General features: G+C 68.8%; 54 protein-coding genes, 1 tRNA gene, 1 other RNA gene and 2 pseudogenes (1 of these 58 only partly in view). 29 read left to right on the top strand and 29 right to left on the bottom strand.

The annotated features are described in order from the left end of the window. Nucleotides 1–90 precede the first annotated feature (90 nt). The 5 genes and pseudogenes from G555_RS0109450 to G555_RS0109465 all read left to right on the top strand — a co-directional run bounded on the left by G555_RS0109450 (nt 91) and on the right by G555_RS0109465 (nt 3567). On the top strand, nt 91–324 hold the full coding sequence (locus G555_RS0109450) for a ribbon-helix-helix domain-containing protein (protein ID WP_028708694.1): 234 nt from the start codon (nt 91–93) through the stop codon (nt 322–324). Nucleotide 325: 1 nt separating this feature from the next. Further along, the gene (locus tag G555_RS0109455; RefSeq protein WP_028708695.1) at nt 326–643 is read left to right on the top strand and encodes a type II toxin-antitoxin system PemK/MazF family toxin; all 318 of its coding nucleotides are present in this window, start codon (nt 326–328) and stop codon (nt 641–643) included. 532 nt (nt 644–1175) lie between these two features. Next, nucleotides 1176–1581, top strand: a pseudogene (locus G555_RS21820) (NADH-quinone oxidoreductase subunit B); the annotation flags it as partial. 220 nt (nt 1582–1801) lie between these two features. Then, nucleotides 1802–2335, top strand: a complete 534-nt coding sequence (locus tag G555_RS21220) for a TetR/AcrR family transcriptional regulator (protein ID WP_169337889.1) — start codon at nt 1802–1804, stop codon at nt 2333–2335. Next, the gene (locus tag G555_RS0109465) at nt 2332–3567 is read left to right on the top strand and encodes a glycosyltransferase (protein ID WP_028708697.1); all 1236 of its coding nucleotides are present in this window, start codon (nt 2332–2334) and stop codon (nt 3565–3567) included. The genes G555_RS21220 and G555_RS0109465 overlap by 4 nt, the downstream gene beginning before the upstream one ends. A gap of 236 nt (nt 3568–3803) precedes the next feature. Here G555_RS0109465 and G555_RS19025 read toward each other — a convergent pair whose 3' ends face one another. Then, nucleotides 3804–4445 carry an MFS transporter gene (locus G555_RS19025; protein ID WP_084635011.1) on the bottom strand — a complete coding sequence of 214 codons (642 nt, stop codon included), beginning with the start codon at nt 4443–4445 and terminating at the stop codon, nt 3804–3806. Further along, the gene (locus G555_RS19030) at nt 4442–5083 is read right to left on the bottom strand and encodes a TetR-like C-terminal domain-containing protein (protein WP_051208635.1); all 642 of its coding nucleotides are present in this window, start codon (nt 5081–5083) and stop codon (nt 4442–4444) included. Before G555_RS19030 ends, G555_RS19025 begins: the two co-directional genes overlap by 4 nt. A gap of 73 nt (nt 5084–5156) precedes the next feature. Here G555_RS19030 and G555_RS22615 point away from each other — a divergent pair, with 73 nt between their 5' ends. The 4 genes from G555_RS22615 to G555_RS0109495 all read left to right on the top strand — a co-directional run bounded on the left by G555_RS22615 (nt 5157) and on the right by G555_RS0109495 (nt 8782). Further along, the gene (locus tag G555_RS22615) at nt 5157–5732 is read left to right on the top strand and encodes a hypothetical protein (RefSeq protein WP_028708698.1); all 576 of its coding nucleotides are present in this window, start codon (nt 5157–5159) and stop codon (nt 5730–5732) included. A 65-nt stretch (nt 5733–5797) separates the two neighbouring features. After that, nucleotides 5798–7045 (top strand): 7-cyano-7-deazaguanine synthase, encoded by a 1248-nt coding sequence (locus G555_RS21830; protein WP_169337890.1) that lies wholly within the window; start codon nt 5798–5800, stop codon nt 7043–7045. Nucleotides 7046–7057: 12 nt separating this feature from the next. Next, on the top strand, nt 7058–8236 hold the full coding sequence (locus G555_RS19035) for an ImmA/IrrE family metallo-endopeptidase (protein ID WP_156887492.1): 1179 nt from the start codon (nt 7058–7060) through the stop codon (nt 8234–8236). A gap of 3 nt (nt 8237–8239) precedes the next feature. Next, complete coding sequence (locus G555_RS0109495; protein ID WP_028708700.1) at nt 8240–8782, top strand: PIN domain-containing protein; 543 nt, start codon at nt 8240–8242, stop codon at nt 8780–8782. Between the two features lie 282 nt (nt 8783–9064). Here the strand turns inward: G555_RS0109495 and G555_RS0109500 are convergent. From G555_RS0109500 to prfB, 8 genes are all read right to left on the bottom strand, one after another. Next, nucleotides 9065–10245, bottom strand: a protein-coding gene (locus tag G555_RS0109500; RefSeq protein ID WP_156887493.1) for an IS3 family transposase whose coding sequence is annotated in 2 segments (ribosomal slippage) — nt 9065–9958 and nt 9961–10245 — 1179 coding nt in all. Because the reading frame shifts where the segments join, the coding sequence is not laid out codon by codon here. 302 nt (nt 10246–10547) lie between these two features. Continuing rightward, nucleotides 10548–10915: a transfer-messenger RNA gene (gene ssrA, locus G555_RS21840) on the bottom strand. 45 nt (nt 10916–10960) lie between these two features. Beyond that, nucleotides 10961–11473 carry a DUF4870 domain-containing protein gene (locus G555_RS21225; protein ID WP_051208637.1) on the bottom strand — a complete coding sequence of 171 codons (513 nt, stop codon included), beginning with the start codon at nt 11471–11473 and terminating at the stop codon, nt 10961–10963. Nucleotides 11474–11555: 82 nt separating this feature from the next. Beyond that, complete coding sequence (gene smpB, locus G555_RS0109520; protein WP_028708704.1) at nt 11556–12029, bottom strand: SsrA-binding protein SmpB; 474 nt, start codon at nt 12027–12029, stop codon at nt 11556–11558. Nucleotides 12030–12106: 77 nt separating this feature from the next. Continuing rightward, entirely contained in the window at nt 12107–13456 is a 1350-nt protein-coding gene (locus tag G555_RS0109525) for a M23 family metallopeptidase (RefSeq protein ID WP_028708705.1), read from the bottom strand. A gap of 72 nt (nt 13457–13528) precedes the next feature. After that, on the bottom strand, nt 13529–14431 hold the full coding sequence (gene ftsX / locus G555_RS0109530; RefSeq protein WP_211223211.1) for a permease-like cell division protein FtsX: 903 nt from the start codon (nt 14429–14431) through the stop codon (nt 13529–13531). A 25-nt stretch (nt 14432–14456) separates the two neighbouring features. Next, nucleotides 14457–15140: a cell division ATP-binding protein FtsE gene (ftsE, locus tag G555_RS0109535; protein ID WP_028708707.1), complete on the bottom strand. Its 684-nt coding sequence runs from the start codon at nt 15138–15140 to the stop codon at nt 14457–14459. Nucleotides 15141–15263: 123 nt separating this feature from the next. Next, complete coding sequence (gene prfB / locus G555_RS0109540) at nt 15264–16373, bottom strand: peptide chain release factor 2 (protein ID WP_028708708.1); 1110 nt, start codon at nt 16371–16373, stop codon at nt 15264–15266. Between the two features lie 172 nt (nt 16374–16545). Between prfB and G555_RS0109545 the strand changes: the two genes are divergently transcribed. The 3 genes from G555_RS0109545 (at nt 16546) to G555_RS19045 (ending at nt 18611) form a co-directional block, all read left to right on the top strand. Continuing rightward, nucleotides 16546–17244 (top strand): glutamine amidotransferase, encoded by a 699-nt coding sequence (locus G555_RS0109545; protein WP_028708709.1) that lies wholly within the window; start codon nt 16546–16548, stop codon nt 17242–17244. A 316-nt stretch (nt 17245–17560) separates the two neighbouring features. Next, nucleotides 17561–17761: a CsbD family protein gene (locus G555_RS0109550; protein WP_036921731.1), complete on the top strand. Its 201-nt coding sequence runs from the start codon at nt 17561–17563 to the stop codon at nt 17759–17761. A gap of 106 nt (nt 17762–17867) precedes the next feature. Further along, nucleotides 17868–18611 carry a Pr6Pr family membrane protein gene (locus tag G555_RS19045; protein ID WP_051208638.1) on the top strand — a complete coding sequence of 248 codons (744 nt, stop codon included), beginning with the start codon at nt 17868–17870 and terminating at the stop codon, nt 18609–18611. A gap of 253 nt (nt 18612–18864) precedes the next feature. On the opposite strand, the gene G555_RS0109560 is transcribed toward G555_RS19045, so the two are convergent. The 10 genes and pseudogenes from G555_RS0109560 to G555_RS0109605 form a co-directional block, all read right to left on the bottom strand. After that, nucleotides 18865–18938: transfer RNA gene (locus tag G555_RS0109560), tRNA-Val, on the bottom strand. A gap of 96 nt (nt 18939–19034) precedes the next feature. After that, a complete protein-coding gene (locus G555_RS0109565) occupies nt 19035–19481 on the bottom strand; it encodes a DUF3052 domain-containing protein (protein WP_051208639.1) in 447 nt (148 codons plus the stop codon). A 97-nt stretch (nt 19482–19578) separates the two neighbouring features. After that, nucleotides 19579–22413, bottom strand: a complete 2835-nt coding sequence (gene aceE / locus G555_RS0109570) for a pyruvate dehydrogenase (acetyl-transferring), homodimeric type (RefSeq protein WP_084635028.1) — start codon at nt 22411–22413, stop codon at nt 19579–19581. Nucleotides 22414–22558: 145 nt separating this feature from the next. Beyond that, a pseudogene (locus tag G555_RS19050) lies at nt 22559–24066 on the bottom strand (sodium/solute symporter). Continuing rightward, the gene (locus G555_RS0109580) at nt 24063–24446 is read right to left on the bottom strand and encodes a hypothetical protein (RefSeq protein WP_028708713.1); all 384 of its coding nucleotides are present in this window, start codon (nt 24444–24446) and stop codon (nt 24063–24065) included. The pseudogene G555_RS19050 and the gene G555_RS0109580 overlap by 4 nt, the downstream one beginning before the upstream one ends. After that, nucleotides 24443–25177 (bottom strand): LytR/AlgR family response regulator transcription factor, encoded by a 735-nt coding sequence (locus G555_RS0109585; protein ID WP_028708714.1) that lies wholly within the window; start codon nt 25175–25177, stop codon nt 24443–24445. The genes G555_RS0109580 and G555_RS0109585 overlap by 4 nt, the downstream gene beginning before the upstream one ends. Beyond that, nucleotides 25174–26355: a sensor histidine kinase gene (locus G555_RS0109590; RefSeq protein ID WP_028708715.1), complete on the bottom strand. Its 1182-nt coding sequence runs from the start codon at nt 26353–26355 to the stop codon at nt 25174–25176. The genes G555_RS0109585 and G555_RS0109590 overlap by 4 nt, the downstream gene beginning before the upstream one ends. A 46-nt stretch (nt 26356–26401) precedes the next feature. Then, on the bottom strand, nt 26402–26593 hold the full coding sequence (locus tag G555_RS23400) for a YbdD/YjiX family protein (protein WP_084635030.1): 192 nt from the start codon (nt 26591–26593) through the stop codon (nt 26402–26404). Then, on the bottom strand, nt 26593–28890 hold the full coding sequence (locus G555_RS19055; RefSeq protein WP_036921734.1) for a carbon starvation CstA family protein: 2298 nt from the start codon (nt 28888–28890) through the stop codon (nt 26593–26595). Before G555_RS19055 ends, G555_RS23400 begins: the two co-directional genes overlap by 1 nt. Before the next feature lie 168 nt (nt 28891–29058). Beyond that, nucleotides 29059–30093 carry a PHP domain-containing protein gene (locus tag G555_RS0109605; RefSeq protein WP_028708716.1) on the bottom strand — a complete coding sequence of 345 codons (1035 nt, stop codon included), beginning with the start codon at nt 30091–30093 and terminating at the stop codon, nt 29059–29061. Between the two features lie 177 nt (nt 30094–30270). Between G555_RS0109605 and G555_RS0109610 the strand changes: the two genes are divergently transcribed. From G555_RS0109610 to G555_RS0109630, 5 genes are all read left to right on the top strand, one after another. Next, the gene (locus G555_RS0109610) at nt 30271–31437 is read left to right on the top strand and encodes a PucR family transcriptional regulator (RefSeq protein WP_028708717.1); all 1167 of its coding nucleotides are present in this window, start codon (nt 30271–30273) and stop codon (nt 31435–31437) included. A gap of 92 nt (nt 31438–31529) precedes the next feature. Then, a complete protein-coding gene (locus G555_RS0109615; RefSeq protein WP_028708718.1) occupies nt 31530–32468 on the top strand; it encodes an ACP S-malonyltransferase in 939 nt (312 codons plus the stop codon). Continuing rightward, a complete protein-coding gene (locus G555_RS0109620) occupies nt 32465–33457 on the top strand; it encodes a beta-ketoacyl-ACP synthase III (RefSeq protein ID WP_028708719.1) in 993 nt (330 codons plus the stop codon). Before G555_RS0109615 ends, G555_RS0109620 begins: the two co-directional genes overlap by 4 nt. A gap of 54 nt (nt 33458–33511) precedes the next feature. Beyond that, nucleotides 33512–33757, top strand: coding sequence for an acyl carrier protein (locus G555_RS0109625; RefSeq protein ID WP_028708720.1), 246 nt, complete (start codon nt 33512–33514; stop codon nt 33755–33757). Between the two features lie 73 nt (nt 33758–33830). Beyond that, complete coding sequence (locus tag G555_RS0109630; RefSeq protein WP_028708721.1) at nt 33831–35084, top strand: beta-ketoacyl-[acyl-carrier-protein] synthase family protein; 1254 nt, start codon at nt 33831–33833, stop codon at nt 35082–35084. A gap of 66 nt (nt 35085–35150) precedes the next feature. On the opposite strand, the gene G555_RS0109635 is transcribed toward G555_RS0109630, so the two are convergent. Next, entirely contained in the window at nt 35151–37073 is a 1923-nt protein-coding gene (locus G555_RS0109635; RefSeq protein ID WP_028708722.1) for a BglG family transcription antiterminator, read from the bottom strand. Nucleotides 37074–37272: 199 nt separating this feature from the next. On the opposite strand from G555_RS0109635, the gene G555_RS0109640 reads away from it, so the two are divergent. The 4 genes from G555_RS0109640 (at nt 37273) to G555_RS0109655 (ending at nt 40846) form a co-directional block, all read left to right on the top strand. Then, nucleotides 37273–37587 (top strand): PTS sugar transporter subunit IIB, encoded by a 315-nt coding sequence (locus G555_RS0109640; protein ID WP_028708723.1) that lies wholly within the window; start codon nt 37273–37275, stop codon nt 37585–37587. Nucleotides 37588–37664: 77 nt separating this feature from the next. Continuing rightward, nucleotides 37665–39185 (top strand): PTS mannitol transporter subunit IIBC, encoded by a 1521-nt coding sequence (locus G555_RS0109645; protein ID WP_028708724.1) that lies wholly within the window; start codon nt 37665–37667, stop codon nt 39183–39185. A gap of 69 nt (nt 39186–39254) precedes the next feature. Further along, on the top strand, nt 39255–39695 hold the full coding sequence (locus G555_RS0109650) for a PTS mannitol transporter subunit IIA (RefSeq protein ID WP_028708725.1): 441 nt from the start codon (nt 39255–39257) through the stop codon (nt 39693–39695). Continuing rightward, a complete protein-coding gene (locus tag G555_RS0109655) occupies nt 39692–40846 on the top strand; it encodes a mannitol-1-phosphate 5-dehydrogenase (RefSeq protein WP_028708726.1) in 1155 nt (384 codons plus the stop codon). The genes G555_RS0109650 and G555_RS0109655 overlap by 4 nt, the downstream gene beginning before the upstream one ends. Nucleotides 40847–41139: 293 nt before the next feature. Here the strand turns inward: G555_RS0109655 and G555_RS0109660 are convergent, their stop codons facing one another. After that, nucleotides 41140–42123, bottom strand: a complete 984-nt coding sequence (locus G555_RS0109660; protein WP_028708727.1) for a GlxA family transcriptional regulator — start codon at nt 42121–42123, stop codon at nt 41140–41142. Nucleotides 42124–42208: 85 nt separating this feature from the next. Between G555_RS0109660 and G555_RS0109665 the strand changes: the two genes are divergently transcribed. Further along, complete coding sequence (locus G555_RS0109665) at nt 42209–42436, top strand: hypothetical protein (RefSeq protein ID WP_028708728.1); 228 nt, start codon at nt 42209–42211, stop codon at nt 42434–42436. Nucleotides 42437–42622: 186 nt separating this feature from the next. Here G555_RS0109665 and G555_RS0109670 read toward each other — a convergent pair whose 3' ends face one another. From G555_RS0109670 to G555_RS0109695, 6 genes are all read right to left on the bottom strand, one after another. Continuing rightward, the gene (locus tag G555_RS0109670; RefSeq protein ID WP_028708729.1) at nt 42623–43120 is read right to left on the bottom strand and encodes a DUF3145 domain-containing protein; all 498 of its coding nucleotides are present in this window, start codon (nt 43118–43120) and stop codon (nt 42623–42625) included. Between the two features lie 155 nt (nt 43121–43275). Further along, a complete protein-coding gene (locus tag G555_RS19060) occupies nt 43276–43971 on the bottom strand; it encodes a YggS family pyridoxal phosphate-dependent enzyme (protein WP_084635035.1) in 696 nt (231 codons plus the stop codon). Between the two features lie 41 nt (nt 43972–44012). Further along, complete coding sequence (locus G555_RS0109680; RefSeq protein WP_028708730.1) at nt 44013–44972, bottom strand: VWA domain-containing protein; 960 nt, start codon at nt 44970–44972, stop codon at nt 44013–44015. Further along, a complete protein-coding gene (locus tag G555_RS0109685) occupies nt 44973–45923 on the bottom strand; it encodes a VWA domain-containing protein (RefSeq protein ID WP_036921737.1) in 951 nt (316 codons plus the stop codon). After that, nucleotides 45923–46915 (bottom strand): DUF58 domain-containing protein, encoded by a 993-nt coding sequence (locus G555_RS0109690; protein ID WP_028708732.1) that lies wholly within the window; start codon nt 46913–46915, stop codon nt 45923–45925. The genes G555_RS0109685 and G555_RS0109690 overlap by 1 nt, the downstream gene beginning before the upstream one ends. A gap of 59 nt (nt 46916–46974) precedes the next feature. After that, nucleotides 46975–48039, bottom strand: a complete 1065-nt coding sequence (locus tag G555_RS0109695) for an AAA family ATPase (protein ID WP_028708733.1) — start codon at nt 48037–48039, stop codon at nt 46975–46977. Nucleotides 48040–48250: 211 nt separating this feature from the next. Here G555_RS0109695 and G555_RS0109700 point away from each other — a divergent pair, with 211 nt between their 5' ends. Beyond that, the gene (locus G555_RS0109700; RefSeq protein ID WP_084635039.1) at nt 48251–49156 is read left to right on the top strand and encodes a hypothetical protein; all 906 of its coding nucleotides are present in this window, start codon (nt 48251–48253) and stop codon (nt 49154–49156) included. 1 nt (nt 49157) lies between these two features. Beyond that, nucleotides 49158–49967 (top strand): HAD hydrolase family protein, encoded by an 810-nt coding sequence (locus G555_RS0109705; RefSeq protein ID WP_028708735.1) that lies wholly within the window; start codon nt 49158–49160, stop codon nt 49965–49967. Here G555_RS0109705 and G555_RS0109710 read toward each other — a convergent pair. Further along, complete coding sequence (locus G555_RS0109710) at nt 49942–51252, bottom strand: MFS transporter (protein WP_211223213.1); 1311 nt, start codon at nt 51250–51252, stop codon at nt 49942–49944. The two genes, G555_RS0109705 and G555_RS0109710, sit on opposite strands and share 26 nt — an antisense overlap. Before the next feature lie 115 nt (nt 51253–51367). Here G555_RS0109710 and lplAB point away from each other — a divergent pair, with 115 nt between their 5' ends. The 5 genes from lplAB to G555_RS0109735 all read left to right on the top strand — a co-directional run. Continuing rightward, a complete protein-coding gene (gene lplAB, locus G555_RS0109715) occupies nt 51368–52417 on the top strand; it encodes a lipoate-protein ligase LplAB (RefSeq protein WP_028708737.1) in 1050 nt (349 codons plus the stop codon). A 231-nt stretch (nt 52418–52648) separates the two neighbouring features. Beyond that, the gene (locus tag G555_RS0109720) at nt 52649–52915 is read left to right on the top strand and encodes an HPr family phosphocarrier protein (RefSeq protein WP_028708738.1); all 267 of its coding nucleotides are present in this window, start codon (nt 52649–52651) and stop codon (nt 52913–52915) included. Nucleotides 52916–52944: 29 nt separating this feature from the next. After that, nucleotides 52945–54627: a putative PEP-binding protein gene (locus G555_RS0109725; RefSeq protein WP_028708739.1), complete on the top strand. Its 1683-nt coding sequence runs from the start codon at nt 52945–52947 to the stop codon at nt 54625–54627. Between the two features lie 128 nt (nt 54628–54755). Then, nucleotides 54756–55694: a siderophore-interacting protein gene (locus tag G555_RS0109730; protein ID WP_211223214.1), complete on the top strand. Its 939-nt coding sequence runs from the start codon at nt 54756–54758 to the stop codon at nt 55692–55694. After that, nucleotides 55691–56455: the 5' portion of a FecCD family ABC transporter permease gene (locus G555_RS0109735; protein WP_028708741.1), read on the top strand. Its footprint extends 249 nt past the window's final position; 765 of the gene's 1014 nt are visible here — the first part of the coding sequence; the start codon lies at nt 55691–55693; its stop codon lies off the right edge, out of view. The genes G555_RS0109730 and G555_RS0109735 overlap by 4 nt, the downstream gene beginning before the upstream one ends.

Genomic DNA, 56455 nt, shown 5'->3' on the forward strand with positions numbered 1-56455 from the left:
CTCACCGAGTCATCCCGAGCTGCAGCGCTGTCCTCTTCGCGGCATCACAGTGAATCCCGTTTTGGGATGCATGGCTGGTACATTGGCTCCATGACCACTCAGATCGCAGTCCGGCTGCCCGACGAGATGGTGGCCTTCCTCGACCGGGCGGTCGCCCAGGGCAAGGCGGCCAGCCGTGCAGCCCTGGTCAGTTCCGCACTCGAGAGCGAGATGCGGCGCCAAGCCGCAGAGGCCGATGCCGCGATCCTTCGCCGGCAGGGTGCCGCCGACGATCTGGACCCGCTGGTGGACTGGACGGCCGGGCGCCCCGACATCGCCGGCTAGCGTGCGCGAGATCTGCCTGGCCCGGCTGGACACGACCCGCCCCGTCGTGGCGCTCACCCGCGGGGCCGCCCGAGCCGCCATGACCAAGGTCACTGTCGCCCCGATCACGTCGACGATCAAGGGCCTCACCAGCGAAGTCCCTGTCGGGCCGGAGAACGGCCTCGAACAGGCCAGCGTTATCTCCCTGGACAACGTCGTGACCATTCCGGCCACCCTGCTCGGACGAACCGTCGGCGTCCTGACCTCCGAACAGGAGAGGCTCCTCGCCAGGGCCATCGTCCTCGCCTACGACCTCGACATCCCCCTCCTCGACACCTGAAACTGCCGCACCAGGCCCCCGGCACCATCTACACCACACTGCCCAAAGCCACCCCCGACACACCCACACCACAGCAGACCCCCTCACGGAGAAGCGGAGCACTCGGTGTTCGAGCAAGCCGACGCCAGACCGGTACCCGTGGCACTGGTTCGTGCGCGAGACAGCGCACCACCGTGCCGCACGCCACACCCTGACAGCCGCAGCGGCTGTCGGCGACACCATTCGTCCGGGACGACGGCCCGGCATGCCTGCCCACCCGCTCCTGCTTGAGCAACTGAAGGGTCGAGCGGTGGCTGGCGCGCGTCACGCCCACCATAACTAAGTGCATCGTGAGCAGTTTCCGCGGGGCCACGCTTCCCGCGGGAGCCTGGTTCTGCAGTTCCAGGTATGCGCGCACTGCGGCACTGTCTCGTGTCGGCCGACCCATCGGCACGCGCATCTCGGATGGGCTATCATGAATGCGTTCACACTTTGACCCCGACGTGGCCGCCGCTACCTGCGGGCGACCACCCAGGAAGGGGACGCCATGGGTGGCTCTCCACGCTATGACTCTGGACGGTGGGGGCAAGAGGTCTTCCGCGCGTCTCCGCGGCAAGCCGACCTGCTCATCGTGTCTGGCCGCGTCTCGCTCAAGATGGCGCCCGTCGTGCGCCAGTTCTACGATCAGATGCCCGATCCCAGGTGGGTCATCGCCATGGGTGCGTGTGCGAGCACCGGAGGCGTGTTCAACAACTACGCCATCGATCACATCGTTCCTGTAGACATCTACGTACCCGGGGTGTCCACCGAGGCCAAGCACGCTGATCGACGCCGTCTTCAAATTGCCGCGAAAGATCTCCGAAACTCCGACCGGCGTTCGTCTCAAAGCGATCGAAGCCGCCGAGGAGTCCACCGCCCTCGATACTGTCCCGCTGACGAGCGATGCAAGCCATGCCTAGGGCGGGCCGGCTACCGACTATCCGACGTCCAGCAGCCACAATGAACGGACATGACGGGCGTCACGCCGGAGCGGTGCTCGCACGAAGGCCTCGATGTCCAGCTGCCCGGAGCTCTGCGGCCCTGAGGCGCCCCGGGTCTTCGAGGCGAAGGAGGTCGCCAGACATGGGTGTTCGTGCTGAGCAGCAGGCCCGGAGGGACCGTGCGGTGATGTCGGCAGCGATGAAGCTGTTCTGGGCGCACGGCTACACGGCGACGACGATCCCGATGATCGCCGAGAAGGCCGGTGTAGCCGTGGGCACGGTGGCGAAGGTAGGCAGCAAGGACGAACTGTTCCTGCGGGTCTGGGAGGAACGCTCGACCGAGATATCGCTCCACCTGCTCGCCCAAGCCGGAGTGGCGGCGAAGTCGGTGACGGAGCGGGTGTGGTCATACCTATCGTTGATGCTGGAAGCGACGATCCTGATGTCCGACACAATCCGCGACTACCTGGTGGCCTACCTGCGAGCCTCGGACCACGCCGCCAACCTCGAACGGCTCGACACGGTCGTCACGGCGATCCGCAAGCTGCTCCCCGAAGACGATCAGGGCTATGACTCACCGGCGCAAGTGGCCGCCCTCACGCTCTGGATGACCTACTCGTCCTTCGTGTTCAGCCTGGCGGCCAACTCCTGCGACGCCGGCGATGCCCGCCGTCTGTTGAGGTCGATCGTGGAAACCACGTGCGCGCCGTTCGAGAGTCAGGAGCCGCAATGAAAGTCGTGGTCGCGGGGTTCGGCAGCACCGGTGACACGGTGCCGCTGATCGCACTCGCGGTCGGCCTGCGCCGGGCCGGTCATGAGGTGGTTCTGGTAGCCGATCAAGAGGCAGGTATGTCCGCTACGAGGCTGGGGCTGGACTTCCGAAAGCTCGCCGGAAGCGCGCAGACCGTTGTCACAGAGGGCTCGCACGGATGGAGCGAGACGATCGAGTCGGGACGGACGTCGCCCCGGTTGCTCGCCGAACTCGCCCGGTTCAACACCCGGGCATGGATCGAAACGATCACTGACGCCGCGGTGGGCGCCGATGCGATCGTAGCCTCGACCCTGGGCGTCTACGCCGCCGCGTCGGTTGCCCAGGATCAGACGATCCCGCTGGTGTTCGCGCCGCTGCAGCCGACTCTGGCCACCCGGGAGTATCCGCCTCCGGCGTCCGGACTGACCCGAACGCCGCGCTGGCTGAATCGACCACTTGCGACAGTCATCGCCCGCGTCGGCGATCTGGCGTTCAGTCGCGGAGTCGACCAGGCCCGCCGAGACCTCGGCCGACCACGGCTCCGCCTCGCGTGGGACGAAATACCCATCTTGATGGCCTGGTCGCCCACCTTGCTACCAGCAGCCCGCGACTGGGCCCACCCTGACTTCACCGTCACCGGAGCATGGCACCTCCCCACTCCGCCGGAATGGCAGCCGCCAGCGGGGCTGATTGAGTTCTTGGACGCCGGCGATCCGCCCGTATACGTCGGCTTCGGTTCGATGAGCGGGTTCAGCGGTGCGGCCGGCCTCCGTGATCGCATTCTCGGCGGGCTCTCCGGCCACCGTGTGGTGCTAGCGTCCGGATGGGCAGGGCTCACCGACACCGAACTGCCCGGCAATGTCTATCCCGTCGGCTATGTCCCGCACGACTGGCTCTTCCCGCAGTGCAGTGTTGTGGTTCATCACTGCGGCGCAGGCACGAGTCAACAAGCCGCCCGGTCAGGTGTGCCGTCCATCCCAGTGCCGTTCACAGCAGACCAGCCGTTCTGGGCAGCACGTCTTCACAAGCTGGACATCGCGACTTCACCTCTCAATCCGCGCAGGCTCATCAGCAAAGACCTCCAGACGGCGCTGGTACACGCCGCATCCGACTCAACCCAACAGCGGGCGCTTGCGGTCGCGCAACGCATGGCTGCTGAGCCAAACGGGGTCACGACGGCCATAGAGAGCCTCCAGCGCCTTATCGCCCAGTAGGCCCGGTAAGCCCGTTTCCCGAGCTGCCAGCCACAACCCCCAACATGACAAACACCCGAACCCACAATCCGTGGGTCCGGGTGTCCGCGATGTCTCGCGACACACAGGGGTGGAGGTCAAGGGGCACGTGTCGAACTCTGCGCGGCGGGCGATCATTTGTTGCTAGAGGTCCGTCTCCTCGCTCCATAGCACGGTAGTGGGCGGACACGGGACTCGGATGCGATGCGATCCTTCCGTCACTTTATCCGCTCACGTTCCGGCTCGACCCTCGATGGTCTCTTCGACTGTTCGGCACCAGTTGCACCCAACGCGAGCAAACCAAGAGGAACATTGACCCAGAACGCCCAATTCCAGCTAATGTGATCGGTGATCCAGCCACCGACAAGCGGACCGGAAACCGATGCAAGGCCGAAGACAGCCCCCAGCGCTCCCAGGTACTTCGCCCGCTGGCGTACTGGCACGAGGTCGGCGATCACAGCCTGGGTGGGAATCATGAGCCCACCTGCACCCACTCCCTGAAGACCGCGGAAGGCGACGAGTTCCCAGATGTTGCGCGAAAATCCGCACATCAGCGATCCCAGAATGAACACGCCCAGGGCGAAGAGGAGCAGCTTGCGGCGTCCGATCAGGTCGCCGAGCTTGCCGTAGATCGGCATCGCAATGGTAATCGCGAGAATGTAGGCCGTGGTTACCCAGGCCATCTGGCTGAGCCCGTCGAGGTCGCCGACGATGGTCGGCAGCGCCGTCGAGACGATTGTCTGATCCATTGCAGACAAGAGCATCGTCACAATGAGCGCCGAGTAGATCAGAGGAAACCTGGGGGGCAACGCCGACCCACCGCCATCCGGAGATTCGCCAGAGCGAGAGACATGTGTCATGAGTGCACTCCTAGGGCAGGGAGGAGAACACTATCGACATAGCGCTCCAAGTAGTCGTCGGAAGGCGTCTCGCCGGAGACCAGCCGTCTGGTCACAGTCGCGGCCATGAGAAGCTCTGGAAGAAACTCGACCGCTGCCGCCTCCCGTTTGATCTCGCCACGCGCGACCGCGCGACCGATGAGAAGATGGGCCGCCTCGACGGTAGGCTGCCCCAGCGTCGCCTTCATCGCCTCGGCGAGTTCCGGATCCGATCTAGCCGCATGGGCCAAGCCCGAGACCAACGCATCGTCCCCTTGCGACATCGCCGCCAGCCTCCGCGCCCCTTCCGACAGGTCGCCGCGCAGTGTTCCTGTGTCGACCGCGATCAGTGGCGGGGGTTGATGGCGCATCAATGCCTCGACAACCAGACGAGGCTTGCCCCCCCAACGGCGGTAATGAGTCGCGGTGCTCGCTCGAGCCTCAGCAGCGATCCGCTGCATGACCAAACCCTCATATCCGGCGGGCTGGACGATGCTGGAGATCGGTGAGCGGTACAACATCAACCGGCAGACCGTGTCGAAGGCGTTGAGGCGAGCTGGGGTGATGCTAGCCAGGTAAGACTGCGAGCGACGTGGCACCTCAAGCCACAGGGTTGCCACTCGGCGTGTTGACGTTCTTACATCACTATTCGCGCTAGAGACTGATAGCGTGTCACATTGTAAGGAGGTTGCGATGCCGGACAACGATCGGTTCCGTTGGGGCCTATCAGCGCGCTGGATGCGGGTGCATCGGTCCATCAGTGCTGGTGATGGCTCGGACCAGATAGCCGACTTTGTAGTGAAGGCCGTCGCCGCCGACCTACGACGGTCCGGTGGGATTGAGGCAGCAGCCGAGCGCGCGGAGGCCGTCGAGTGGCGACCTGACAGCGTCCGGTGGTCCGACCCCATTCAGGATCAGGACAGTGTGTCGAGTCGGCACCAACTGACGCTTCTCGCTGTAGACCAGCTCACTCGGCAACTGGCCTTGACCTCACCTGTGACTGCGCTGGAAGCGCTCGCCGAAAGGGTTATCTCGAACATGACCGACGATAAGTTTGACCGGATGCTGCCAGACGTCCTTCGACTGGGGAGCCTTACGGCGGCCGAGTTCGCGGATCTGCGAGACGTCGTCCATGGCCATCCCCAGATGGCGCTCCTCCGCGACCAGCTCGTGAAGCATCCCAGTGCAGCCGGGTTACAAGCGCCGCGCCGAACGGTTCGCCCCCCGAAGGTTGCCGATCTGCTCAACACCGATCTGGGTGACCTGTGATGTCGGAGGGCGGGATCGCGTCGTATGTCGTTGGTTACCGGGCTGGCGCTGAGGGTCAGGACCGGATGCTTCGGTGGGCAAGCGATCTCACGGTGGATGGTAGAGGGTTTCGCCAGCACCTCGCCGAGGCGATTCCGGCCGAAGCGTCTGATCTGCTGATCCTTGCCGCATCCGCGTATGCGGTCGACCGGATGGTCCCTCGGCCAGGCTTGCGCCAAACCCGCGATTCGGGCGACTGGCACCGTGACCTCGCCCTTGACGTGCCGGTGTCGGATCCTGATCGCTGGGCAGTACTCGCACCCCAGCTAGAGCGACTCTTGCGATGGCTGACCGATGACAACTGGCATCTCGGCTTCTCTAGGCGTACCACCGGCCAAGGACCGCTCGATCCGTCCCAACAAGCACTGTTCAGCACTGTGCCAACCGGATGTAGGCCGATCCTGTTCTCGGGCGGACTCGATTCGGGGTGTGCGCTTCAGAACGCTTTGGCGGTTGGCGATGCTGTCGCGATCAGTGTCCACACCAACAGCTGGATGCAGAACACCCAGCAGACTGTCGCCAAAGGGTTGGCGAGTCTGTCCTCGAACCATCTGGCTGCCCTGAGCTTTCGGGTCAACCTGCCCGCCGGTGGCGCCGAGACGAGTCAACGGACGCGTGGCATGTTGTTCTTGGCATCCGGGACGATGGCGGCCATCGCCGCAGGTGCCAATGGCTTGGTTGTGGCGGAGAACGGCGTCGGCGCCATCAACCTCCCCTACCTCGCGTCGCAGCGCGGAACTGAGGCGACCAGGGCGATGCACCCCAAGACACTGCATATGTTCAGCGACATCGTGACCACTCTGACGGGCAGCGACTTCACGGTTGAAGCTCCCTACCTAATGAACACCAAAGCGGAACTGATCAGCCTCACCAGCCCAACGGCTGACGACGTGCTTTCTCATACGGTGTCGTGCGACAGCGGCTTCTCGGCGCGGGTGGTTGACCGAGCGCCGTGCGGATGCTGCACGTCGTGCATCCTCAGGCGTCAGTCGTTGGCTGCGGCGGGCCGGCCTGTGATCGATGGACGTCTCCCGTATCGCCGCCAGACGCCGTCCGGTGTTCCGGAGTTTGCGGCGATGGCTTGGCAGGCGCTCCGTCTGCGGCGCTGCCTCTGTCGTGCAGATCCCTGGACTCAGCTGCTACTAGAGTTCCCGGAACTCGTACATCTTGAGGGCCTCCTCGGCACCGACCAGGTGCTGCAGCTCTACGGCAGATACGTCCAGGAGTTCGAAACGTACCTGAAGTCGCTTGGCGTTGAACAACAGTGGATGTGAGTGCGGAACAAGATGACCAACTCTGAGCACACCGGACAACGACTCCGCTCCGCGCGAGAACGCGCCGGCCTGACGCAGGCGGAAGCAGCCGTCGAGCTAGGCGTCAGTCGGCCCCTGCTCATCGCCATCGAGAAGGGCACGCGGGACGCGACGCCGGCCGAACTGGTCAAGCTGGCCGAGTTGTACGGCCGTCCACTGAGCGAGATCCTTCGCCCTTCCGAGCCACCCGCCGCAATCGGCGCGCGGTTCCGAACCGCCCTCGCTACCACCCCTGGAGCCCAGGAGATCGAGCACAGCATCCAGGAGCTCGAGCGCAACGCTGATCACTATCTCGACCTGCTCCGTCGGTCGTCCTCATCGTTGCCAGGGCACTCGCCCGCCGCACGTCCCGTCGATGGGCTGGACACGAACGTCGCCGCCGAGACCCTGGCGTTGGATGAGCGCACGCGGCTTGGTTTGGGCGATGGTCCGATCGACCGGCTGCGGGAGACGCTCGAGATCGAAGTTGGACTCCGTGTCTTCGTCCTGCCACTGCCACGCAACATCTCGGGCTTGTTCGTGTACCTTGACCCGCTGGGTGGGTGTGTCGCCGTCAACGCCAACCACCCGCGAGAGAGGCGACGGTGGACCAAAGCGCACGAGTATGCGCACTTCATCGTCAATCGGAACAAGCCGGAGATCACCGAGATCCCCGGTCGCAAGCGTCTCAGCGAGTCAGAGCGATTCGCCGATGCTTTCGCCGCGAACTTCCTGATGCCGCGGACTGGTCTGATTCGGCGATTCAACGAACTCAAGCGGAGCAAAGCAGAAAGGGTCACGCCAGCATCCCTAGTCCAGCTCGCACACTCCTACGGCGTGTCCGCCCAGGCGATGACGCTTAGGCTCGAAGACCTCAGCATGATCCCGGCCGGGACCTGGGACAAGCTCAAGGACCACGACTTCCAGCCTCGGAAGGCGGCTGAGCAACTCGGCATCCAGCAGCAGCGGGAGTCGATCGAGGCGTTCCCGGTCCACTACCGAAGCCTGGCGGTTCAGCTGTACGCAGATGCGGAAATCAGCGAGAGCCAACTCTCCCAGTATCTTGATACGGACATAGTGGGGGCGCGGCAGGCATACCAAGAACTGACTACCACTTCAGACATCGGCGATGATGGCATGGCTCAGATCTTCGACCTGCGGGGATCGGACTGACTCATGACCGCGGGGATTCCGATCGTTGTGGACGCCTGCGTCTTGATCAATCTAGAGGCTACGGGGCACCTTGATGCCATCGTGCGCATGCTCGACCTCGACATGGTCGTTACGGAACCTGCGCGCGCCGAGGTAGGCAGCCTGCGCGGCGAGGTCGACGGAATCACCCAAACTTTCCCCATACAACTTGAGCACCACATTGGCTCGGGCGCGTTGACAGTGACTGCGCTGAAACCGGAGGAACTGTCGACGTACGTCGAGCTTGCGCTGGAACTCGGAGACGGCGAAGCCTCAAGCATCGCCGTCGCTGCGAACCGGGGTCTGGCCATAGCGACCGACGACCGCAAAGCCCGCCGAGTTAGTTTGGAGCGCGGCCTCGCTGAACCAAAGCGCACTACGAGGATCCTTCGTGACTACTGCAACCGAGCCCGGTGCGAATCTCCCGTCGTGCGAGGACTCCTCCAGGCGATACAGCATCGAGCCAGCTTTGTGCCCCCACGATCGGATCCGGACCACGACTGGTGGAGAACCCACATCGGCGAGTAGCCGCCCCGGAGCGGGCGTACCGCCGAGTAGGCAGGCGTATACCTCAGGGACTCTTGCTCCCCGGTCGGCAGTCGCCAGGGCTCCTCAGTCGCTTCGCTCTTGGGCAACACAACAGGCTGGCCAGCCTCGTCGTCCTGCCTCAAAAAACTCGAAGACGGTCTCGAGCGTTGCCTCGTCGAGGGACGAAGCCTTGCCCTCGGACTCGACGGTGTTCTGTATTCCAGTTCGCTTCACCCACAAGGTCGAAACAGGACTGCTGCACGGATAGGTGACAGGTTGTAGTCACGCCGCCAGTGCGACGGTCGTGTTCATGATGATCTCGAACTCGATGGGGGTCAAACGTCCGAGGCGGGCTTGGCGTCGGCGGCGGTGGTAGGTCCGTTCGATCCAGGTCACGATCGCGATTCGCAGCTGTTCCCGGGTGGTCCAGGAGCGGCGGTCGAGGACGTTCTTCTGCAGCAGCGCGAAGAAGGACTCCATGGCTGCGTTGTCCCCGCTCGACCCGACTCTGCCCATGCTCCCGACCATGTGGTGACGGGTGAGAGCACGACGGAACTTCCGGCTTCGAAATTGAGATCCTCTATCGCTGTGCACCACGCAGCCGGCGACATCGCCGCGCATCCGGACGGCGTTCTCCAGCGCCGCGACGGCCAGGCGCGACTTCATCCTGGAGTCGATCGAGCACCCCACGATCCGGCCGGAGAACACGTCCTTGATCGCGCAGAGATACAACTTGCCTTCCGCGGTCTTGTGCTCGGTGATGTCCGTCAACCACAGATCATTCGGTGCGTCGGCGGCGAACATCTGCCGGGTCCGACCCTTCTCGTCGGCGACGGCGCAGAGATCATCATGGACGGGAGGACCGGGACGGCGGCTCTTGCTCCGCTTGGGTTTCCCGAACGCGCTGAACCAGCCATTGCTCGACGCGATCCGCCACGCGGTCCGGTCCGACATCGCCTCGCCGGCCTCGCGGGCCTCATCGGCCAGCAGCCGATGCCCGAACTCGGGGCCGTCCCGGTGGGCGTCGAACAACGCGTCCGCGCGATACGCCTCCACCACCTCGCTCGGCGTGATGGGGCCCTGCAGCCACCGGTAGTAGGGCTGGCAGGACAGCTTGATCACCGTCACAGGGATCCCTGCTTCGGCGAGCTCCGCCACGAGCGGGTACATCATTTCCCCGGCAGGTTGGCCTGCGACAGATACGCCGCCGCACGCCGCAGGACCTCGTTCTCCTGCTCCAGCAGCCGGTTCCGCTTCTTCAACTCACCGATCTCCGCGGCCTCTGACCGGGACTGGCCGGGCTTGGCGCCCTCGTCGATATCGGCACGGCGGAGCCACTTCTGCAAGGTCATCGGGTGAACACCAAAGTCTCTCACGACCTGCTCGATCGTCACGCCGGGCTCGCGGCTCCTCGCGACACGCACGACGTCGTCACGGAACCCGGACGGGTAAAGCCTGGGCACAGCAACATCCTCCCAAGCCGCCCTCCCGGGCAAGCCAGACCAGATGTCACCTATCCGTTCAGCAGACCCCGGCGACTGCCACGCGCTGTACCTGAGCATCGACGACTCGCTGAGGCGGACCGCCAATCAGGCCTTCTTCGACAAGCTCTACGTCACCACCGACGACCAGATCGACGGCCAGCCCGGCGAGCCCTTCAACGTCCTCTTCAACCCGGACGTGCAACGACTCGCCCTCCGCCCGGAGGCAGAGGACGAGTCGGGAACTCAAACATCGTCCGTCGTGGGTTTGAACGACGAACATTGGGTGGAGGTGGCGGGAATCGAACCCGCGTCCTCGAGAGGCGAACCAGGACTTCTCCGGGCGCAGCCGACTCAGCGTTCTACTCGGCTCTCCCGCTCGCATCGGCACGTCGGGAACGAGTCCAGCCCCAGTTGAGTCCCGCACTGGCCCTGAGACACAGCCAGTACAGCAAGCCTTCTGAATGAGGCCAGGGTCCGGACGGAAGGCACATCCGGTCTGACCCTTCGATCACTGATCAGGCAGCGAGAGCGAAGTCAGTGCGCTTTGCATCGGCACTTATTGGTTTCCAGGGATCGTTAACGAGTTGACCTTGGATCCTCGGCCCGCTTCTCCTGGGACTACCGTCCCAAGTCGAAACCAGTCACCCCCTATTGAGTTGTGCGTCAACCAGTGTAGCGCTGCGGCGCCACCGGTTTATTCCTCCTCCTTGAGGATGCCGCGGACGCCCATCCGGCGCTGCGGGTAGGTCCAGCCCCGCCCCTTGGCGACGACGACGGCGGCGACCAGGCCGAGGACCATGAAGACGGCGCGGACGACGCCGGTCATCCAGTCGAAGTCCATGATCCCGAAGATGATCAGCAGGACCATGCCCAGCAACTGGAAGTTCAGCGCCTTCGCCGCCTCGCGCTTCAGCGGCCGGTCGTGCGCGAACAGCCAGACGAGGAGCGGGCCGATCCACGAGGTGAAGGCGCCGAGGGCATGCGGCATGGCCAGCGTCAGGCGGCTCGGCTCCCCGGTCGGACGCACAGCGGGCAGCCCGGTCGCCGCGGTGAGCTGGGCCACGTCCTCGGACCGCTCGACCTCGCGCATCCGCCGCTCGAACTCCGCATCCCCGATCAGCCCGTTCGCGTAGGCCTGACGCACCTCGGCGGCGGCCGCCGCCTTCTCGTCCCTGGTGACGAACCGATTCTGCGCAGTGAAGTCCATACCCCCAGTCTGCGCCGCCGAACACGCCGCTGACATCGGGAATCGTCCCTGAGCGGCTCCCGGGAAGGACGTCAGGGTCGCGTCAGTGGCGCCGGTTTCGGGATGCCAGAGCGCGAGCCGCCTCCCGCTCGTCGTCGCGACGGCGGATCGTCTCCCGCTTGTCCCATTCCTTCTTGCCGGTGGCGATCGCGAGCTCCACCTTCGCGTAGCCGTCGCTGAAGTACACGGCCAGCGGGACGATGGTCCGGCCGGGGTCGGCGAGCGCCTTCTCGATCTTGGCGATCTCCTGTCGATGCAGCAACAGCTTGCGGTTGCGCCGCGCGGCGTGGTTGGACCACGTGCCGAACTCGTACTCGGGAATGTGGGCGTTGCGCAACCACACCTCCCCGTCGTCGACGGTGGCGAACGCGTCGGCGAGCGAACAGCGGCCGCTGCGCAGCGACTTCACCTCGGTCCCCGTCAGGACCATGCCGGCCTCGTACCGGTCATGCAGGTGGTAGTCGTGGCGGGCCTTCTTGTTCTGCGCCACGAGCTTTCGCCCGGTCTCGCGTGGCATGGACCTCTCCGATCGACGACGTGAGCTTCCAGGCTCTCATACCCGTCCACCGGTTTCCGCCACGCGGCGGCCCGCCGTCACAGGAAACGCATCGGGTTGGCCAGGGAGCCGTTCTCGTAGACCTGGAAGTGCAGGTGGCATCCGGTCGATCGTCCCGTCGTCCCGATGTAGCCGATCGTCTGACCCCGCTGCACGTACTGGCCGACCGACACGATGTACCGGGTCGCGTGGTTGTACGCCGTGCTGAGGTACACACCGTTCACGCTGCCATGGTCGATGATCAGCCGATTGCCGTAGCTGCTCTGGTAGTAGCGGTCGGTGACACGTCCGGAACGGGCCGCCTTGATCGGGGATCCGCAGGACGCCGGGAAGTCGGTTCCGGAATGGAAGGAGACCGCCCCCGAGATCGGGTCGATACGGGTGCCGTAGGGCGAGGAGATGTACGTCACGTTCGTCGGGTACGCGAGCCCCCACGAACTCACCGACGAGGACCCGCTCGACGACGAGGAGGACGAACCGGAGGAGGACGAAGAACCCGACGACGAGGACGACTTGGACGCCGCGCGCGCCGCCGCGGCCGCCTTCGCCGCCTGCGCTGCGGCCGCCTTCTTCGCAGCGGCCAGCTTCGCAGCGTTGATGCGTGCCGTGATGAGCTTGCTGACGCGCGTGTCCTCGGCCTGGAACGCCGCGAGCTGCTCCTGGTAGCTCGCGAGTTCGGACTTGGCCGCCGCCTCGTTGGCGGCGTTCGTCGCGACGAGCGAGTTGACGTTGGCCTGCGTCTTCTCCGCCTCCGCCTCGAGGGCCTCGGTCGCGGTCACCTGCTGCGTCGCGGCCTCCTTGTCGGCGGTCGCCTGCTTCTCGGCCTCGGCCTTGCGCGCCTCGGCGGCCTCCAGTTGGAGCTGCAGCCGCTGCAGGCGGTCCAGCTCGGCGGCCGTGGTGTCGAAGATCGTCGTGTTCCACTGGATGCGGTTGGCGATCTCGGAGGAGTCCTGCCCACTGACGACGATCGACAAGCTGGCCAGGTCGGTCTGCTGCTGATACGCGCTCCGCACCGCCTGCCCGATCACGCCCTCCTGCGCCGCGACCTCTTTCTGGCCCTTCTCGACCTCGGCCGTTGCTGCGGCCAGCTCACTCTCGGCCTTCTCGAGCTGCGCCTTGGCCTCGGCCTCCTTCGTGCGGGCCTCCGCGAGCTGCTGCTGGACGTAGGTCAACTGCGCCTGCGCCTCGGCGAGCTGCTTGCGGGACGTCTCGAGCGCCGCCGACGCCGAGGACACGCTCTGGGTGGCCGAGGAGACCTTCTGCTGCGTCTGCGAGATCTGCCCGCGGACCTTCTTGCGCTGGTCGTCCAGCGAGTCCGCTCGCGCCGTGCCCGGCGCCAGACCGATGGCCAGCGCGAAGCCGAGCACCAGGGCGGCAATCCGCAGCATCGACTTCCAGCGTGCTCGGAAGGGGACGGGGGAAGTCGTCAGCCCTTGCACGATTGGTCTCCAATCGGTCGACTAGACCTTCACGTAACGCCGTGCGGTCAGCAGCGTGGGAATCACCGACAGAGCGACTCCGACCACCGCCATCCATAGCATGGCGACACCAGCATGGGTCCAGTCAACCCAGGGTAAAGACTGGATTGAGACTTGTGCCTTGTCGATGATCACGAACTTCACGACCGCGGCGATGGTCAGACAGGCGAAAACGATGCCGATCACAGCGGCCGCCAGCGACTCCAGGACGAAGGGCAGGAGAATATACCAGTTGCTGGCTCCGACGAGCCGCATGATGCCGATCTCGCGTCTGCGGGAATGCGCCGCCAGCCGAATCGTGTTCGTGATCTGCAATGCGGCCGCGACCAGAAGCAGGCCCGCAATGCCGATCGTTCCCCACCTGAGCAGGTTCAGCCACGTGAACAGCGGGTCGAGATAGGCGCGGAGATCCTGCACCGTCTGGACGCCCTTCATGCTCCGGACCGCGGACACCACGCCCTGGTACTGCTGAGGATCCTTGAGCTTGACCCGGTACGAGTCCTGCATCGTCTCCTCGGTCACCGAATCCAGGATGGGCGAGTTCTTGAACGCCTCACGGAAGTCGGCGTACGCCTCGGCCTTGGATTCATAGGTGACCGACGCCACCTCGGGATTGGACTCCAGCGCCTCCTGGATCGCCGCGCGCTGCGCGTCGGTCGTCCCCTCGCCCGTCGTGCAATTGGTGCCCTGCGCGACCGAGGTGCACAAGAACACCGAGATCTCGATCTTGTCGTACCAGCGGCCCTTCATGAGGTCGACCTGCTGCGTCGCCAGGAGTCCGAACCCGAACAGGGCCAGCGAAACCCACATCGTGACGATGACAGCCAGCGTCATCGAGACGTTGCGGCGGAGTCCCGACCAGGTCTCTCGGAAGATGTGTCGCACGTTTGGTTTCCCTCGTCCTCGTCCGTCAGGCCCCGTAGACGCCCTTGCTCTGATCCCGGACGATCTGCCCGGAATCGAGCTCGATGACCCGTTTGCGCATTTGGTCCACGATCGTCGAATCGTGGGTGGCCATCACGACCGTCGTGTCGCTGCGGTTGATCCGGTCGAGCAGTTTCATGATCCCGACCGATGTCGCGGGATCGAGATTCCCGGTCGGCTCGTCGGCGATGAGGATGGCCGGTCGGTTGACGAACGCCCGCGCGATCGCCACACGCTGCTGCTCACCGCCGGAGAGTTCCTCGGGCAGGCGATCCTCCTTGCCGTCCAGCCCCACGAGTTCGAGCGTCTCGGGAACGGTGCGGCGAATGGCCTGGCTGGACTTGTTGATCACCTGCAGGGCGAACGCGACGTTCTCGTAGACGGTCTTGCCCGGGAGCAGGCGGAAGTCCTGGAAGACCGTTCCGATCTGCCGCCGCAGGCCGGGAATGCGCCACCCGGGAAGCCGCCCGAGGTCTTTCCCCGCAACATAGACATGGCCCTTCGTCGGCCGGTATTCACGAAGGATGAGTCGTATGAAGGTCGACTTGCCCGACCCGGACGGCCCGACGAGGAACACGAACTCGCCCTTGGCGATCTCGATGTCGACATCGCGCAGGGCAGGCCTGCGCTGCCCTTCATACGTTTTCGATACGTCTTCGAACTTGATCACATGACCACCATGAGCCGGCTAGACAACGGGGAAAGAGGTTCCACGGCTGGACTGCATACTACGTGGGCGAGGAAGTCTGCCCGATAGGCGACCCGGCGTGGCGGCAACCTGTGGCAGGCGACGTCACTGTCGTTCGGACTGCTTGCGCCACCGGATGCCGGCATCGATGAAACCGTCCAGATCGCCATCGAAGACCGCCTCGGGATTGCCGACCTCGTGCTCGGTGCGGAGGTCCTTGACCATCTGGTACGGGTGCAGCACATAGGACCGCATCTGCGATCCCCAGGAGTTGCCGCCGTCGCCCTTCAGGCCGCGGAGCTCCGCCTCGCGCTCGGCGCGCGCACGCTCCAGCAGACGCGCCTGCAGGACCTTCATCGCGGCGACCTTGTTCTGCAACTGCGACTTCTCGTTCTGACAGGACACCACGAGCCCCGTGGGCAGATGGGTGATCCGCACCGCCGAGTCGGTGGTGTTGACGCTCTGCCCGCCGGGCCCGGACGACCGGAACACGTCGACCCGGATGTCGGCCTCGGGGATGTCGATGTGATCGGCCTCCTCGGTCACCGGCAGGACCTCGACGCCCGCGAAGGACGTCTGCCGACGCCCCTGGTTGTCGAACGGGGAGATCCGCACCAGCCGGTGCGTCCCCTGCTCCACCGAGAGCGTGCCGTAGGCGAACGGCGCCTTCACGGTGAAGGTCGCCGACTTGATGCCGGCCTCCTCGGCATAGGAGGTGTCGTACACCTCCGCCGGGTAGCCGTGACGCTCGGCCCACCGCAGGTACATGCGCAGCAGCATCGACGCGAAGTCGGCGGCGTCCACTCCCCCGGCCTCGGCGCGGATGGTGATGAACGCGTCCCGGTCGTCGTATTCGCCCGACAGCAGGGTGCGCACTTCCAGCGACTCGATCTGCTCCCGCAGCGACTTCAGCTCCTGCCCGGCCTCGGCGAGAGAATCGGCGTCCTCGGCCTCGACGGCCAGCTCGACCAGAACCTCCAGGTCCTCCAGGCGCCCCCGCAGCGTGGCGAGGCGATCCACCTCGGACTGCAGTGCCGACAGCCGCGTCGTCACCTTCTGGGCGTTGTCGGGGTTGTCCCACAGGTCGGGCGCCGCGACCTCTTCGGAGAGCTTCGCGATCTCCCGCTTCTTCGCCTCGGGGTCGACGACGGCCTCGATCGAGTCGAGGACCTTGGACAGTTCGGCCGCTGCGGCGAGAATCTCTGGAGCACCCACGAGTGGCCAGCTTACCCGTGCGCGGCGTTTCCCTCCGTCGAGTGCCCGGCGCCTCGTCTCACCGCGGGGTTCCTGCGGCCCCCGTGCACGAGAATCGAGGGGTGAGCGCCGCCTTCGTCATCGATGCTCCCGCCGACGCCGGCGGGCGGGTTCCGCGTCCCGGAGCCGGCCGGTGACCTCGCGGGACGCCGTCACGATCCGGCACGTCGCGTTCGAGGATCTCGGCGTGCTCGAACCGCTGCTGGCCCAGCGTGGCTTCCGGGTCACCTACCTGGACGCAGGCATCGACACGCTGAGCCCTGCCGCCGCGGCCGATCTCCTCATCGTGCTCGGCGGCCCGATCGGTGTCTACGACACGGATGCCTACCCGTTCCTCTCCGCCGAGATCGACGCCGTCGCCGCCCGGCTCGCGGACCGGCGGCCGACACTGGGCGTGTGCCTCGGCGCGCAACTGATGGCCCGGGCGCTCAGGGCGGACGTCCGCGCGACGGGACGTCATGAGATCGGCTACGCCCCCATCGACCTCACCGCCGAAGGCGGCCGGTCGGTCCTCGCGCCTGTCGCCGGCGTGCCGGTGCTGCACTGGCACGGGGACGAGTTCGCGATCCCCGACGGGGCGCTGCGGCTCGCCGGGACCTCCGGCTTTCCGAACCAGGCCTTCGCGCTGGGAGACTGGGCGCTCGGTCTGCAGTTCCATCTGGAGGCCGACCCGTCCCGGATCGAGCGGTGGCTCGTCGGGCACGCCCACGAACTCGCCTCCTGCGGGATCGACCCGCGGACGATCCGCGCCGATGCCCGTGAGCACGGAGCGACGCTCGCCGATGCGGCCCGCGAGATCTTCGGCACCTGGCTCGATCGCGCCCTTGCGTGATTCCGTCGGGCCACGTCACCGACGGCTCCGCCTGGACGTCCCTCCCTGCGATGGGAGAGGGACGTCCGGCGTGTTCCCCAGGGGTTCCGAGCACTCCCACGTGCGCTCGGCAGACGTACCGCGACCGGTCCGGCACGCGTTCTCACATAGGAGGACGCATGCGTCGGCGCAGTATGACGCGGGATGTCCCCTTTTTTCTTCCTGTGCCCACACTGTCACCTTCGCGGGTGACGTGAGCGTCCAGACCGACAGCCTTGTCCGAGGCGGACCTGTCGCGTACCGTGGCCGGACCTGACGACCCGGAGGAGGAATCACGATGGGAAAGCTGGAGAACACCGCCGACGACGCGAAGGGCCGCGTGAAGGAAGCTGCCGGCGCGCTGTCGGGCGATGAGCGCCTGAAGGCCGAGGGCAAGCTCGACCAGGCCGCCGCGGCCGTGAAGGACGCGGCCGACCACGTCACGGAGAAGGTCGAAGACGCGATCGACGCAGTGAAGGACAAGCTGTCGGACCGCTGACCTCACCGCGGCAGCGGCCCCGAGTTCGGACTCGGGGCCGCTGCCGTGCCCCCTCGGTTCCACGGACCGGCACCTGACGGTGCAGTCGTCGCTGGGACAATGGAGTGTGACTCCCGGAACCTCATCGGCCGAACCGGCCGCGACCGACCGGCGGCCTGCGCGCGGCTGGACGATCGCGTGGAACCTTGCGCGGATCGCGATGGCCGCGCTGATCGTGGTCGCGACGATCGAGCAGATCCGCCTCGCGGCCGCAGCCGCGGTGGGCGCCGGAGTCAGCGAGTCCACCGCGGTGTTCCGGCTTCTCAGCTTCTTCACCGTGCAGTCCAACATGCTGGCCGCCGCCGTCCTGACCTGGGGAGCAGTCCGCGCGTTCGCCACACGCCACCGGTCGGATACCGCCGTGTTCGCCGTCGCGTTGGCCTGTGTCACGACGTACATGCTGGTAACCGGGCTCGTCTACAACCTCGTGCTGCGCGCCGCCGGCGACGCCGACATCATGCTGGGCTGGTCCAACGACATTCATCACATCATCGCTCCCGCGTTCATGCTCAGCGACCTGCTCATCGCACCAGGACGGCGCCGGCTGCCATGGCGGGCGATCGCCGTGATCGTCGCCTACCCGGTGCTCTGGGTGGCGGTCACGCTCATCCGCGGCCCGCACCTGATCTCACCATCTACCGGAACCACGCCCTGGTACCCATACCCCTTCCTGGACCCCACCACCACGTCGGGCGGCTACGCAGGTGTCGCCGCATGGGTGGCAGGGATCGCCGTCATCATCGCCGCCATCGGCCTCCTTGTCGTCCTCACCGGGCGACTCCGCACCCGGAAAGCACACCCACGATCCTGACCGGGCCGACGAGATGCCCATCGACACCGCCCAACCGGTGAATATGACTGTCCTCTCGGCCGGGAGCCGAACTCCCCGGCGATCAGGTAGTGCGGATCGTTCGCCGCGAAGGTCGGCGTCTCGGTCGAAACGGCTCCCGGTACACGTCCGGGTACAACGCCTGCGCCAGTGGCGTCAGTCACGACGCGCCCCGTCAGCTACGCGCAGCCGTCACATCCCTTGTCACACGCGCGTTCCACGCTGAATCCCTGGGTGGGCACAGACGGACTTGAACCGCCGACCCCCTGCTTGTAAGGCAGGTGCTCTGACCAACTGAGCTATGCGCCCCGGCGGCTCATCGTACATGCGAATACCACGCCACGGACGGCGTCAGCCGCCGGAGGGACCGCGCCGGGGGCTACAGCGCCCCCGCCTGTCCACGTGTCATTTCCGCCCGGTCTTGGGGCGCACCAGCTTGTGCGCCTGCCACTCCCGCGACACCTGTGCCGAGCCCGTGAGGGACAATCCGGCGCCGATGGAACCATCGGCCAGGTCGGCGGGGTCCACGAACCCCGCCCGTCCGACCTTCGGTGTGAGCAGCCACAGGTGACCTGTGGGAGACAGATCCTTGAGGGCGTCCATGAGACCGTCGACAAGATCGCCGTCCTCGTCACGCCACCACAGCAGCACGACGTCGACGGCCTCGACGGCCTCGTAGACGAAGTCCGCCTCGATCTGGTCCATCAACTGGTCACGAAGCGCCTCATCGACGTCCTCGTCCCAGCCGAGTTCCTGGACAGCCAGGCCCCCTGTGAGACCCAACTTGGCACCTCCCGCCGGTGCGCCGAGCTCCGGCTCAGCCCTGGTGATCACTCCTGCCCTCCGCGTCATAGGCCCTATTCGTCGGTTACAGCCTGCCAGAATCGGCCCCCCGGGGGGAACCGAACGGGGGGTCTCCGCACGGAAACCCCCCGTGGCCTCAGTTGGATCAGCTATCGCCGCCCACCGCGCCGCTGTGGCCCGCCGTCACATCGTGGATGCGGTACAGCTCGGCCGCCCGTGCCGGGTAGCTCGGATCGAGCTGGCCCTGCTTCACGAGCATCTGCAGCGTCCGCACGGCGATCGACGGCCCGTCGATATGCAGGTAGCGCCGGGCAGCGGCCCGGGTGTCGGAGAAGCCGAACCCGTCGGCACCCAACGACGCGAAATCGCCCGGCACCCACTGCGCGATCTGGTCCTGGACCTGCCGCATGTAGTCGGACACCGCGACGACCGGCCCCGGTCGTCCCTGCAACTGCTGCGTGACCCAGGGGACGCGAACGGGCTCGTCGGGACGCAGGAACTCCTGCTCGTCGCAAGCCAGCCCGTCACGCCGCAACTCGGTCCACGACGTCACGCTCCAGACGTCCGCAACCACCCCGAAGTCCTTCTTGAGCAGTTCCTGCGCCTCCAGCGCCCACGGCACACCCACGCCGGACGCGAGGAGCTGCGCCCGGCGAGCATCCGGTCCGACGCCGTCGAAGCTGCCCTCCCGCAGCAGGTACATGCCCTTCAGGATCCCGTCGGCGTCGACGCCCTCGGGCTCGGCGGGCTGCACCATAGGCTCGTTGTACACCGTCAGGTAGTAGATGACGTTCTCGGGATTCTCCCCGTACATCCGCTCCAGGCCCGCCTTCATGATGTGGGCGATCTCGTACGCGTAGGCCGGGTCGTAGGTCACGACCGAGGGGTTCGTGGACGCCAGCAGCGGGCTGTGGCCGTCCATGTGCTGCGTGCCCTCCCCGGTCAGGGTCGTCCGGCCGGCGGTCGCGCCGATGAGGAACCCGCGCGCGAGCTGGTCGGCCGCTGCCCACAGGGCATCGCCTGTCCGCTGGAAACCGAACATGGAGTAGAAGACGTAGATCGGGATCATCGGGACGCCGTGCGTCGCGTACGAGGTGCCGACGGCAGTGAAGGACGCCACCGACCCGGCCTCGTTGATGCCGAGGTGGAGAATCTGCCCCTGCCGCGACTCGCGGTACGCCAGCATCAGCTCGTGGTCCACCGGCGTGTAGTTCTGACCGTGCGGCGAATAGATCCGGATGGTCGGGAAGAACGAGTCCATGCCGAAGGTCCGGGCCTCGTCGGGGATGATCGGAACGACGTGCGGCGCGAACTCCTTGTCGCGCAGCAGATCCTTCAGGAGCCGCACCCAGGCCATGGTCGTCGCCACCGCCTGCGAGCCCGTCCCCTTCTTCAGCGCGCCGTACGCGTCGGCGTCGGGCAGCTTGACCGGAGCGTAGGTGGAGCGGCGCTCGGGCACGAAGCCGCCGAGCCTGCGCCGCCGGTCGAGAACGTACTGGATCCGCTCGTCGCCCGTGCCCGGGTTGAGGTACGGCGGCAGGTACGGGTTCTCCTCCAGCTCCGCGTCGCTGACGGGGACGTCGAGCCGGTCGCGGAACTGCTTGAGGTCGTCCAGCGCGAGCTTCTTCATCTGGTGCGTCGCGTTGCGGCCGGCGAAGTGCTGCCCGAGGAAGTAGCCCTTGATGGTGTGCGCGAGGACGACGGTCGGCGCACCGGAGAACTCGGTCGCCGCCTGGTACGCCGCGTACACCTTCTTGAAGTCGTGCCCGCCCCGGGTGAGCTTCCAGATCTGGTCGTCGCTCCAGTCGGCGACCATCTTCGCGGTACGCGGGTCTCGGCCGAAGAAGTGATCCCGGACGAACTGCCCGTCGTTGGCCTTGAAGGTCTGGTAGTCGCCGTCCGGCGTCGAGTTCATCAGGTTGACGAGGGCGCCGTCCTTGTCGGCGGCGAGCAGCGGATCCCAGCCATGGCCCCACACGACCTTGATGACGTTCCAGCCGGCGCCCCGGAAGAAGCTCTCCAGTTCCTGCATGATCTTCCCGTTGCCGCGCACGGGGCCGTCGAGCCGTTGCAGGTTGCAGTTCACGACGAAGGTCAGATTGTCGAGTTCCTCGTAGGCCGCCAGTTGCAGCGCCCCCCGCGACTCGACCTCGTCCATCTCGCCGTCGCCGAGGAACGCCCACACACGCTGCTCGGAGGTGTCCTTGATGCCGCGGTTGTGCAGGTACTTGTTGAACTGCGCCTGGTAGATGGCGTTGATCGGGCCGAGGCCCATCGACACCGTCGGGAACTCCCAGAACCCCGGCATCTGGTGCGGGTGCGGGTACGACGGGAGAGCACGGACCCGGCCGTCCACGATGTGGGAGTGCTCCTGCCGGAAGCCGTCGAGGTCGGCCTCCTCCAGTCGTCCCTCCAGGAACGCCCGGGCGTACATGCCCGGGGACGCGTGCCCCTGGAAGAAGACCTGGTCACCGCCGCCGGGGTGGTCCTTGCCACGGAAGAAGTGGTTGAAGCCGACCTCGTACAGCGTGGCCGACGACGCGTAGGTCGAGATGTGCCCGCCGACGCCGACGCCGGGACGCTGTGCGCGATGCACCATGACCGCCGCGTTCCACCGCACGAGGCGGCGGAACTTGCGCTCGAGGTCGACGTCGCCCGGGTACCAGGGCTCCTGCTCGGGCGGGATCGTGTTGACGTGGTCGGTGGCGGTCAGCGACGGCAGGCCCAGGTGACGCTCCCGGGCCCGTTCCAGGAGCTTGAGCATGACGTACCTGGCACGGTTGCGTCCCGCGCCGTCGATCATCCCGTCGAGCGACTCCAGCCATTCGTCGGTTTCGACGGCATCGATGTCGGGCAGGTTCGTGGGCAGTCCGTTCAGGATGGGTCCTGTCACGTCTCGAGCGGCCACTCGCGGTCCTTTCCATTCCGGGGACGGGCCTTCGTGGAGCCCGTCAGCCGCCAACGGTGCGGCTCTCCTCATCTTCCCCCAATTCCCCGAGATATCCCACTTGGGAGTCCACCAACTGCTAGGGCAGGTGACCGCGGTACCTGCGGGATTCGGACGCATCGAGGGGGCCGGCGGCGGTCCTCTGTTTCGCCCTCCGGGAGGACGGCGGAACGGGTCGTCACTCCCGGCGGGAGACCCGCCGGCTCGTCCCGGCACTCGTGGTCCCGCCTCGTGCCTCGGGGACGTGGAGTCGGGTCAGGTAGCGGTCCGCCCGGGGCGGCACACGTCTGCCGTCCGCCAGCGACGCCGCGACGGTGACGACGACCGCAAGGGGAACCGTCCCGGCTGCGGGCTGCGCCATGAACCGGGCGAGGACCTCGTCGGCGGTCAGGTGCAGGAAGTCGGCGACGAACGCCCCGCCGCAGGAGATTCCGCCGACGACCATGCCCGCGATCGCGCCCCGCGCCGTCAGCCGGCGCCACCACACCGCCAGCACAAGAACCGGAGACATGCTGGACGCGGCGAAGACGAACACCAGACCCACCGCACCCGCCAGGCTCTGCCGACTGGTCGCAAGCGTGACCGCCAGAGGGATCGCGGCACTGATCAGAGCCGCCACACGGAACGCACGCACCCCTCCGCCGAGCAGGTCCTGGCTGATCACACCGGCCAGCGAGACCACGAGCCCCGACGAGGTCGCCAGGAAGGCCGCGAAGGCACCCGCCACGATCAGCGCGGTGAGCCCGTCGCCGACGGGGCCGGGGAGCAGCCGCGAGGGCAGTACCAGGGCGACGGTGTCGGCGACCCCGGGATCCGCCAGGTCGGGGGCGGTCGCCCGGGCGATCAGCCCCATCGTGCTGGACGTCATGTAGAAGATGCCGATCAGCACGATCACCAGCCCGGTCGTACGCCGCGCGGCGACCCCGTCGGGGTTGGTGTAGAACCGCACCAGCACGTGCGGCAGCCCCATGGTGCCCATGACCAGGCCGAGCATCAAGGACGCGGCGTCGTAGGGATGCTGGCCGGCCGGCCCCTGCCCGACAGGAAAGGTGATCTCCGTCTCGAACTCCGGCGGCGCCCCGGCCAGCCAGAACAGCATCACCGCGACCGGAACCATCAGCGCGGTCAGCTTCAGCCAGTAGTGGAAGGCCTGGACGTAGGTGATGGCCCGCATGCCGCCGGCGGCCACGACACCACCGACGACCACGGCGACCAGCACCGAACCGATCCAGCCCGGCAGGCCCGCCACCACCCCGATGGCCAGCGCCGCGCCGTGCAGTTGCGGCACGATGTACAGCCACCCGATGATCACCACCATGACGCTGGTGACGCGGCGGGCGGCCGGCGACGCCAACCGGGCCTCCACGAAGTCGGGGATCGTGTAGGCGCCGCTGCGACGCAACGGCGCGGCCACGAAGAGCAGCAGCAGCAGGTAGCCGCGGTGTAGCCGATCGGGAACCAGAACGCGTACGTGCCTGACAGCAGCACCAGCCCCGAAAGTCCGAGGAAGGTGCCCACCGACAGGTACTCGCCGCTGATCGCCGAGGCGTTCCACCAGGGCCGTACCCTCCGTGACGCCACGAAGAAGTCGCTGGTGGTGCGCGACACCCGCAGCCCGAAGAAGCCGATCAGCGCGGTGGCGACCACCACAAGCCCTATGGCCGCTACGCTCAGCGCCGGGTTCATTCGCGCTCCCGCAGCGACCGGTAGCGTTGCTCATTGCGCGCGGCCGCCCGGATGTACGCGAATCCGAACAGCGCGACCACCGGGTACATGCCGTAGGCCTGCAGCAGCCAGGCCCACGGCACGCCGAACAGGGACGCGGAGTGCAGGAACGGGACGGTCGCGACCAGGACGGTCAGCACGGCGATGGTCAGGCAGCAGCCGATGGCACACCCGAAGGCCAGCCGGAGCTGAGCTCTGACCAGCCCCTGCACGAACACATCCCGGGTCTCCGCGATCGACCCGCCCGGATCCTCCCTGCCGCGGGAGCCACGGGAGAAGGCTCGGGGGTGCTGCGGCTCGCGGGGGGCGGTCACCCGCACGCGCGGCGGGAGCTCGCTCATCGCGACGACCTGATCCGCCGTCTTTCCAGAGCCGCCCGGACGCTGGGAACCATTCGCCGGCTGACCGGCAGATCGGCCGCGCCGACGGTCACCGTGGGGGCAGGGCCGGCAAGCCGAGCTCGGCGAACGGCTCCCAGCGCGACGAGGAAGGACCGGTGGATCCGCACGTACCCGGCTCCGTGCCACTGCTCTTCAAGCTCCGAGATGGGCATGCGCACGAGGTAGCTGGCTTCGTCGGTGTGCAGTCTCGTGTAGTCGCCCTGGGCCTGCGCGTACCGGACATCGTCGCGACGGATCATGCGGGTCGTCGCCCCCACGGTGACGGCGATGGTCGGTCCGGGCACGGGCGCCGCCGGTGCGGCCGGCGCGCCGAGCACCGCCGCCACCCGGGAGATCGCGACCTCCAGCCGCTCGGCGCGCACGGGTTTGAGCAGGTAGTCGACGGCCGCCACCTCGAACGCCTCCACGGCGCGCTCATCGTCGGCGGTCACGAAGACCAGCACCGGCCGGTGGGCGAACTGGGCGAGGGTCCGCGCCAGGTCCAGCCCGGACAACCCGAGCATGTGGATGTCCAGGAAGGCCGCGTCCACCCGCACCTGAGCCAGTCGGCGGACGGCCTCCGCGCCCGACGCAGCACGGTGGATGTCGCCGATCCGGGGGTCCCGGCGCAGCAGGAACTCCAGCTCGTCCAGGGCGGGAAGCTCATCGTCGACGACCAGGACGCTGATCACCCCGTCACCGCCGGGGCGAGGTCGTGCAACGGCTGCGATTTCGGCACTCGCATCCGTACCAGGCTGCCCGCGCCGACGTTGGTCTCCACGATCAACCCGCCGTCCTGCCCGTAGACCTGCCGCAGCCGCGTGTCGACGTTCCGCAGGCCGATGTGGTCGGTGGCGCCTCGCTCGGCGAGCAGCGCCCGCAGGGCGTCCGGGTCCATGCCCACGCCGTCGTCCTCGACGGTGATCTCGGTCAGCGTGCCGAGGTCGGAGGCCGTGATGATGACCCGCCCTCGGCCGTCCTTGACCTGCAGCCCGTGCTGGATCGCGTTCTCCACGAGCGGTTGCACGCTGAGGAACGGGATGACGGTGGAGAGGACCTCAGGGGCGATCTGCAGTGATACGGACAGCCGGTCGCCGAATCGCGCCCGCTCCAGCAGCAGGTAGGAGTGGATCGCCCGGAGCTCCTCGGCCAGAGTCGTGAAGTCTCCCTGCCGACGGAAGGAGTAGCGGGTGAAGTCGGCGAACTCCAGCACGAGCTCACGGGCCCGGGCCGGATTGGTGTTGATGAAGGAGGCGATCGCGTTCAGCGCGTTGTAGATGAAATGCGGGCTGATCTGAGCCCGCAGGGCGCGCAGTTCGGCCTCGGCGAGGGCCGCTCTGGAGGCGTCGAGCTCGCCGAGGTCGAGCTGGGAACCCACCCATTCGGCGACCTCCTCGGTGGCGCGGATCAGCGGAGGGTGCACGGTCGGTGTGAAGGCCACCAGACCGGCCGCGACCACGCCACCGACCCACACAGGCGTGCCGACGGCGTCCGGACCGCCGGGGGTGGGGTTGCGGAAGACCTGGGTCCGCCCGCTGCTCCACACCCGATCCGGCATCCGCAACTCCCGATGGAGGGCGTCGCCGTCGAACGCGACGAGCCCGTCCGGCCCGGTCAGCACCAGGGACTCGCACCCGAGCAGTCCGCGGAGCTCACGCATCGCACGCGGCACCCCCTCGGCCCCCAGGCCGCCGCGCAGATGCTGAGCAGCCTGGGAGGCGTGGTGCAGCGTGCGGTAGGTCGCGGTCTCGACATCGGAGCCGAGGTCGCGGGTACCGCGCACGAGCCGGAAGGCCAGCACGAACGCCAGCGCGATCGCCGCGCCGATCAACGCGCCGCCCAGACCGGCGACCAACGTTGGCTCCTGCATGGGCCTGAGTGTAGGAGGATGGGCGTTTCACGCGCGACGACGGCGCTCAGCAACATCGGCTTCCGGGGTGGGCGTCCTGGTCGGCGTAGCGCTGACGCCAGAACTCGCGTTCGCTGACCGGAGGGGTGCCGCGATGATGGGCGTCGTGGTGAGCCAGATAAACCGCGTACGCGTCGTCTCCCATCAGTGACGTGACATACCACCGAAGCGCAGGGAAGACGCTGAGAACGGCGGCCATCAGTGGCGAACCAGCTTCGGCAGCCTGTCGGGCGGGACGGCGGCCCACTCGGCCTGCAGTCGCCTCTCGGACGGGGTCGGGATGAACCCGGCCGGGGCAAACAACTGCGAGGGCACTGCGGGATCCTCCGAGTCGGCGCCGCCGCCGGACCGCCATGCCTTCCAGGTGACGACCACGGACGAGACGATCACGACGATCGCCAGCGAGACGAAGATGATCGACAGCGTGCCCTGGATGAAGGTGTTGCGGACGACCGACTCCATGGCTTCGACGCTACGGGCCGTCCCGAAGCTCTCCTCTCCGCGCGCCAACGCGTCACGGAAGGCGATGTGGTTGGCCCAGTAGCCGACCGCGGGCACCGGCGAGAAGATCTTGTACAGCGACGCCAGGATGGTCACGACGGCGGTGAAGGCCAGCGGCACCACGATGATCCACAGCCAGGTGGAGAGCCCCTTCTTGGCCACGATCGCCATGCAGACCGCCAACGCGATGGCGGCGAGCAACTGGTTCGCGATGCCGAACAGCGGGAACAGCACGTTGATCCCGCCCAGCGGATCGGTCACGCCCATCAACAGGATCAGGCCCCAGCCGGCCACCATCACCGCAGTGGCGATCCAGGCACCGGGTCGCCAGCTCTGATCCTTGAACTTCGGCCAGAAGTTGCCGACCGAGTCCTGCAACATGAAGCGGGCGACCCGGGTGCCGGCGTCGACGGCGGTGAGGATGAACAGTGCCTCGAACATGATGGCGAAGTGATACCAGAAGCTCATCATCTCGGTGCCGCCGACGAGCTGCTGCATGATGTGCGCCAGGCCGACGGCCAGGGTGGGGGCACCGCCGGTACGGGACACGATGCTCGGCTCTCCCACCAGACGGGCGGTCTCGGTCAGCATCTCCGGGGTCAGGTTCACGCCGGCGAGGCCGAGGGAGTTGACGAAGGAGACCGCTCCCTCCACGGTGCCCAGGGTTGCGGCCGCGGACGAGTTCATCGCGAAGTAGATGCCGCGGTCGATGGAGATCGCGGCGACGAGAGCCATGATCGCCACGAACGACTCCATCAGCATCCCGCCATATCCGATCAGGCGGGTCTGGCGTTCCTTCTCCACCAGCTTCGGCGTGGTGCCGGATGCGATCAGCGCGTGGAACCCCGACAATGCGCCGCAGGCGATCGTCACGAACAGGAACGGGAACAACGGTCCGGAGAACACCGGTCCGGTCTGGCCCCCGGCGAACTCGCTGAACGCCGGCACCGAGATCTCAGGACGAACCAGGACGATCGCACCGGCCAGCATGACGATGACGCCGATCTTCATGAAGGTCGACAGGTAGTCGCGGGGGGCGAGCAGCAGCCACACCGGTAGGACGGCCGCGATGAAGCCGTAGACGATGACGCCCCAGGCGAGGGTGGTGCGATCGAGGCTGAAGATCTCCGCTCCCCAGGGAGTCCCTGCCACCCAGCCCCCGGCGACAATGGCGAACAGCAGAAGGCCGAAGCCGATGATGGAGATCTCGGTGATCCTGCCGGGACGCAGGTAGCGCAGGTACACACCCATGAAGATCGCGATCGGGATGGTCATCGACACACTGAACACGCCCCACGGGCTCTCGCCGAGAGCGTTGACGACGACCAGGGCCAGGATGGCGACGATGATCAGCATGATGAGCAGAGCCGCGATGATCGCGGCGGTGCCGCCGATCCGCCCGAGTTCGTCGCGGGCCATCTGGCCGATGGACCGACCGCCCCGGCGCATCGAGAAGAACAGCACCAGGTAGTCCTGGACGGCCCCGGCGAGCACGACGCCGACAATGATCCAGATCGTGCCCGGCAGATATCCCATCTGGGCGGCCAGGATGGGGCCCACCAGCGGCCCGGCGCCGGCGATGGCGGCGAAGTGGTGTCCGTAGAGAACGCGGCGATCGGTGGGGACGTAGTCCTTGCCGTCGGCCCGGTACTCGGCGGGGGTGGCGCGGCTGTCATCCGGCCTGGTGAGCTTGTTCTCGATCAGCCGGGAGTAGAAGCGGTGCCCGATGAGGTACGTGCACACGGCGGCGAAGACGAACCAGATCGCGTTCACGGTCTCGCCGCGGACGATCGCGACCATGACCCAGGCCACCCCGCCGAGCAGCGCGACACCCGCCCAGAGAGCGATCTTCGCCGGGGTCCAGCGGCGTTCGGCCCGCTCGTCGGCCGCTGAGATCGCCGTTGGCGGAAGGACGGCGGCGCCGGGAGACGGTGGTGATGCGGTCGAGGAGGAAGCGCCTGCTTCCTTCTTTCGATCGGGACTCGAGAGGGACATCGTTGGCTCCTACGGGGTCTCTTGATGGATGCGCAGGAGAGTAGGTGGCGCAGCGACCGTCCCGAGAGGGCAGATGACGAACGCGCCCGACTACGCGACGAACGGCATGTCCGACACGACGAACGGCGGTCCCGGGCGGGGAACGCCGGCACTCGGGCGGCGGCGAGGCTACCCGCGTGTCGCGGACGCCGTCCAGTCGAGGAGCCGCTCCACCGGCCAGGTGTCGACGATCCGGTCGGCGTCGATGCCATGCCGCTCCGCGCGGTCGCAGCCGTACCAGCCGAACTCCAGTTGGCCGGGGGCGTGGGCGTCGGTGTCGATCGAGAACAGGCATCCCATCTCGGCGGCCAGCGACAGCAGGCGGTTCGGCGGGTCGCAGCGTTCGGGGCGGCTGTTGATCTCCACCGCCACGGAGAACTGGGCGCACGCCGCGAACACGACCTCCGCGTCGAAGACCGACTCGCCGCGGACGCCGCGCTCGCCCCCGAGGAGCCTCCCCGTGCAGTGCCCGAGGACGTTCGTGCGCGGGTGCGCGATCGCCGCCACCATGCGGTGCGTCATGGACTCGCGGTCCATCTGCAGTCCGGAGTGCACGCTCGCGACGACGACGTCGAGCCCCGCGAGCAGCTCGGGCGCCTGGTCGAGGGAGCCATCGGCCAGGATGTCCACCTCGATCCCTCGCAGGACGCGGAACCCGCCGAGGGCCTCATTGAGATCGGCGATGGCATCCCACTGCTCGCGCAGCCTGTCGGCGCTCAGCCCGCGGGCGATCCGCAACCGCGGCGAGTGGTCTGTGATCGCGATGTACTCCCGGCCGAGCTGCTGCTCGGCGACCGCCATCTCATCGAGATCCGCGCCGCCGTCGGACCACAGGGTGTGAACGTGCAGGTCACCGCGCAGCGCGTCCCACAGCAGGTGCCCGCCCGTCGTCAGCGGCGCCTTCTCGGAACGCAGCCTCGCCAGCGTGTCGGGGATCCGTCCGGCCAGCGCCTGCCGCACGACCGCCGCCGTCTTCGGGCCGAGCCCCGGCACCGACGTCCAGTCGCCGACCGTCTCGTGTGCGGCGCGGTCACGCGCGGAGAGACCCGCCACGACCGCGGCCGCCCGGCGGTACGCCTTGACCCGGTGCGTATCGGCCCGGGCGCGATCCATGAGATAGGCGATCTCCCGCAGGGCCGCGACAGGGTCTGTGAACTCGCTCACAGCACCGACCCTAAGCCCCTGCGACACGAGCCGGATCCCTCGCGGGGCCGGGCCCCACCGGCCGGGCCGATGGACGCACGTCCCGCCGGCAGCAGGAGACCCGGGGCGACGCTCCCGGACCGACCCGACCCCCTGGCCCACGGACACTGGCTAGGCTGACGCCGAAAAGGGGGAGACATGCCGCCTGGCCGACTGAGCTCGCGAACCCGCGCCGCCATCGCCAAGCGGTTGTCGGGCGTCACCGCCACGATGAACACGGTGGCCATGGCGGAGATATCGTCCCGTCACGCCTGGTTCGGCCAGCTCGACGCCGAGCACCGCTCCTGGATCACCCTCGTCGCCGGCGCCGGGATCGACGGCTTCGTCACCTGGTTCGCCAACGGCGAGCAGGGCACCCCGACGGGCATCTTCGACGCCGCTCCCCGCGCCCTGATGCGGCGTATCTCCCTGCACCAGACCGTCGCGCTCGTACGCACGACCGTCGAGACGGTGGAGGCGCAGATCGAGGAACTGATGCCGCGCTCCGACCGACCGGCCCTGCACGAGGCGATCATGCGGTACAGCAGAGAGGTCGCCTTCGCCGCTGCCGAGGTGTACGCGCGTGCCGCAGAGCTCCGCGGCCTGTGGGACTCGCGACTGGAGGCACTGGTCGTGGACGCCGTCGTGCGCGGCGAGGCGGACGAGTCGCTCGTCTCTCGCGCGTCGACGCTGGGCTGGCAGTCCACCGACGGGATCGCCGTCGCCGTGGGCGCGGCGCCCGCTGCGCGCTCCTTGGAGGATCTCCACAAGGGGGCGGAGCGACTCGGCGTCACGCTCCTGGCCGCGTACCAGGGAGACCGCCTGGTCGTGGTCCTCGGCGGCACCGTCGGGTCCGACAGCGACGCGGCGCTGCTCGTCGGCGGGGTCTCCGAGCACTTCGGCCCCGGCCCGATCGTCGTCGGTCCCATCGTCCGCAGCCTCGTCGACGCGCCGCTGAGCGCCCGTGCGGCCATGTCCGGAGCGCGTGTCGCCGAGTCCTGGGCCTTCGCCCCGCGGCCGGTGAGCGCCGGCGACCTCCTGCCCGAACGGGCTCTCGCCGGCGACGGTCACGCCCGCCGCGAACTGGGCCGGGAGATCTACCGGTCCATCGCCGAGTCCGAGGACCTCCTGATCACCCTGCAGCAGTACTTCGAGCAGGGCGGCTCGATCGAGGCGACCGCCCGCGCCCTGTTCGTCCACCCGAACACGGTCCGCTACCGGCTGCGGCGCGTCGAGGCGCTCACCTCATACGCGCCCGGAGACCCGCGGGACGCGTTCGTGCTCCGGCTGGCCCTCGTGCTGGGCTCCCTCATGCGTCAGCAATGAGCCGCAATTTGTGGGTTTCCTACAACCAACCTGTCACAGACCTTGGTGGTGTCCGCACCGCAGGAGCACCGACTTCGCGGCACGCTGGTGACGTGCTGGTAATCGTCGCGCCCGGACAGGGTGCCCAGACCCCCGGATTCCTCGCCCCCTGGCTCGAGGATCCCGCCACCGTCGAGTTCCTCCGGCGGCTGTCGGACGCCGCCGGGCTCGATCTCATCCGCTACGGGACCGAAGCCGACGCGGAGGAGATCCGCGACACCTCGGTCGCGCAGCCGCTGCTCGTCGCCGCGGGCCTCGTCGCCGCCGCGGCGCTCTTCCCCGAGGAGGGCACGCTCACCGCGGCGACCGGGCTGCTGGCCGGTCACAGCGTCGGTGAGATCACCGCCGCCGCACTGGCGGGGGTCCTGACTCCACTCGGTGCGATCCGGTTCGTGGCCGAACGGGGTCGTCAGATGGCTGCGGCGAGCGCCGTGCAGCCCACGTCGATGACGGCCGTCATCGGCGGTGACGAAACCGACGTCCTCGCCGCGCTCGCGGCCCACGGCCTCACCCCGGCGAACAACAACGGCCCCGGCCAGATCGTCGCCGCCGGCACGGTCGCGCAACTGGAAGCCCTCGCCGCGGACCCGCCCGCCAAGGCCCGTCTACGCCCGCTCAGCGTCGCCGGAGCGTTCCACACCGTGCACATGGAGCCGGCCGTCGCACCGCTGGCGGCGCTCGCCGACACGCTGGCGCCCGCCGATCCGGCCACGCGACTGCTGTCGAACGCCGACGGCGACGTCGTGCCGTCCGGCGCCGACTACCTCGCCCGGCTCGTCCGGCAGGTCGCCAACCCCGTCCGCTGGGACCTCTGCATGAGGACCATGGCCGAGCTCGGCGTCACCGGTCTCATCGAGCTCGCCCCCGCCGGCACCCTCACGGGGATCGCCAAACGGCACCTGGCGGGCGTCGAACTCCTCAAGCTCAACTCGCCCGACGATCTCGCCGCGGCCCACGACTTCGTGGCCGCCCACGCAGGAGCCGCCGCATGACCCTTCTTGCCCGCACCGGTGCCCGCTACGCCCGTATCCTCGGCGTCGGCAGGGCGTTGCCCAGCCGCGTCGTCGACAACGCAGAGATGTGCACCTACATCGATTCCAGCGACGAGTGGATCCGCCAGCGAACCGGCATCGTCGAACGGCGTTGGATCGCCGACGGGGAGTCGGTCGAGACGCTCGCCCGCGACGCGAGCCTGGAAGCCATCGCGAACTCCGGCGTCGCCCCGGCCGACATCGACGCGGTCATCGTGAGCACGGTGTCCTACTTCCACCAGACGCCCGGTCTCGCGCCGAAGCTCGCCTTCCAGCTCGGCGCGATCGGGGCGGCGGCCTACGACATCTCGGCCGCGTGCGCCGGCTTCTGCTACGCCATCGCGCAGGCCGAGGCGTTGATCCGCTCCGGTGCCGCCACCCACGTCCTCGTCGTGGGGGCGGAGACGCTGTCCAGGCTCACCGACCTGTCCGACCGGTCCACGGCCTTCCTGTTCGCCGACGGCGCGGGCGCCGTGGTGATCGGCCCCAGCGACGTCAACGGCATCTCCCCCGTCGTGTGGGGATCCGACGGCGAGGCGGGCCCCACCATCCACCAGGCCACCGACTGGGAGGGTGCGGTCCGGGACCAGACCTGGCCCTACATCTGGATGGACGGCAGGCAGGTGTTCCGGTGGGCGTCCGGTTTCGTCGCGGACGCCGCGCTCGACATCCTGGAGAAGTCCGGCCTCACCCCCGATGACCTCGACACGTTCATCCCCCACCAGGCCAACAACCGCATCACCGACGCGATGCTGCGCCACCTCAAGCTGCCCGAGCACGTCAAGGTCGCCCGCAGCATCGTCAACTACGGCAACAACTCCGCCGCCTCCATCCCGATCGCGATGTCGGAGATGCTCGCCAGCGGCGAGGCGAAGAGCGGCGACACCGCCCTCATCATCGGCTTCGGAGCCGGCCTCGTGTACGCCGGCCAGGTCGTGACCCTCCCCTGATCCGGAGCCCCTCCGGCACCCGCAGACAGCCACACAACACCGTAAGGAGACACCATGGCTACCTCTGAAGAAATCCTCTCCACGCTCGCCGAACTCGTGTACGACGTCGCCGACGTCCCGGTCGAGGACGTCCAGCTCGACAAGTCGTTCGTCGACGATCTCGACATCGACTCGCTCGCGATGGTCGAGATCATCGTCGGCATCGAGGAGAAGTTCGGCGTCACCGTCCCCGACGACGAGGCCAAGAACCTGAAGACCGTCGGCGACGCCGTCACCTACATCGAGCAGGCCAAGGCCTGAACGATCCACGTCGCGGGCGGGGCGTCGTCCCCGCCCGCACCACCCACCCGTCCTCTTGTTGTTGGAGCGGTACATGAGCAACATCGTCATCACCGGCCTCGGTGCCACCACGCCCCTCGGCGGCGACGTCGCGAGCACGTGGAAGGCCCTCGTCGCCGGCACCTCGGGCGTGACCCGCATCGAGGAGGAGTGGGCGGACGGCCTTCCGTGCCAGATCGCCGCCAGGGCGGCGGTCGATCCGACCACCAAGGTGGATCGCATCCGCGCCCGCCGTCTCGACCGCGCGTCCATGATGGCGCTCATCGCGGCCGAGGAGGCATGGCTGGACGCCGGGTTCAGCCTGGCCGAGGGCACCGATGTCGACCCCGACAGGCTGTCCGTCGTGATGGGCACCGGGATGGGCGGCCTGCACTCCCTCATCAACAGTTGGGACACCCAGAAGGGCAAGGGATACCGCCGGGTGAGCCCGTTCACGATCCCGATGCTCATGGCCAACGCGCCGGCCGCCAACGTCGGTCTGCTGCTGCACGCGAAGGGCGGCGTGCACACCCCGGTGTCGGCCTGCGCGTCGAGCAACGAGGCCATCAGCAACGGCCTGGACATCCTGCGTCTCGGCCGCGCCGACGTCGTCGTCGTCGGCGGCACCGAGGCGGTCATCCACGCCTTCCCGCTCGCCGCGTTCGGGCAGATGCAGGCGCTCAGCCGCCGAAACGACGAGCCCGAACGCGCATCGCGTCCCTGGGATGTCGACCGTGACGGCTTCGTCATGGGCGAGGGCGCGGCCGTGCTCGTCATGGAGACGCTCGAACACGCCCAGGCCCGCGGGGCCCGGATCTACGGCAGGCTCGCCGGTGCCGGCGTCTCGGCCGACGGACACGACATGGTCCAGCCCGATCCCACAGGCGAAGGTCAGGCGAAGGCGATGGTGAAGGCCGTCCGCGACGCGGGCCTGCAGCCGTCCGACATCATCCACGTCAACTGCCACGCCACGTCCACCCCGCAGGGCGACACGACCGAGGCGCACTCCATGCGCGCCGCCCTCGGCGACCACACCGCCGCCATCGCCACCGGCACGAAGTCCATGACCGGGCACCTCCTCGGCGGGGCCGGGGCGCTGGAGACGATGGCCACCCTCCTGGCGCTGTACAACCGCGTCGTCCCTCCGACCATCAACCTGGACAACCCCGAGCCCGACCTCGGCATCGACATCGCGGCCAACACGGCGCGAGCGCTGCCCGCGGGCGACCTCGCCGCGCTCAACAACTCGTTCGGCTTCGGCGGTCACAACGTCGCCGTGGCCGTCACCAACGAGTTCGCCACGCACTGACGCCCCGTCTCGATCCCGGCGCCGGTCCTGCGGGGCCGGCGTCGTGGCATCTCCGGAGGCGTGTCCTCAGCCGTCGATGACGGCGACGAGTTCGTCGAGGAATGCCGCGAAGTCGACACCGTTGTGGACGAGCCGTTGCACGCTGTCCCGCTCGCTGAACACCTCGACAAGCTGTTCGAACACCGTCTGGAACGCGGCGCGGTCGCTCTCGGAGAAGGCGACCATCGCGACCACGTGCACACGCGCCTCACCCCACGGGATCGACCTCTCGGACATCCCGACGGCGATGGCCGTGCGCGTCGCCGTCATCCCGAGCGCATGCGGCACGGCAAGCGACTCCGTGAACGCCGTCGACGACATCCGCTCCCGCTCGATGGTGCGCTCCACGTAGTCGTCGTCGATGACGCCCTCGGCGACCAGCAGGGCGCCGAGACGTCGGATGACGGACTCCTCGCCGACCTCGGCGTCCAGGTCCCGCACGAACGACCGGGGGGCGAAGTACCGCTCCAGTTCGGCGCGGAGCCGCGCGAGGCGACGCGTGCGCCGCACCCGCATCGCGGCGAGATGGACCCGCTCGACGTCGGCATCGGACAGGAACAGGGGAATGGCCACGATCCTGTCGCTGTGCTCGGGCGGCGGGATGGTCGTCAGGATCAGATCGGTGGTCAGCGACTCCCAGTCGGGATCGACGCGCGTGTCGACCCGCACGACCTCGATCGCCTTCCCCAGCGACCGGTCGACGCTCGACCGGAGCAGGCTGTGCAGGTCGTGGTACCCGGGGCACACGATGGTCGCCGTCGGCAGCGCGTCGTCGGTCCTGTTGCGCTGCAACGTGGCGCCCACGTGCATCGCGATGTAGGCGATCTCCTCGTCGACCAGGGGGATGCCGAGACGTTCCTGCAGCCCGTTCGCGATATAGACGGCGACCTCGAAGATCATCGGGTAGGACGACTTCAGCGTCCGCGTCAGCGGATTGCGCGACCAGGCCGACTCCTGTGCCCGCTCGACGAGGTTCTGGACGTGCAGGATCAGGCGCCAGGTGAAGTCCTCCCCGGAGAGCCCCACGAGAAACTCCTCGGCCGCGGCGGCGCAGGTCTCCTTCACGGCCCGCTCCACGGCCGGCGAGACGCGCTCCCGGGCGAGTTCCTGAGCTCCTGCCATCCGCGGGGCGACGACCCGTGTGAGGACCACCGTCGTCAGGAACTGGCGGTCGCCGGTCCCGAACCGGATCCCGAAGTGACGCAACGCCAACTGGTCCAGCACCCGTCCGATGGCCTGCTCGTCCCGGCGCACCTGCTGGTCGGCCGTGGCGAGCGGCCGGCCACGCGAACTGCGCTCCGCTGCGATGCCGACGTGCATGAGGACGTCCGCGATCGCGTACTCGTTGACGAAGTAGCCGAGCCGGCCCAGCGCGTCGACGAGGTCGGTCTTGAAGGAGCTGTACTTCGCCGCGCCGACCGCGCCCTCCCCCAGCACGCGCATGAGCGCCGCGAAGTCGAGCGACTCCATGTCCGCCTGGTCGTGGGCCAGCCGGCTGAGCACCCGCCGGAGCGCGATCTCGGTGCCGTGCAGCCAGATCCGCGATCCCTGCCGTTCGAGCGTGACACCGCTGCCGCTGAGGAAACCCCGGACCCGGGCGAGGTCGGCCTCGATGGTCGCGGAGCTGACGAAGATCTCATCGGCCGTGTCGTGGACGTCCAACGGATCGGTGGACTCCAGCAGCCGACGGAGAAGCTGGTAGAGCCTGTCCTGGGGGGTGCCCGGCTCGACACCGCTGCGCAACGCGGTCGGCGCGGCGGGCCCCGCCCGATACCCCTGCGGCCCCGACTCCACGACGATCGCCTCCACCGCCCGGGCGTTGAGAGCCGCCACATACGTCCGCACCGTGCGGGGCGTGACCCCGAGGACATCGGCCAACTGGGCACCCGTCACCCATTCGTCGACTCTCACCAGATGCGTGAGAAGCCTGTTCTGTCGAGTCCTCGACACGTTCACCGACCTCCCGGGCCACGCTGCACCACCGGTGTCGACGCAACCCTGCGTGTGTCGCCAGTCAAGCATGCTTCGGATGCGATGACACCCCCGGCCCGGGCCCGGAACGCCACAGACTTCCTTCCGCCCCTGCGGAAACTCCCGTGGTTGTGGCCGTGGGCCAGCGCTTCGCATGATGAGGGCGAGGGAGGTATCGATGAAGATCCTGATCGTCTGCGGCGCCGGGGCGTCGAGCACATTCGTCGCCCAGCGCGTCAACCGGGCCGCCCGCGCCCGCCACCTGTCCCATACCGCCGCCGCGACCTCGGAGGCATCGCTCGCGACGGACATCGTCTCGGCCGACCTGATCCTCGTCGGGCCTCATCTCGCCAGCCGCGTCGAGCAGATCGAGGGCCTCGCGGCCGTTCACGGAGCCGCCGCCCTCCTCCTCGCCCCCGACGTCTTCTCCGACCTCGACGGCACCAGGACGCTCGCCCTGATCGAAGAGACCGCCCGCGACCGGCTCACCTGAGCCGCCCGCACGACCCCCATCCCGGTGCCGCATCGCTGCGGCATCCGGCGGACAGCACCAGATGAGAGGAAAGGACCATGACCGCCACCACTGCCCCGGCACCCGCGGAGGGCGGCGTCCGCGTCGCCATCCAGCGGTTGGGCACCTTCATGTCCGGCATGATCATGCCGAACATCCCCGCGCTCATCGCGTGGGGCATCTTCACCGCGTTCTTCATCGAGGCCGGCTGGACGCCGAACGCCGACCTCGCGACGATCGTCGGCCCGATGATCCACTACCTGCTGCCGATCCTGATCGCCGTCCAGGCGGGCCGCATGGTCTACGACCTTCGCGGCGCCGTCGTCGGCGCCATCGCGACCTTCGGCGTGATCGCAGGCTCCGACTTCCTGATCGCACAGGTCAACGCGACCCTGCCCGCCGACAATCAGCTCGGCCAGATCCACATGTTCATCGGCGCGATGATCATGAGCCCGCTGGCCGCCTGGGCCATGAAGATGCTCGACAAGCTGTGGGCGGGAAAGGTCCGCGCGGGCTTCGAGATGCTCGTCAACATGTTCTCGGCCGGAATCTTCAGCTTCCTCATGGCGGTTCTGGGCTTCTTCGCCCTCGCCCGCGTCGTCAACTGGATCATGGAGATCCTGAGCGCCGGTGTGAACTGGCTGATCTCCACCGGCATGCTGCCGCTGACGAGCATCCTCATCGAGCCCGCCAAGGTGTTCTTCCTCAACAACGCCATCAATCACGGCGTCCTCACCCCGCTCGGCACCGCCCAGGCCGAGCAGACCGGCAAGTCCATCCTGTTCCTGCTGGAGGCGAACCCCGGCCCCGGTCTCGGCATCCTGCTCGCCTTCACCTTCTTCGGTGTGGGCGCGGCCAAGGCCTCGGCCCCCGGCGCCGCGATCATCCAGTTCCTCGGCGGCATCCACGAGGTGTACTTCCCGTACGTCCTGATGAAGCCCGCCCTCCTGCTCGCGGTCATCCCCGGCGGAATGTCCGGGATCGCCACGAACCTCGCATTCCAGTCCGGCCTGCGCGCACCCGCGGCCCCCGGGTCGATCATCGCGGTGATCTTCCAGACCGCGAAGGACAGCTATCTCGGCGTGATCCTGTCCGTCGTCATCTCGTGCGCGGTGACGTTCGCGATCGCCGCCGTCATTCTGCGGGCCTCCCGCCGCCGCGATCTGGAGGCGGGCGCGGAGGAGTTCGCGGAGGCTGTCGCCAAGACCGAGGTCAACAAGGGCGCGGAGTCCACGGCGCTGGCCGGCCTGCTCACCGCCGACACCGCAGCCGTCGCGACGCGGACGGTACGGAGCATCGTGTTCGCCTGCGACGCGGGCATGGGCTCGTCCGCCATGGGCGCCAGCGTGCTGCGGAACAAGATCGCCAAAGCCGGGATCGAAGGCGTGACGGTGACCAACCTGGCCATCGCGAACCTCGATCCGAGCGCCGACCTCGTCGTCACGCAGGCCCAGCTCACCGATCGCGCCCGGAAGCAGGCGCCCGACGCGATCCACATCTCGGTCGACAACTTCATGAACTCGCCCAGGTACGACGAGGTCGTGGAACTCGTCGGCGACCAGGTGGCCGAACGGTCCTGACCCCGCGGCCGGGGCTTGACGGCCCCGGCCCGCGCGGCGGGCCCAGATCTCAGAAAGGCGACTCACGACATGCAAACCAGTGTGCTGGCACCCGAGAGGGTCCGGATCCATCACGGATCGGCGACCCGCGACGAGGCGATGAAGGAGGCCGTGGACCTGCTCGTGGCAGCGGGAGCGGTCACCCCTGCGTATTACGACGCGATGCAGGACCGGGAGCGGACCGTCTCCACCTTCATGGGGAACGAACTGGCCATCCCGCACGGCACCAACGACGCGAAGGACGCCGTCCTCGGCTCCGCGCTGACACTCATCCGCTACGACGGCGGCGTCGACTGGGACGGCCAGCCGGTCACGTTCGTGGTGGGGATCGCGGGCAAGGGCGGAACGCATCTGGAGATCCTGTCCCGGATCGCCGTGCTCTTCTCCGACAGTTCCGACGTGGAGAAGCTGAAGGCCGTGCAGCACCCCGAGGAACTGTTCGCTCTCGTCGTCGCGGCGGGAGTGGCGTGAAAGCCGTCGTCTTCGGCGCCGGCAACATCGGCCGGGGCCTGATCGGGTCGCTGCTCCACCAGGCCGGCTACGAACTCGTCTTCCTCGACGTGTCCGCACCGCTCGTGGACGCGGTCAACGCCGCGCCGGCGTACACGGTCCACGAGATCGGCGAGGCGGGCCGCAACATCGAGGTGACCGGCTTCCGGGCCGTCGACAGCCGTGCGGACCCGGACGCGGCCGTCGCCGAGGTCGCGACCGCGGACCTGGCCGCGACCGCGGTCGGACCCAGCGTCCTGCGGTTCGTCGCCCCCCTGCTCTGTGCGGGCCTGCTGCGGCGCGACCCGGCGCTCCCGCCGCTGCCGGTGATGGCCTGCGAGAACGCCATCAACGCGACCGACCTGCTCCGCGGGGAGGTCGACGCCCTGGAGGAGGCCGACCCGGACGTGCTGGCGTCCCGCGCGGTGTTCGCCAACACCGCGGTCGACAGGATCGTTCCGGAGCAGCCGCGGACGCACGGTGTCGATGTCACCGTCGAGGCGTATGCGGAGTGGACGATCGAGCGGCGCCCCTTCGGGAAGCGCCCACCGGTCATCCCCCTCGCACATTTCGTGGACGACCTGGCCCCGTACATCGAGCGCAAGCTGTTCACGGTCAACACCGGCCACGCGACCGCGGCCTATTTCGGGGCTCGGGCCGGGGCCGCGACGATCGCCGACGCCCTTGCCGACGATCTGGTCGCCGCACGGGTCTCGGCCGTGCTCGCGGAGACGTCGGCGTTGCTCGTCGCCAAGCACGGATTCGCTCCCGCCGAACTCGCCGCGTACCGCTCGGGCATCCTGGGCCGATTCCGACTGCGCGAGCTCACCGATTCCGTCCTCCGGGTGGGGCGGCAGCCGCTGCGCAAGCTCTCCCGCCACGAGCGGTTCGTCGGCCCGGCCGCCGAGGCGGCCGAACGCGGACTGCCCACCGACGCGCTCGTCGCCGCCATCGGCGCCGTGCTGAGCTTCCGCGCCCCGGGCGACCCCCAGGCCGAGGTCCTGGCCGAACGGCTCGTCGCGCTGGACGCCGACGAGTTCACGACGACCGTCACGGGACTGGACGCGGCCCATCCCCTGTACGCGCCCGTGCGCGACACCGTGAACGACCACATGGCCACCTCGCGAGCCTGACCCGTCGTGCGGGTTTCTGCACCGAATGGCTCCGGCCGGAGCGGTCCCGCCACCTGGATGCGAGGTTTCGTACCTAATGCGCGCGCCGGGCGCCGTCAATGGGTACAGAACTCCGCGGTTGGGGCTCGCTCCCGCGGGGAGTGACCTCGTAAGGTACACAACCCCGCAATCCGCTCGCCCTGGCCCGCCGACCACCGCGTCGAGCCCGCGGCGCCCGCCCCTCGTCGCAGGCGTTCGCCGCAGCGGATCCGGGCGACGGCCGACGCCCCGCGGATCCCGCCTTCGGCGGACACTCAGTGCACGGGTTCAAGACCCAGCCCGCCGAACCGCTGCCGGTACACCGTCGGGGTGAGCCCGGTGGCGCGGCGGAAGTGGTCCCGCAGGACGACGGCCGAGCGGAAGCCCACCTGGTCGGCGACCCTCTCGACCGGGAGGTCCCCGCGTTCGAGAAGGCTGCGTGCAGCGAGCACGCGCTGCTGGTTGAGCCAGCGGTGCGGGGTCGTGCCGGTCTCGGCCTGGAAATGGCGGGCGAAGCTCCGCTCGCTCATCGCGGCCCGCTCGGCCAGCGACGCCACGGTGTGGGGACGGTCGAGGGTCGCCAGCGCCCAGTCCAGCACCGGTGCGAGCCCGCCGTCGATCTGGGCGGGCACCGGCCGATCGACGTACTGCTGCTGCCCGCCGTCCCGCACCGGCGGCACGACCATGCGGCGGGCGATGGCATTGGCGACTCCCGCGCCGAGTTCGCGGCGAACCACGTGGAGGCAGGCGTCCACACCCGCGGCCGTTCCTGCGCTGGTGATGATGCTGCCCGTGTCGACATACAGCACCGACGGGTCCACCCGCGCGGACGGATAGCGGCGCTGCAGGTCGTCGGCGTACATCCAATGGGTGGTGCACGCCAACCCGTCGAGGAGGCCTGCCGCGCCGAGGACGAACGACCCGGAGCACACGCTGAGGAGTGTGCTTCCCTCGCGGGGCGCCTCGCGCAGGACGTCCAGCACCTCTCGCGGGTAGGCGTCGTCGGGCAGGGGCGGAGTCGGTGCGACGACGACGAGGTCGCTGCCCCCGACGTCGTCGAGACCATGGCCGGGAACGATCGCCAGCGGAGTCGTCGCCTTTCCGGCCAGGGGCCGACCCGGCTCGACCGCGCACACGCGGAAGTCGAACGGAGGGAGGTCGTCGGCCGTGCGATCGACCCCGAACACCTCCACGACCACGCCGAACTCGAAGACCGCCACCGGTTCGAGAACGATCACGCTCACGCTTCGCAACGCCATGACGCGATTCTACTGGCGTGAATCCTTCCGGAAGTGGCTTTCCTGCCACTGGTGGCCGGAATCCAGCGCTGAAAGGGTTTCAGCCATGAACGGACTGCTCATCTGCCTCGCCCTCGTGGCCCTGCTCGTCCTCGCGTTGCAGCCCGCGCACGAACGCTCCTGGCGCCCCGGGTACGACTCGGTCGTCGACCGCGACCGCGCCCGACAGGCCGACGAGCTCCGCCTGCTGTCCACCTTCGAACCCCCTGCGGCCGACATGCCCGCCGGCAAGCAGCGACCGGCCGAGCGCGAACAGCCACCCGCCGCCGCCTGACCAGACCGATCGCAGGGATCGGGAGCGCCGTCTCGCCCGGGTGCGATCGTCCGGCGTCCGGCAAAGGGCCTCGCGTACACGGCCTGGTCGGCTTCCTACTGGGCGTCCTCGCGTCGCTCTCGGCCGCGTCGTCACCGCCTGACGTGCCGCGTCGGTTCGCGCCGACGCGGCGCACTGCGTCCGGGATCAGACGGCGTCGGTGAGCCACCGCACGGGCGCGCCCTCGCCCGCGTGGCGGAACACCTCCAACTCGTCGTCCCATGCCGTCCCGAGCAGGGCCTGAAGACCGTCGGTCACCTCGGCGCCGGTGAGCGCCGCGGTGGCCACGACGGTCTTCAGCCGCTCCTCGGGGATCACGATGTCTCCGTTGGACGACGTCATCGCCGAGAACATCCCCAGCGACGGGGTGTAGCTGTAGCGCTGCCCGTCGGAACCGGGGCAGGGATCCTCGGTGAGCTCGAAGCGGAGCCGCTGCCAGCCCATCAGGGCGCTCGCCGCCCGCGCCGCGGTGCCGGCCGCACCGCTCCAGGAGTACTCGGCCCGGTAGGTCGCCCGCTGGGCGGGCTGCGCCTTCCACTGCAGGTGCAGGGGCACGCCGAAAGCGGCCGACAGTGCCCAGTCGACATGCGGGCACAGGGCCGACGGTGCGGAATGGACGAACAGAACTCCGCGGGTGGTGCTCATCGTGCCTCCTGGTGTCGAGATGGCCCTTCCCCGACAACCTCACCCACCGGAAGACACGGCCATTGTGCCGCAGGAATCGTCCGCATCCAAGGAGACCGCACATCCGCGCACCGCCGGGAGGCCTCGATGCGCTCCCGGGACGCCCCGGCCGCGGCTCAGACCGGCCGGGCGGCCCTGCTGCCGAAGATCGCCGTGCCGACCCGTACGCAGGTCGCACCGTGGGCGATCGCCTCCTCGAAGTCGCCGCTCATGCCCATCGACAGCTCGTCGTAGCTGCCCGGCAGCCCGTCGGTGCCGCGCAGCCTGTCGCGCAGCGCGGCCGTCTCGGCGAAGTCGCGTGCGGCCCGGTCGCGGGACGCGATCGTCATCAGTCCGCGCACCCGCAGCGCCTCGAAGGGGTGCAGCGCGGCGGCGAAGCCCGGGACCTCGGCCGGAGGAAGGCCGAACTTCGAGTTCTCACCCGACGAGTTCACCTCGATCAGCACGTCGAGCGTCCGTCCGGCCGCTGCGAAGCGCCGGTCGAGCTCGGTGGCCAGCGCCAGTGAGTCGAGCGCCTGGAACTCGGCGGCGAACTCCGGCAGGTACTTGGCCTTGTTCGTCTGCAGGTGACCGATGATCGCCCACGACAGTCCGGGGACGTCGGCGAGCTCGCGCGCCTTGCGGCGCGCCTCCTGCACCATGTTCTCCCCGAACCGGTCACAGCCCGCCGCCGCTGCGGCTCGGACCAGCTCGGACGGCTTGGTCTTCGACACCGGCAGCAGACGGACGTCGGCGGGATCGCGATCCGCGGCGCGGCAGGCGGCGGCGATGCGATCACGGACGGCGGTCAGGCGGGAGGCGATGTCGTTCACCCTGCCAGCCTGTCACAACGCACGTGACCGGGTGCGCCGGTTCACGGCCAGCGAGCCGCCAGCGAGATCATCGCCAGTGCGGCGAGCAGGCCGAGACCGGCCGCGACGCCGACGAACATCCACGTGATCTCGACGTTCACCTTCTCGGTGCCGACCGACTGCGCGATCGTCTTGTACACCTGTTCGAGTTCCTGCGGCGTCGCCGCGGAGAACTTCTGCCCACCGGACGCACGGGCGATCTTGTCCAACTCGGAGTGGTTCACCGGCACGGGCTGGCGGACCCCGCCGTCCATGACGTAACCGCCCTGGGTGCCGTAGGCGATGGTGTAGACGGGAACGTTCTGCTCCTTCGCAGCCTTCGCCGCCTCGATCGCGTCCCGGCCGATGGTCCGCTGCCCGTCGCTCAGCAGCACGATGGCGGCCGGAACCGGCTCGTCGGGGTTGTCGGGATCGGCAGGCGCCAGGCTCAGTGACTCCAGCGCCGTGTAGATGGCGTCGCCCGTGGCGGTCGCCGGGGCCACCTCGAGCGCTTCGATCGCGTTCTTCATCGCCGCCCGGTCCGTCGACGGCGGCACGACGAGGTTCGCCGTCCCGGCGAAGGAGACGAGCGCCAGGTTGAACCGCTCCGGGACCATGTCCACGAACTCGACCGCCCCCTGTTTCGCCGCGGTGATGCGATCCGGGCTCACGTCGGTCGCCATCATCGAGCGGGACACGTCCAACGCCACCACGACCGTCGCCCGGTCGCGGGGAACGTCGATCTGGCTCATCGGCATCGCCCAGGCCCCGTTGATGGACACCAGGGACAGCACCGCCGCTCCCACGGCGAGGTGCCGCTTCCACGCCGCCTGCTGCGGCAGCATCCGCTCCAGCGGGCTCTTGTCGCGCCGCGGCCCGACCCGGCGCGACACCACGAACGCCAGGTACACCGCGACGAGCACGGGCACGAGAAGCAGCCCCCACAGTCGTGCGGGCGCCATGAACTCCAGCAGCGGGACCATCTACAGTTTCCTCGCTCCCAGCAGAACGGCACCGACCGCGGCGAGCGCTGCGGCGATGAACCCGTAGAACGCCCAGGTGGCCGTCGTCTCCTTCTTCTGGTCCTCGTAGCCGACCTCGGAACGCGCCTGCTTGTAGACGTCCTTCAGGGACCCCAGCGAGTCGGCGGAGTACGCCTCGCCGCCCGTCGCCGCGGCCACCTGCTTCAACATCTCGGTGTCGGGCGGCACCGCCTCGCGCGCGCCGTCGATGTCGACATAGCCGTTGGCCGTGCCGTAGGCGATCGTGACGATCGGGACCTCGCGCTGCTTGGCCGCCTCGGCGGCGGTGAGGGGATCGGTGCCGGTCGTGTTCTGCCCGTCGGACAGGAGGACGATCGCGCCGGGCGCCTGCGTCCCGTCGTCGCCCTTCGGCGCCATGTCCAGCGCCTTCAACGCCACGGTGATCGCGTCGCCCACCGCGGTCGAGTCCTTCAAGGTCAGTGCCTGCAGGACGCGTTCCACCGCACCGCGGTCGGTGGTCGGCGCGGCCACGATCTGCGGGTCGCCGGACAGCGCCACGACCGCGACGTTGTAGCCGCTGGGGAGGCTCTGCACGAACTCGACGGCCGACTCCTTGGCGGCGTCCAGCCGGTTCGGCTTCACGTCGATGGCCTGCATCGACTGCGAGACGTCCATCACGAGGACGATCGTCGCCCGCTCGCGGGGCACGCGCTCGATCCCCTGCGGCCGGGCGAAGGCGCCGACGAGGAACGTGAGGCTGATCAGCGACAGGCCGACCGCCACGTGACGCACCCACTGCGACTGCTTCGGCACGACCGCGCCGAGCACCCCGGTGTTCGTGAACCGCATCCCCCGCTTGCTGCGCATCCGGGAGAACCAGATGTACAGGCCGAGCAGGATCGGAACGAGGATCCAGAACCCCAGCACCCACGGGGTCTCGAACTGCGGCATCAACGACTCACTCCCTGCGGCGGCGCGTGCAGCATGCTGGCGACCCGACGGTAGGCCAGCACGAAGCGCGCGATGTCCTGCACCCAGTCTCTGTCGGTACGCAAGACGATGTGCCCGACGTTGGCCCGCTGCAGGGAGATCCGGATGCGCTCGCGCTGCGCGGCGCTCGCCGCGTCCATGCGCGCGCGGGCCGCCGCGTCGCCGGTGTTCACATAGCGGGCGAACTGCGTCTCGGGGTCGCGGATGTAGATGTCGCCGACGTCGGGGAACTCGATCTCGTGCCGGTCGACCACCTGGATGGCGATGACCTGGTTGCGGACCGACAGGCGGCGCAGCGGGCGCTCGAACGGAGGCGGAACGTTCGGATCCAGTTCGAAGTCGCCCGGGGTGAGGAAATCGGACACCACGACGCGCAGCCCGCGGCGCCGCTGCATCCGCGTCAACTGCTCGATGCCCTGCGGCAGGTCGATCGGACCCGGCGCCTGGTCGTGCACGATCGGTTCGGTCAGCATCTTGCGAAGCAACCCGTAGAGCGCGGTGCGGCCGGAGCGGGCGGGGATGCGCTTCAACTGCTCGGGGCGCATCACGACCCCGCCGAACCGGTCACCCATCCGCTGGCTGAGGAAGCCCACCGTCGCGATCGCCGCGATGCCGAGATCCCGCTTCGTGACGCCGCCGGTCCCCCAGTTCATCGACGGCGTGACGTCGAGCAGCGCCCACGCCTCCAGTTCCCGGTCGGCCAGGGTGTCGCGGACGTGCGGAGTACCGGTGCGCGCAGTGACGGGCCAGTCGATCTTGCGGACGTCGTCCTGCCCGGGAACGTACTCACGGGCATCGTTGGTCTCGGACCCCGGCCCGGGCAGCAGCCCGAGGTGGTCCCCCTGCAGGAACCCCTCCAGCCGGCGGACGACGGTGAGCTCGAGCCGGCGCAGCGCCGCCTCGGGCGCGAGCTGGGACAGCGGAAGAGTCGGGGCGGTCGGCTCGCGCAGCACCGACTCGAGCGCCGAGAATCCCTCGGCACCCGCGGCGACCGGTTTGGTGGAGGCCACGGTCACCGATTGTCGAATTCCGGCTGATGGCGGTGCTGCTGATGTGCCTGCTGGCGCTGCTGGGCGTTCCACACCGGAGTCGGCGGCGGAACCATCGCGAGGATGCGCTCCACGACCTGGGTGGGCTCGACGTTGTCGGCGACGGCGTCGAAGCCGAGCACCAGGCGATGCGACATCACGTCTCGCGCGACGGCCTGCACATCGGTCGGCAGCACGTAGTCACGACCGTGGATGAGCGCAAGCGCACGGGAGGCCGCCACCAGACCGAGGGTCGCGCGCGGCGAGCAGCCGATCTGGATGACCGACTCGAGATCGGGCATCCCGAACTCGGCGGGCGTCCGGGTCGCGAGCACCAGGCGGACGATGTATTCGGCCACGAGGTTGTGCACGAAGACGTTCGATGCCTGGTCCTGCAGACGGAGGACGATCTCGGGGTTGAGCACCGGCTGCGGCTCGGGGGGTTGCACCGACATCCGGCGCAGGATCTCGAACTCCTCGTTGCCGCGCGGGTACGGGACGTCGACCTTCAGCAGGAACCGGTCGCGCTGCGCCTCGGGCAGCGGGTACACGCCCTCGGACTCCACGGGGTTCTGCGTCGCGATGACGATGAACGGCTTCGGCGCCGGATAGGTCTGGCCCCCGATCGAGACCTGCTTCTCGGCCATCAGCTCGAGCATCGCCGACTGCACCTTCGCCGGGGCGCGGTTGATCTCGTCGGCGAGGACGAAGTTCACGAACACGGGCCCGAGCGCGATGTCGAACTTCTCCTGCGACGCCGAATAGATGCGCGTGCCGACGATGTCGGAGGGCACGAGGTCGGGCGTGAACTGGACGCGGGCGAAGTCGCCTCCCACAACCGTGGCGAAGCTGCGGACCGCCAGGGTCTTGGCGACACCCGGCACACCCTCCAGCAGGCAGTGCCCCTTCGCGAGGAGCGAGACCATGAGCTGCTCGACCATGTGTTCCTGGCCGACGATGACGCGCTGTACCTGCGCGATCGCCTCGCCGAGGATCCGGGCCGCGTGAGCCGTGGCGCTCTTCGGGTCGGTCTGGATGGGAGTAGTCACTCGGTCTCCTGTGTGTGCACGGGTCTCCGGACGGCGCGGACGTCCTCGCCAACGATACCCGGTGGCCACGGGCGCCCGGGAAGGCCGTATCACGGTGCCCCTGCCGGGTCGGGCACAATGGGGAAGCGGAACATGCCGCCGGAGGGTCCGGCGCGCGGAAGCGGGAGCCATGACGACACCACCACCGGGACACGGACCATATCCGTCCGGGATGATGTCGACACCCCTCCTGCCCGAGGATCCACCGAAGATCGGCGACTTCTGGCTCGATGCGCGCCTGCTGTCGGCCCCGGCCGGTGTCACCTACCTCGCCCACGGCGACGGCGTCGACGTCCTGCTGATCCTGCTCTCGGCCGGCGCGGCCGAGGATGCCGCCGCGCGCGACCGGCTCGCCGGCATCGTCAACGAGCTCGACATCGACACGGTCGTGGCCCGGGGCGGCCACGGACAGGACGAGGGACGCCTCGGAGGGAAGTTCCGCAGCGAAGAGGACGACCCGGTCGAACCCGACGACCAGGAGCTGGCACCGTGGGTCGCGATCGCCAACGACCACTCGCCGGCCGCCGCGGCCGAGGCACAGCGCATCCTCTCCGAGGTCGCCCTCGCGACGCTGCCGCCCAAGGGAACCCCGTCCGGACCGGATTACAGACTGCACTGGGTCGACGACACCCGGCCGGGGATGGCGCGGCTGTGGCCGTTGCCCTGGCCCGGAAAGCACGAGCGGGCGGGGTGGGTCTCGATCCTCGTCTCGTGGCTGATCATGCTCCTGATCGCCGCCCTCGCGGTCCTCATCGCGATCCTCATCTTCCAGAACAACAACGCCGGTTCGCCCCCGCCCCCGGTGCCGACCAGCGGCGGATCGCCGAACAGCGGATCCGGGTCCCCCGAGTCGCCCCAGAGCGCCTCCGGCTCCCCGTCCGGGTCCCCCACCGAATCGGGCAGCGCCTCCGGCTCCCCGTCCGGCTCGCCGTCGGGGTCCGGCACGCCGTCGGAGTCCCCCGGCGACATCCCGAGCCACACGAAGACGCCCACGTTCATCTCCCCCACGGGCGGCACCGCCAGCGGCGGGGGCTCGTCGGAGTCGCCCAACCGGCGCCTGATCATCAGGTGGCCGTGACATGGCCGCCGTGCGCCGGCCGCGACTGATCGCCTCGGATCTCGACGGCACCTTCCTCAGCCCGGACGGCACGGTCTCCGAGGACAACACCGCCGCCGTCGCACGCGCCGCCGAACTGGGAGTGCCGTTCGTTTTCGCCACCGGACGACCGAGCCGCTGGCTGTCGTGCCTGGACGACCTGTCCCTGGCCCATCCGCTCGTCGTCGTCAGCAACGGCGCGGCGGTGTGCGACCTGGCCACCGGCGCCTTGTCGCAGGTGCAGTCGATCGTCCCCGATGTCGTCGTGGACGTCACGTCCAGGATCCGCGGTGCCGCGCCGGACGTCGTCTTCGGCCTGGAGTTCCCGGCCGGTTTCGCGTGCGAACCGGCCCTCCCCCGCGACGAACGGGTGTTCTTCGCCGCCGGAGAGATCACGGACCTGGTCCGACGCGGAGAGGTGATGAAGGTTCTCGTCTTCAGCGACGACCTGTCCTCGGAGGAGATGCACACCCGGCTCGCACCCGTGATCGGCGCCGACCTCGAGGCGACGTACTCGGCCAAGGCGACCTACGGACTGCTGGAGCTGATGGCGCCCGGCGTCTCGAAGGCGACGTCGCTGGCCACACTGTGCCGCGACATGGGGATCGACGCCGCCGAGGTCGCCGCCTTCGGGGACATGCCGAACGACGTCGAGATGCTCGACTGGGCGGGTATGCCCTACCGGATGTCCGAGGGCCACCCGCGGGTCGCCGCACGGGGGTACCCCGTCGCCGGCTCGAACGCCGATTCGGGCGTCGGCCGCACGGTCATGCGCCTGCTGAGCCTTCCCTGAGCTCGGTCCCCGCGGTGAAGGACGCCGGGCGCGCGTAGCGCCAGAACGCCGGAAGGGCCAGCGCCGCGATCGTGACGAACACTACGACGAGCACGCCGCCGATCGTCGTCGCGCCCGGGGCGCCGACCAGTGCCGCACCGTACCCGTGAAGGGTGTCGGCGATCCGGGGCCCGCCGACGACCACGACGATGAACACCCCCTGCAGCCGGCCCCGCACCGCGTCGTCGGCGGCCGACAGCAGCATCGCCTGGCGGAACGAGGCCGAGACCATGTCGGCGGCCCCGCCGATCGCCAGCGCGACGGCGACGGCGATCAGCATCGGCAGCCAGGCGGACGGCGCGAACCAGGATGCGACGCCTGCGAGGGCCATCGCGACGCCCCAGACGACGACCGCCAGCACGACCGCCCGTCCCTGCCGCACGACGCGCGACACCGAGCCGGAGAAGATGCCTCCCAGCACCGCGCCGACGGGGATCGCCGCGCTGAGCAGGCCGAACACCAGTCCGCCCTCCTCAGGGCCACCGAACTGGACGTGGGCGATCTCGGGGAACAGCGCGCGGGGCATGCCGAAGATCATGGCGATGAGGTCCACCAGGAAGCTCATGAGAAGGATCGGCTGGAAGCGGACATAGGCCAGCCCGTCCACCACGGCACGCAGGCCCGGGCTGCCGACACGCTCGGTCACCGGCAGCGGTGGCAGGACGATCACGGCCCACAGCGTCGCCGTGAGGCTGACCGCGTCCAGGAAGTACAGCCACGTGAACCCGAACACGGGGATGAGCGCCCCGCCGACGAGCGGGCCGGCGATCGCCCCCGCCATCGTCACCGTCATGTTGAGGGCGTTCGCCGCCGGCAGCAGCGCCGCAGGCAGCAGTCGCGGCAGGATCGCCGTCCGCGTCGGCTGGTTCACGGCGAAGAACGCCTGCTGCACGGCGAACACCGACAACAGGACCCACACGTCGCCGACCCCCAGCAGCGCCAGCAGCCAGAACGCCACACTCGTGGCGATAAGCCCCAGCGTCGTGATGACGAGCAGCAGGCGCCGGTCGAAGTGGTCGGCCAGCGCGCCGCCCCACAGCCCGAACGCGATGAGCGGCACGAGCCCGAAGATGCCGGTCAGCCCGACGTACGCCGAGCTCTGGGTGATCGCGAAGATCTGCGCCGGCACCGCGACGACGGTGAGCTGAGCCCCGATGACGGTCACGATGTTGGCCGTCCACAACCGCCGGAAGGCGGGGGTTCGCAGGGGTCGGGTGTCCGCCAGCCAGCGGCGCAGGTCTGCCACGGCCCCGTACTCTAGTCCGCGGCGAGACGGGCTCGGTCGCGTGGCGCGACCAGTTGCCGTCCCAGGGCCGGGTTCGCGAGCCACGGGGTGTGGACGGCGCGCCATAATCGGACCCATGCATGGTGAATACAAGGTGCCCGGAGGCAAGCTCGTCGCAGTGGACCTCGATGTCGCGGACGGCCTGCTGACCGACGTCTCGGTGTCCGGAGACTTCTTCCTCGAACCCGACGACGCCCTCACAGCCATCAATCAGGCGCTCACCGAGCTGCCGTCGGACACTCCCAAATCGGAGCTCGTGACCGTCCTGGACGGGGCGCTCCCGACCGGGGCGGCGCTCATCGGATTCACCAGCGACGGCGTCGCCAGCGCGGTGCGGCGGGCGCTCGGCCACGCGACCAGTTGGTCGGACCAGCACTTCGAGGTGCTGCCCACCCGCACGATGGACCCCAAGATGCACGTGGCGCTGGATCAGGTGCTCGCCGAGGAGATGGCCGCCGGGCGCCGCGGGCCGACGTTCCGGTTCTGGGACTGGGACTCCCCGCTCGTCGTCATCGGGTCCTACCAGAGCTACCGCAACGAGATCGACCCCGACGGGGCCGCCCGACACGGCATCGAGGTCGTCCGGCGCGTGTCCGGCGGCGGGGCGATGTTCATGGAGCCCGGCAACTGCATCACGTTCTCCCTCGTCGTGCCGAGCACTCTCGTGGACGGCCTGAGCTACGTCGAGTCGTACGAGTTCCTCGACCAGTGGCTGCTCGGGGCCCTGGGCAAGGTCGGGGTCGAGGCGTTCTACGTCCCGATCAACGACGTCGCGTCGAAGGCCGGAAAGATCGCCGGCGCGGCGCAGAAGCGGTTCGCCAACGGCTCGGTCGTCCATCACGTCACCATGGCCTACGACATGGACTCCGCGAAGATGCTGGAGGTGCTGCGCATCGGCCGGGAGAAGCTGTCCGACAAGGGGACGAAGTCGGCCAACAAGCGGGTCGACCCGATGCGCTCCCAGACCGGACTCCCGCGGGCGGCGATCATGGATCGCTTCACGGAGCACTTCGTGAGCCTGTACACGACGGTCGAGGCCGACTACACCGAGGCCGAGCTCGCCCGCGCCCGCGAACTCGTGGAGACGAAGTTCGCCACCCCCGAGTGGGTCCACCGGGTGCCCTGAGACACGCGCCGGGCCCTCCACGTTCCCCGGTGCTTCCGGGACAAAGACCCGCCCAGGTCCGCGTGCCCGTCTCCATCCGTTCGCCTCGGATCCCCTTACCCATGGTGGGATACGCCCCTGCGCCGCTAGCCTGAGCTTCTACAACCCACCCACGGTGCGCGGCTGTGACGAAGAAGCGCATGCGGCACCGATGGCCAGGGCTCGCCCCAGGGACATCCGAAAGGAACGAAGATGTTTTCCAAGACTGTGAGGGTCGGCTCCACGACCGGTCTGCATGTCCGCCCCGCGACGCTCATCTCCGAGGCTGCCGGACGATTCGAGGAGGAGATCACCGTCGCGCTGGTCGGGGAGGAGGACGACGGCGTCGTCGCCACGTCCAGCCTGATGCTGATGACCCTCGGCGCCGAGGCGGGGGACGAGATCCTCGTCTCCTCCGAGGACGAGGCCGCCGTCGAGGCGATCGCCGCCCTGGTCGAGACCGACCTCGACCCGCAGTAGCCCACCCGTTCCCGAGTAAGGAGACCGACATGACACAGCTCACGGGAACCGGCGTCGTCGCCGGTGTCGCCTACGCCCCCGCCCGCTGGGCGGCGGCCCGTCCCGAGATCAAGGCGTCCGCCTTCGCACCCGTTCCCGAGGCGAACCGGGCCGCCGAGCTCGAACGCTTCGAGGCGGCCGTCGCGGCGGTCGAGCAGGGCTATCTGGAGCGCGCGCAACGAGTCGCCGAACCCGACACCAAGAAGGTGCTGGAGGCCACCGCCGGTCTGGTCAAGGACCGCGGACTGATGCGCATGGCGCGCAAGGAGATCGCCGCCGGCACCGCCGCCGAGGGGGCCATGATCGACTCGATCGACAGCTTCATCCAGACCATGCAGAAACTGGGCGGGCTCATGGCCGAGCGCGCCACGGACCTGCGCGACATCCGCGACCGGGTCGTCGGCGTCCTCATGGACCTGCCCGAGTTCGGGATCCCCGAGAGCGACACCCCGATCGTCCTGCTGACGACCGATCTCTCCCCGGCCGACGCGGCCATGCTCGACCCGGCCACCGTTCAGGCCCTCGTGTTGTCCGAAGGCGGGCCCACGAGCCACACCAGCATCGTGGCGCGGCAGCGCGGCATCCCGTGCGTCGTCGCCGTGCCGGGGTTGGCGACCATCTCCGAGGACGAGGTCGTCCTCGTCGACGGTGGACGGGGCACGGTCAGCACCGAGGCCGACCCGTCATCGGTCGAGCGCCTCATCGCCGAGGACAGGACCCGCCGCGACGCGGTCCGCACGTGGCAAGGCCCCGGCCGGACCGCCGACGGGTACCAGGTGGCACTGCTCGCGAACGTCCAGAGCGTGGCGACCGCGCAGGAGGCCGCGCAGACCCAGGCCGAGGGCGTCGGTCTGTTCCGGACGGAGCTGGCGTTCTCCGAGACGGCGACCGAGCCGAGCGTCACGGACCAGGCGAAGCTCTACGCCGGCGTGTTCGCGGCGTTCCCCGAGGGCAAGGTCGTCGTCCGGACGCTCGACGCCGGGTCCGACAAGCCGGTCCCCTTCGTGCTCCACGAGAAGGAGGACAACCCCTCGCTCGGGGTCCGCGGGATCCGGCTGCAGAGTCTCAAGCCCGAGGGGATGCTCGACCGGCAGCTCGACGCCATCGCCCAGGGCCGCAAGGACTCCGGGGCCGAGGGCCGCGCCTGGGTCATGGCGCCGATGATCGCGACGGTGGACGAGGCCCGGGAGTTCGCCGCCAAGGTGCGCAGCAGGGGCATGATCCCCGGCATCATGGTGGAGGTTCCTGCCGTCTGCGTCCTCGCCGACGAGTTCATCGCCGAGGTCGAGTTCATGTCGGTCGGGACGAACGACCTCACCCAGTACACGATGGCGGCCGATCGGCTGTCACCCTCGCTGGTATCCCTCAACGACCCCTGGCAGCCCGCGGTGCTGCGGATGCTGTCGCTCGCAGCGACCGCCTGCACGAAGACGCGCAAGACGATCGGCGTCTGCGGCGAGGCGGCCTCCGACCCGCTGCTCGGCTGCGTCCTCGTCGGTCTCGGCATCAGCTACCTGTCGATGGCCGACAAGGCCATCCCCGGGGTCGGCAGCATGCTGGGCTCGGTCACGCTGGCCCAATGCCAGGCTGCGGCGCAGGCCGCGCTCGCCGCCACCGATCCGCAGGGGGCCCGGCACGCGGCCGAGTCGATCCTCCGCGGCGACCGCGACTGACCGCGGGGGCGGGGCCGGGGCGTCGTCGTCCCGGTCCCGCCCTCGTGCGGGCCCCTGGCCGTCCCATGCGGGCCGCGTCCGGGTTGAGCGTCGGAATAAGGCAAGGCTAACCTTGTCGAATGTCGTCCGTGCCCAGGCTCTCCGCGCCCCGCCCCGCGTACCGTCCGTACGCGGTCCGCGTCGCCGCCACCCGCAGGCTCGGCCGGCATTTCGTCCGCGTGTCCCTGACGGGCGCCGACCTCGCCCACTTCGGGGGCGCCGGGCTGGACCAGCGCGTCAAGCTCATCCTCCCCCTCCCCGACGGGACGCTCGCCGACGTCGGGCAGGCCGATGCGGCCGTCATCGACGCCGGCACCTGGTACGAACGGTGGCGCGCGTTGCCCTCCGGACGCCGACCGCCCATGCGCACCTACACGGTTCGCCGGATCGACCCGCACGCCCGCCTGCTGGACATCGACATCGTCGTCCACGGCGACACCGGACCCGGCAGCACCTGGGCCGCGAACGCCTCTCCGGGCCACGACGTCGTTGTGGTGGGTCCCGACGAACGCAGCCCCGACTCGCGCATCGGCCTCGACTGGCGGCCCGGCACCGCCCGGCGGGTCCTGCTGGCCGGCGATGAGACGGCGGCGCCCGCGATCTGCGCGATCGTCGAGAGTCTGGCTCCGGGGATCGCCGCCGACGCGTTCATCGAAGTCCCCGACGAGGCCGACGCCCAGCCGCTGCGCACCACCGGCGACGTCCGCGTCAACTGGCTGGGGCGCGGGGACGCGCCCCACGGAGCGCCCCTACGGCACGCCGTCACCGACTGGGCGACCCACGCCGGGGACGTCCTGGGTGCCGCCGCGACGACGCGGCACCAGCCCCTCACCGACATCGACGTCGATCGCGACCTGCTCTGGGACAGTCCCGGCGACGCCGACGGTGAGTTCTACGCATGGATCGCCGGTGAGTCCGCCACGGTGAAGGCGCTCCGCGCCCTGCTCGTCGGCGGTCACGGTGTCGACCGGGCGAAGGTCGCGTTCATGGGCTACTGGCGGCTCGGCCGGGCCGAACGGACCGGATGAGCCCCGGCACCCGCGCCGCCCGCGGCATCGTCGTCCTCGGCGCCGGACTGCTGACCCTGACGGTCGCCGCCCTGCTCAGCGTCATGGTGGGCACACGCCCGATCGATCCCGGGATCGTCCTCGACGCCCTGCTGCACGCCGACCCGCAGAATCCCGATCACCTCGTCGTCCTGACGCAGCGGATCCCCCGCACCGTCATCGGCGTGCTGGCCGGGACGGCCCTGGCCGCGGCCGGCGGCATGATGCAGGGACTGACACGGAACCCCCTCGCCGACCCGGGCCTGCTGGGGGTGAACGCCGGAGCGTCCTTCGCCGTGCTCACGGCCATCACCGTGCTGGGGCTGACACAGCCGAGCGCCTTCGTGTGGTTCGCATTTCTCGGTGCCGCGCTGGCGGCCGTCGCGGTGTACGCCATCGGGTCCGCCGGGCGCGACGGGGCCACTCCGGCGAAACTCGCCCTCACCGGCGCCGCCGTCACGGCAGGGCTCACCTCGCTGTCGATGCTCGTCCTCACGACGAACACGACCGCCCTCAACACGTACCGGTTCTGGTCGGTGGGCTCCCTCACCGGGCGAGGCCTGTCGGAGGCGTGGTTCGTCGCCCCCGTCATCGGCGCGGGCCTGGTCCTCGCTCTGATCACCGCGGCGGGGCTGAACCTGCTGGCCCTCGGGGACGACACGGCCCGCGGGCTCGGGCACAGCGTGCGCCGGACACGGACGCTCGCGATGATCGCCATCGTCCTGCTGTGCGGCTCCGCGACC

It is taken from the genome of Propionicicella superfundia DSM 22317, assembly GCF_000423465.1.
Taxonomy (GTDB): domain Bacteria; phylum Actinomycetota; class Actinomycetes; order Propionibacteriales; family Propionibacteriaceae; genus Propionicicella; species Propionicicella superfundia.

Coding starts and splice junctions, on each gene's coding strand:
- G555_RS0109670 (WP_028708729.1), bottom strand. CDS start 43,120: ATGAGCACCACCCGCGGAGTTCTGTTCGTCCATTCCGCACCGTCGGCC.
- G555_RS0109565 (WP_051208639.1), bottom strand. CDS start 19,481: ATGACGCGGAGGGCAGGAGTGATCACCAGGGCTGAGCCGGAGCTCGGC.
- G555_RS19035 (WP_156887492.1), top strand. CDS start 7,058: ATGACCAACTCTGAGCACACCGGACAACGACTCCGCTCCGCGCGAGAA.
- lplAB (WP_028708737.1), top strand. CDS start 51,368: ATGCATGGTGAATACAAGGTGCCCGGAGGCAAGCTCGTCGCAGTGGAC.
- G555_RS23400 (WP_084635030.1), bottom strand. CDS start 26,593: ATGGCCGCCGTTCTCAGCGTCTTCCCTGCGCTTCGGTGGTATGTCACG.
- G555_RS21830 (WP_169337890.1), top strand. CDS start 5,798: ATGCTTCGGTGGGCAAGCGATCTCACGGTGGATGGTAGAGGGTTTCGC.
- G555_RS0109465 (WP_028708697.1), top strand. CDS start 2,332: ATGAAAGTCGTGGTCGCGGGGTTCGGCAGCACCGGTGACACGGTGCCG.
- G555_RS0109610 (WP_028708717.1), top strand. CDS start 30,271: ATGCCGCCTGGCCGACTGAGCTCGCGAACCCGCGCCGCCATCGCCAAG.
- G555_RS0109590 (WP_028708715.1), bottom strand. CDS start 26,355: ATGCAGGAGCCAACGTTGGTCGCCGGTCTGGGCGGCGCGTTGATCGGC.
- G555_RS0109630 (WP_028708721.1), top strand. CDS start 33,831: ATGAGCAACATCGTCATCACCGGCCTCGGTGCCACCACGCCCCTCGGC.
- G555_RS0109640 (WP_028708723.1), top strand. CDS start 37,273: ATGAAGATCCTGATCGTCTGCGGCGCCGGGGCGTCGAGCACATTCGTC.
- G555_RS0109550 (WP_036921731.1), top strand. CDS start 17,561: ATGGGAAAGCTGGAGAACACCGCCGACGACGCGAAGGGCCGCGTGAAG.
- G555_RS0109450 (WP_028708694.1), top strand. CDS start 91: ATGACCACTCAGATCGCAGTCCGGCTGCCCGACGAGATGGTGGCCTTC.
- smpB (WP_028708704.1), bottom strand. CDS start 12,029: ATGCCACGCGAGACCGGGCGAAAGCTCGTGGCGCAGAACAAGAAGGCC.
- G555_RS0109725 (WP_028708739.1), top strand. CDS start 52,945: ATGACACAGCTCACGGGAACCGGCGTCGTCGCCGGTGTCGCCTACGCC.
- G555_RS0109665 (WP_028708728.1), top strand. CDS start 42,209: ATGAACGGACTGCTCATCTGCCTCGCCCTCGTGGCCCTGCTCGTCCTC.
- G555_RS19055 (WP_036921734.1), bottom strand. CDS start 28,890: ATGTCCCTCTCGAGTCCCGATCGAAAGAAGGAAGCAGGCGCTTCCTCC.
- G555_RS0109580 (WP_028708713.1), bottom strand. CDS start 24,446: ATGAGCGAGCTCCCGCCGCGCGTGCGGGTGACCGCCCCCCGCGAGCCG.
- G555_RS0109685 (WP_036921737.1), bottom strand. CDS start 45,923: ATGCCGCAGTTCGAGACCCCGTGGGTGCTGGGGTTCTGGATCCTCGTT.
- aceE (WP_084635028.1), bottom strand. CDS start 22,413: ATGAGGAGAGCCGCACCGTTGGCGGCTGACGGGCTCCACGAAGGCCCG.
- G555_RS0109645 (WP_028708724.1), top strand. CDS start 37,665: ATGACCGCCACCACTGCCCCGGCACCCGCGGAGGGCGGCGTCCGCGTC.
- G555_RS21225 (WP_051208637.1), bottom strand. CDS start 11,473: ATGGACTTCACTGCGCAGAATCGGTTCGTCACCAGGGACGAGAAGGCG.
- G555_RS0109495 (WP_028708700.1), top strand. CDS start 8,240: ATGACCGCGGGGATTCCGATCGTTGTGGACGCCTGCGTCTTGATCAAT.
- G555_RS0109705 (WP_028708735.1), top strand. CDS start 49,158: ATGGCCGCCGTGCGCCGGCCGCGACTGATCGCCTCGGATCTCGACGGC.
- G555_RS0109650 (WP_028708725.1), top strand. CDS start 39,255: ATGCAAACCAGTGTGCTGGCACCCGAGAGGGTCCGGATCCATCACGGA.
- G555_RS22615 (WP_028708698.1), top strand. CDS start 5,157: ATGCCGGACAACGATCGGTTCCGTTGGGGCCTATCAGCGCGCTGGATG.
- G555_RS0109525 (WP_028708705.1), bottom strand. CDS start 13,456: ATGCTGCGGATTGCCGCCCTGGTGCTCGGCTTCGCGCTGGCCATCGGT.
- G555_RS0109700 (WP_084635039.1), top strand. CDS start 48,251: ATGATGTCGACACCCCTCCTGCCCGAGGATCCACCGAAGATCGGCGAC.
- G555_RS21220 (WP_169337889.1), top strand. CDS start 1,802: ATGAAGCTGTTCTGGGCGCACGGCTACACGGCGACGACGATCCCGATG.
- G555_RS0109720 (WP_028708738.1), top strand. CDS start 52,649: ATGTTTTCCAAGACTGTGAGGGTCGGCTCCACGACCGGTCTGCATGTC.
- G555_RS0109680 (WP_028708730.1), bottom strand. CDS start 44,972: ATGGTCCCGCTGCTGGAGTTCATGGCGCCCGCACGACTGTGGGGGCTG.
- G555_RS0109660 (WP_028708727.1), bottom strand. CDS start 42,123: ATGGCGTTGCGAAGCGTGAGCGTGATCGTTCTCGAACCGGTGGCGGTC.
- G555_RS0109625 (WP_028708720.1), top strand. CDS start 33,512: ATGGCTACCTCTGAAGAAATCCTCTCCACGCTCGCCGAACTCGTGTAC.
- G555_RS0109620 (WP_028708719.1), top strand. CDS start 32,465: ATGACCCTTCTTGCCCGCACCGGTGCCCGCTACGCCCGTATCCTCGGC.
- G555_RS19025 (WP_084635011.1), bottom strand. CDS start 4,445: ATGACACATGTCTCTCGCTCTGGCGAATCTCCGGATGGCGGTGGGTCG.